The following is a 57,671-nucleotide window of genomic DNA, read 5'->3' as shown; positions in this document are numbered from 1 at the left end:
GTCCTGGTCGGCGGCCGTGGGCGGGGTGCCGTGCGGGCCGCCGGGCAGCAGTACGGCGTCGTACAGCACGGAGGCGACCGTCGGCAGTGCCCGGTCGACCTCGCACCGGTCACCGTGGGCGCCGCTGACCGAGCCGTCCGTCGGCGCCGGCGCCTCGACGATCGCCCCCTCGGCCGTGAGCGCCTCACGTACCGAGCTCACCTGCGCGGTGTCGACGCCGTCGGTGACGAGGACCGCGATCTGCCGGGTGCGGATCGAGCCGTCGCCGTGCTGCGACTCCATACTCAGCGCGGGGGAGGAGAGCTTGTCCGCCGCCTGTGTCCCGGACGGCTCCGGCACTCCGATGCCGTGCGCGACCTGGGACGCCAGGTCGCCGTTCACCTTCGCGAGCTGCTCGATGGTCCGGGCCCGCACCTCCTTCGCGCCGACCTTGCCGAGCTCGAACCGGAACGCGGCGACGATGTGCTGCTTCTCCCAGTCCGCCATGCTGTTCCAGAACATCGCAGGCTGGCTGTAGGCCCCCGCGCGAGTCTGTTCGAGCGTGGGGGAGCGTGTACGCGCTGCCGTCGACACCGGCGTGCGCGGGGCAGCCGCCGCCCAGGGAGTTCGGGAAGTAGTTCGTGCCGCTGTGCAGCGCGCTCTGGTGGTAGCCGTCGCGTTGGTTGGTGCGTACGGGTGCCACCGGGCGGTTCACCGGCAGCTGGGCGAAGTTGGGACCGCCCAGCCGGATCAGCTGCGTGTCGAGGTAGGAGAAGTTGCGGGCCTGGAGCAGCGGGTCGTTGGTGAAGTCGATCCCGGGGACGACGTTCGCCGTGTGGAACGCGACCTGTTCGGTCTCGGCGAAGAAGTTCTCCGGGTTGCGGTTCAGCACCATCCGGCCGATCGGCCGTACCGGGACCTGCTCCTCCGGGATGACCTTCGTGGCGTCGAGCAGGTCGAAGTCGAAGGCGAACTCGTCCTCCTCCGCGACGAGTTGGACGCCCAGCTCCCACTCCGGGTACTCGCCCGACTCGATCGCGTCCCACAGGTCCCGCCGGTTGAAGTCCGGGTCGCGGCCCTGGCACTCCTGCGCCTCGTCCCACACCAGTGACCGCACGCCCAGCCGCGGCTTCCGGTGGAACTTCACGAACGTGCCCTTCCCGTCCGCGTTCACGAACCGGAAGGTGTGCACGCCGAAGCCCTGCATCATGCGGGAGCTGCGCGGGATCGCCCGGTCCGACATCAGCCACATGATCGCCGGTCGGGATGTCGTTGTGCGGCTCCGGCTTCACCGCGTGCACGAAGTCGGGGAACTTCATGCCGTCCTGGATGAAGAAGACCGGGAAGTTGTTCCCGACCAGGTCGTAATTCCCCTCCGACGTGCAGAACTTGGTCGCGAAGCCGCGCACGTCCCGCACGGTGTCGGCCGAGCCCTTGGGCCCCTGCACCGTGGAGAACCGCACGAACACCGGGGTCTGCACGGCCGGGTCCTGGAGAAAGGCGCACCACCCTCCCCCACTGCCTCAAAGGCGTGGGGGGACCCCCACCGGGATCCGCTCGTGGTCGAAGTGCGTGAGCTTCTCCCGGAAGTGGAAGTCCTCCATCAGCGTCGGCCCGCGTTCGCCGGCGGCCAGCGAGTCGTCGGTGTGGTCGACCTCCACGCCCTGGTCGGTGGTGAGCGGCCCGGCCGTGGGGTCGTCCGCCCGGAAGGCGTCCCGCTGCTCCTGCTTGCGGTTCCCCATTTACGACGCCTCCTTCTCGAAGACTTCGAGGAACGCCTCGCAGAACGCCTTCAGGTCGTCCGGCTTGCGGCTGGTGACCAGCTTGCCGGGGCCGTGGTCGCAGATCCGCACCTGCTCGTCGACCCAGGTGCCGCCCGCGTTGCGGATGTCCGTCCGCAGACTCGGCCAGGAGGTCAGCACCCTCCCGCGTACGACGTCCGCCTCCACCAGCGTCCAGGAGGCATGGCAGATCGCGGCGACCGGGCGGCCCTGATCGAAGAAGTCCCGCACGAAGGCGACGGCCTCCCCGTTCATCCGCAGATAGTCAGGGTTGGCGACACCGCCCGGCAGGACCAGCGCGTCGAACGAGGCGGCGGACGTCTCGCCCACGACCTCCTGCACGGGGAACTTGTCGGCCTTGTCGAGGTGGTGGAACGCCTGGATCGTGCCCGGCTTCGTCGACACGAGCACCGGCTCGTGGCCCGCGTTCACCACCGCCTGCCATGGATCGGTGAGCTCGATCTGCTCGACGCCCTCGGGCGCGGTCAGAAAGGCGATACGCATGATGTCTCAACGTCCTTCCGTGGTCCTGAAAAGGGGCCTCGCCGCTCGTGGAGCCCCTGCTCGTCCCGCCGTGCGGGCACGCACGCGGCAGGCCGGACGGCGACGGTGGCGGTGTCGGCGATCCGTCACTCGTCCGGAGCCGCACGGCTGATCTCGGCCAGCGCCGAGTCGGGATCCTGGGTCTCGGCCAGATCCCCGAGGCTGATGACGCCGACCGGCAGCCCGTCCTCGACGACGGGCAGCCGCCGTACGGCGTGCTCGCGCATCAGCGCGACCGCGACGGACACCCGCTCGCCCGGGTCGATCACCACCGGGTTGCGGCTGCACACCGACCGGGCGCTCACCGTCAGCGGGTCGGCGCCGTCGGCGACCGCGCGCACCGTGATGTCACGGTCGGTGAGGACGCCCACGACGTCCTGGCCGTCGGCCACCACGACATCGCCGATGTCCTGCGCCCGCATCAGCTGCGCCGCCTCGACGAGCGAGGCGTCCGGGCGGACGGCGACCACGCCCGGTGTCATGACGTCCTTCACGAAATCAGCCATCGCGGGCCCTCCTGGGCGCCCCGGTCCCGGTCAGCGCCTCTGCCAGCTCCTGGACATTGGCGTAGCGCTTCGAGCGCGGCAGGTGCTCCAAAGACTCGACCAGGGCATCGGGCGCGTACCCGCGGCGCAACGCGACGATCAGTTCCCGGGGGCTCGCCGGGAAGGCGCTGCGGCCCAGGATCCGCGCCAGTTCGAGTCGGACCGTCGCCAGGGACGCCGTACTCCCCGGCGTCACCGGACCACCCGCGACCTGCGGATCGTCATCGGCGGACGGCTCCGGATCGTGCCACTCCTCGGTCCGGGTGGGGTGGCCGGACCTCAGCAGCCCTTGCAGTTCGTGCTTCATCTCGTCGTCACGGTGAACGCTCAGCCGGTCGCTGCCTCGCTGCATGACTCCCTCCAGATCTTCGGCGTGCGCACCGCGTACCCGTACATCCGGGGGCGACACAGGGTTTGCGCACCGGAAGCGGGGAGACCCGGTCCCTCAACCCCCACGCACGTTCTGCTCGGGGAAGGACCAGGTCATGGCACTGCTCGCGGTGCTCCTCCCACTGCTCATGCTCGGCGTGGTGCTGGCGCTGGGCCGTTACGAGGATGTGCTGCTACCGAAGGACCCGGACGAGACGGACCGGCCGGAAGGGGCGGCGCTCGGTCACTGAGGCCGCCCCCTCCGCTCCCCGGCGAGCCGTCCGGCGGCTCCGGCCGCGGGACGCTGCCGTCCGGTCCCGTCTTCTCGACTCAGTGGCGCTTCTTCTCCCGCCCCGTCTTCTCCCGCCCCGGCAGGAACTCCTGCACCTTCGCCTTGAACCCCTGCCTGATCATGGACCCCCGGTCCGCGTCCCCCTTCAGGATCGACGAGGCCGTGGCCTCCATCTGCTCCCACGTGGCGTGCGGCGGGATCGGCGGTACGGCGGGGTCGGTCAGGAACTCGACGACCGCGGGGCCGTCCGCCTCCAGACCGGCGCGCCAGCCCGCCTCGACGTCCTCGGGCTTCTCGACGCGGATGCCGGTCAGGCCGAGCGAGCGGGCGAAGGCGGCGTACTGGACGTCAGGGAGCTCCTGGGAGGGCAGGAAGGACGGGGCGCCCTCCATGGCGCGCATCTCCCAGGTGACCTGGTTGAGGTCATGGTTGTTCCACACGGCGACGACCAGCCGCGGGTCCTCCCACAGGTCCTTGTACTTCGCCGCCGTGATCAGCTCCGCCAGGCCGTTCATCTGCATCGCGCCGTCGCCGACCAGCGCGATCGCCGGACGGTCCGGGTGGGCGAACTTGGCGCCGATCGCGTACGGCACCCCGCAGCCCATCGTCGCGAGGGTCCCGGAGAGCGACCCGCGCATGCCGGGCCGCATCGTCAGGTGGCGGGCGTACCAGTTCGCCGCCGAGCCCGAGTCGGAGGAGACGATCGCGTTGTCGGGGAGTAGCGGATCCAGGGCGCGGGCGACGTACTCCGGGTTGATGGGGTCGGCGGACTGCTTCGCCCGCCGGTCCATGACCTCGCTCCAGCGCGCCACGTTGTCGCACACCGTGTCGTACCACTCGCGGCCGCGCTCCTCGGACCTGATCAGCGGGATCAGCCGTTCCAGCGTCGCCTTCGCGTCGCCGACCAGATTCGCCTCGTACGGATACCGCATCCCGACCATGTGCGGATCGATGTCGATCTGCACCCCGCGCGCCTTGCCGAACTCCGGCAGGAACTGCGTGTACGGGAAGGAGGATCCGATGGTGAGCAGGGTGTCGCAGTCCCGCATGAGCTCGTACGACGGGCGGGTGCCCAGCAGGCCGATCGAGCCGGTGACATACGGCAGTTCGTCGCTCAGTGCGTCCTTGCCGAGCAGCGCCTTGGCCACGCCGGCGCCGAGCAGTTCGGCGATCCGCTCCACCTCGGCCCGCGCGCCGGACGCGCCCTGGCCGACCAGGATCGCCACCTTGTCACCGGTGTTGAGGATCTCGGCCGCCCGCCGGACCGAGTCGTCCGAGGGGATCGCCGTCCAACCGCTGCGGTCCAGGCTGGAGGGCACCATCTTGAACTCGTGCGTGGGCGCCGAGTAATCGAGCTCCTGGACGTCGCCCGGGATGATGACCGCCGTGGGCGCGCGGCGCGCGTACGCGGTGCGGATCGCCCGGTCCAGGACGTTCGGCAGCTGCTCGGGGACCGTCACCGTCTCCACGAAGTCCGAGGCGACGTCCTTGAACAGGGTGTGCAGGTCCACCTCCTGCTGGTACGAGCCGCCCATCGCGGTGCGGTGCGTCTGGCCCACGATCGCCAGGACGGGGACATGGTCGAGCTTGGCGTCGTAGAGGCCGTTCAGGAGGTGGATCGCGCCCGGTCCGGACGTCGCCGCGCACACGCCGAGACGGCCGCTGAACTTGGCGTAACCGACCGCCTGGAACGCGGACATCTCCTCGTGCCGGGACTGCACGAAACGGGGCTGGTTCTCGGCGCGGCCCCAGGCGGCGAGCAGGCCGTTGATGCCGTCGCCGGGATAGCCGAAGACGTGCTCCACGCCCCACTCGCGCAGACGGTGCAGGACATGGTCGGCGACCTTGGTGCTCATGCGGGACCTCCAGGGTCCGGTGAGAGGGGGGACTGCGCGGCCCCGCTCCGAGTGACCCCGCGGGCCGGTGGAAAACCTGCCCCGGTGTTTGCGGCCCGGGGGCGGGGGCAGGCGAAGAAGCAGTGCTTCGGACAGGAGGCACGTCCGTGGGAGCGGGGATTCCCCGCCACGGGTGTGTCCCGCTCCGGTGCGCGCCCGCACTCCCATGGTGACCGTCCAAGCCAGAGCACGATCAAGGGAGTTGCGACGCACGATGCCCACTTCAGTGAGCGCGAAGCACCACCCGCACGACGACGCCCCCGACACCGCGGAGGACTTCCGCAAGCTCGCCACCCTGCCCGAGGGACAGCAGCGCGACACCGTCCGCGAGCGGATCGTCGAGGCATGGCTCCCCATGGCCGACCGGCTCGCCGGACGTTTCCGCAGCCGCGGCGAGAGCCTCGACGACCTGCGTCAGGTCGCCGCCCTCGGACTCGTCAAGGCCGTCGACCGATACGACCCCGAACGCGGCAACGCCTTCGAGAGCTACGCCGTACCCACCATCACCGGCGAGATCAAGCGGCACTTCCGCGACCACATGTGGACGCTGCACGTGCCGCGCCGGGTGCAGGACCTGCGCAACCGTGTGCGGTTCGCCGTCCAGGACCTCCAGACCGTCTCCGGTCGCCGTCCGACGGTCGCCGAGATCGCCGCGCACGCGGACATGAGCGAGGCCGACGTCAAGGTCGGGCTGGAGGCACTGGAGAGTTTCACCGCCCTGTCGCTGGACGCGGAGCTGCCCGGCAGCGACGACGGGTATTCGCTGAGCGACGCGCTGGGCTCCGCCGATCCCGCGCTGGACACGGTGGTGGACCGTGAGGCGGTCGCACCCCGGCTGGCGGCCCTGCCCGAGCGTGAGCGGGCCATTTTGTACATGCGGTTCTTCGGGGACATGACGCAGAGCCGGATCGCCGAGCAGTTGGGCATCTCGCAGATGCACGTGTCCCGGCTGATCAGCCGGTGCTGCAGCCGCGTGCGGGAGCAGGTGCTCAGTGACGTGGGCTGAAGGTGTCCGCTTGTCGCGCCCCCACGGCGGGTCCGCGGCCTGACACGGTCCCGCGCCCCTTCAGGGCGTTGCCGCCACCGCCAGTGACAGGTGACGGGACATCGTGTCCAGAGCCCTGGCCTCCGCCATCGAGAACGCGGGGCGGGCTGCGCAGCGGAACAGCGTGAGTACGCCCTGTACGGCGCCCCCGACCACGACAGGCACGCACAGCAGTGAGGTGACGTTCGCCTGTACGAGGACGGGGGCGCCCTCGGCGTCACGGCCGAAGGCGTCCGGGTTCGGGGGGCCGACCTGAAGGGCGGGGGAGGCCGTGCGCGCCGTCTCCATGACGAGGGGACACGTCGTCGGATCCTGGCCCGCCAGGGCGCTCGCCTCCTCTTCCGACGGGGCCAGCACGGTCGTACGGGAGAACCCCGCCGTGCCCGTGTCAGCGATCACCCAGTCGGCGAAGCGGCCGTGCAGGACCCGGGCCGCCTGCCGCACGACCGCCTCGCGGTCGCCGCGTGGCGCGGTCAGCAACGTCGTGGTCATCTCGTCCAGGACGTCCATCAGGGCCGCGTGCCGGGTGGTCTCGGCCAGGTCCGGGACCTGCGTCGCCGGGCTCTCGGCCACGCCCGGGGACGCGCGGAGGTCCCCGGGCTGCAGCACCACCAGCACGGTGGTGTGCGGCTCCCCGCTCGGGCGGACGGCGGTCAGGGTCGCGTGGACCGGCGCGGACGGGTGCTGCTGGAGGTGCACGGTGAGACTGCGGTCGCCCTCGCCGCGGGCCACCGCCGCCGCCTGGGAACGGAACGCGGCCCGGTCGGCGTGGGCCAGCAACCCGGTCAGCGGCCGGCCCGTCGCATAGCCCGCCCGGACACCGGTGAAGGCCGTCGCCGTGAAGTTGAGCCGGCGCACCACCGCCTCCCGGTCCACCAGTGCCACTGGGAGCGGGAACCGCTGGAACACGGCCCGCAGCAGATGCTGCTCCTGCCGGTCGGCGGACGGCGTACGGGGCGGGCCCGCCGAGGACAGCCGCTCGTACCACGGCCACAACTGGTCGGCGACATGGTCGAGTTCGAAGATGGCCGCGTCCAGTACGGTCGGCAGGTCCCCTTCCGACACGGACCGCGCCGCCTTGAGTTCCGCGACGCGGCGCACGAAATCCGCGAGCTCTTCACCGAATTCGTCGGTCTTCGCCATGGGAATGAACCTAGCTCGTGGCAACACGGCGCGGGGCGCCGGGACCCAGCCGGGTTCTGCCGGTTGTCCCACCGCCCGTCCTGCCTCCGTTTCGCCCGCACGGGCGCGGGAACGCGCAGGGCAAGAGGAGGAGTTGAGGATGTCCGCTCGCCACCCTGTGGGTCACTGGGGACACGAGTCCGCCGAAGCCGCCCTTCCTGGGCGCCGGTTGTCCGAACTGGTCGAACAGGCCGTGCGCTGCACCGCCGACTGCTGCGGAGCGAGCAGCATGGTCGCCGAGGCGGGTGCCGAGCGGCCCGCCGCCGTCACCCATCCCGACCTCGCCGGTCTCGTCGCCGTGCAGCTCCGCTCCGGGGACGGCCCCATTCCGGACGCCCTGGAACGCGGTGAACCCGTCGACTCGGCCGACCTGCTGCGCGACGAGCGCTGGCCGCAGTACCGCGCCATGGCGCTCGACTCGGGCGTGCGCTCCAGTGTCACGCTCCCGTTCCGCCGCTCCGGGCTGACGGTGACGCTCAGTCTCTACAGCTTCCGGCCGTGCGCCCTGGAGGACGTCGCCCACGGGCCCGTGCACGCCCTCGGCGACTTCGCCGCCAGCTGCCTGGTCCGCGACCGCTCCTACCGCGCCGCGCTCAGCGAGCTCGACCATCTCGGCACCGCCCTGCGTACCCGGCCCGTCGTCGACCAGGCGTGCGGCATCGTCATGCACGTCCTCGGCTGTGACGCCGACGCCGCCTTCGGCGTACTGCGCCGGATCTCCCAGGGCACCAACCGCAAGCTCTCGGACGTCGCGGCCGGGGTCGTCAGCCGACGGGGACGCGGGCTGGAACGCGACTTGGCGGCGCTGCTGAACTGACGGGACGGGTCGGGACGGGTCGGGACACGGGGGAGGGGTATGTCACCCGCTCGGCCGTGCCCGTCCCGCGAATGGTGCCCGGCCGCGCGCGCCCGGACGCCGGGCGGGCTGTCATGGCTGCGGGGGCACGACCGCCGTACCCCGCAGCCGTCGGCCGAAGGAGCCCACCCCATGCGCCGCACCGCCCGCGCCCTGTCCGTCGCCGCTCTGGCCGGTGTGATCCTGGGCTTCGCCGCCTCGGCCGTCTTCGCGGAACCGACCGCGGAGGTCAGCCCCGGCAGTGCCTCCCCGGGCGGCAGCGTCACCGTCTCGGTCTCCTGCGACCCGCTCGGCGGGACCGCGCCCGCCACCCTCGACGCCACCTCGCAGGCGTTCGAAGAGGGCACCGTCGAGCTGAAACGGGTCTCCGGCGACGACGAGAAGGACGCCGGGCCCGCCTACCGCGGCACCGCCCGCATCCCTCCGGCCGAGAACTTCGAGGGTGACCCCGACGCGGCCGGACCGGACTCCGCATGGACGGTGGACGGCACCTGCCCGGCGGCGCCCGGAGGCAAGGGCAAGGAGTGGAGCGCGACGTTGACGGTGGCCCTCGACAGCGGCGGCGGTGAGACGGGGGGTACGGGCGGCACGGGCGGCGGCAAGGACGGCGGCAAGGACGGCGGCTTGGGCGGCGGCTTGGGCGGTACGGACGGCGGCAAGGAGGACGTCGAGAGCGGCAAGGAGGGCATGCAGGGCGGCAAGGACGGCATGCAGGGCGGCAGCGGCGGCACGGACGGTGGTGGTCAACCCTGTGCCGACCCCCGTTCGGGCAGGACCGGACCCGACAAGACCTGGAGCGACACCGACACCGACACCGCATGGGAGGAGACCGGGGGCCACTCGCAGGACTGCGCCGACGACCCGAACCACCACGGCGTACAGGCAGGCACGGGTGGCACCTTCACCGACTCCGTCCCCGCTCTGGTCACGGGCGGTGTGCTGATCGCGGGCGCGGCCGGCGGTGCGGTGTACCGACTGCGCCGCAAGGCTCCCGCCACGGAGGACTGACACACGCCGCCGCCGTGACGGGCGCAACACCTGCGGGCGCCCATGGGGCGGCGGCACGATGGGTACTCACTGAGGCACCAGGCACAGCGCGGAGGCACGATGCGCCCGACGGACCCCGAAGGCCACGGCCCCGTCCGCTACGGACCGCCGCACCCGGGCGACGGGCTGCCCGTGCTGCCCGAACTGGCCGCCGTCCTCGCCGCGGCCGCCGGACGGGCCGAGAGCGAGCCCGTCGGGGGCGGCGCCGCCCTCCTGGAGGCCGCGTGCGGCTACTGGGACCGGCGCGGGCTGTCCACCGGGCCCGAGGAGGCGGTGGCCGCCCCCGGGGCGCCCGCCCTGCTGCTCGCGCTGACCGCCGCGCTCGGCGGCGACGTCCTGGTGCCCAGGCCCTGTGCCGCCTGGTGGGCGCCGTACGCACGGCTGCTGGGCAGGCCCGTCTTCCATGTCGCGACATCGGCCGAGAGCGGCGGCGTGCCGGATCCCTACGCCCTCCTGGAGACCGTCCGCCGGGTCCGTGCCGAGGGCGGTGACCCGCGGCTGCTCGTGCTGTCCGTCGCCGACGACCCCACCGCCACCGTGGCCCCGCCCGAGGCACTGCACGAGACCCTGGAAGCCGCCACCGACGAGGGGTTGCACCTGGTCAGCGACGAGACCTGGCGCGACACGGTGCACGCCCCGCACGACACCGTGCTGCTCAGCCCCGCCGAGATGCTGCCCGAGCAGGTCACCGTCGTCACCGACCTGGCCGGCGCCCACCTCCCGCCGGGCTGGCCGGCCGCGGTCGCCCGGTTCCCCGCGGGCGGCGCCGGGAACGGCCTGCACGCGCGCGTGCTCGACGTGCTCACCGCGCTCGGCGCCCGGATCGCCGGCCCGGTCGCCCACGCCGCCGGGTACGCGCTGGCGGAGCCAGAGCCGGTCACCGCACGGATCATCGCCGCCGTACGCCTGCACGCGCGCGTGGCCACCGCCGCGCACGCCGCCGCCGTGGGCGCGGGCGCCGTGGCGCGGCCCCCGCAGGCCGGACGGCACCTGTACGTCGACCTCGGCCCGCTGCGCGCCGGGCTGTCCGCGCACGGCGTGGGGGACGCGCAGGACCTGGAGGACTTCCTCGCCGCCCGGCTCGGCATGCCCGCGCCGGGCGGGCACCGCTTCGGCGACGACCTCGGCGAGCTGCGCGTACGGCTGTCCACCGGACCGCTGCTGGCCGGCACGGACGAGGAACGAGCGGCATGCGTGACTTCACCCTCGCCGCTGGAACTGCCGCATGTGCACCGCGCGTTGATCCACTTGAAGTCGGTCTTCGACGACCTCCGTGACGAAGCTCAGCGATGGGAGACGCCTCGATGACGCAGCAGTCCGAGTCAGCCACGTCGACCACACCGCGTACGCCGCCCCGGGAAACCGGAGCTTTGGCCGACCCGTCACCCCTCGCGCCCCCGCTCCCGCCGCTCGCCGCACCCCGCCCGCTGGGCGAACGCCGGGTGTGGCCGCGGACCTTCCACGACCGTCTCACCGCCCCGCTGCCCGGCATCAAGACCCTCGCCCGCTTCGCCCGCGAGGGCTCCGTACGCCCCGGCCGGGAGGGCCTCGCCGACATCGCCCGGCTGCCCTACGCGCCGGGCCCGGTGCCGCGCGTGGACGCGCGCACGACCGCCGTCTCCTGGGCGGGGCACGCCAGTTGGGTCGTGCGGATCGGCGGACTGACCGTCCTCACCGACCCCGTCTGGTCACGCCGCATCCTCGGCACCCCGGCCCGGATCACCCCCGTCGGCATCGCCTGGAGCGCCCTGCCGCGCGTCGACGCGGTCGTCATCAGCCACAACCACTACGACCACCTGGACGCCCCCACCCTGCGCCGGCTCCCGCGCGACACGCCCGTGTTCGTGCCGGCCGGTCTCGCCGCCTGGTTCCGTCGCCGCCGGTTCACGCGCGTCACCGAGCTGGACTGGTGGGAGGCCGCCGAACTGTCCGGCGTCCGCTTCGACTTCGTCCCCGCCCACCACTGGTCCAAGCGCACCCTCATCGACACCTGCCGCAGCCTGTGGGGCGGCTGGGTGCTCACCGCCCCCGACGGCCGGCGCGTGTACTTCGCGGGCGACACCGGCTACGGCCACTGGTTCACCCGCATCGGCGAGCGCTACCCCGGCATCGACCTCGCCCTGCTCCCCATCGGCGCCTACGACCCCCGCTGGTGGCTCAGCGACGTCCACTGCGACCCGGAGGAGGCGGTCCGGGCAGCTCAGGACCTCGGCGCGCGGCGGATGGCGCCCATGCACTGGGCCACGTTCGTGCTGTCGGCGGAACCGGTCCTGGAACCCCTCACGCGCGTGCGGGCGGCATGGGAGAAGGCGGGCCTGGACCGGGAGAACCTGTGGGACCTGCCGGTCGGTGCGTCAAGGACGCTTTAGGCCGGCCCACCCCAAGGGGTGCGGGGCCCCGCGACGAAACGTCACCGGGCGGATCGAACCCGCTTCCACACACTGGGCGCCACACTCATCACCAACGTCAGCGCAACAGCCGCAACCACGCCCTCCCAAGGCTCCGAGAACAGCGAGCCCCCAAGGATCCCGATCAGCTGATACGTCACCGCCCAGGCGAGGCACGCCGGCAGGTTCCCCCGCGCGAACCTCCGCATCGGCCACTTCGCCAGCAGGCACGCCAGCATCACCGGCAGCCGTCCCGCCGGCACCAGCCGGGACAGCACCAGCACCGCCACCCCGTGCGCGGCGAGCTTCTCCTGCGCCTGCGCGAGCCGGTCCTCCGGCGCACGCGAGCGGATCGCCTCCAGCCAGCGCGAGCCGTTCTTCGAGCCCATGCCACGCCGCCCCAGCCAGTACAACGTCGCGTCCCCCAGGAACGCGGCCGTCGACGCCGTCACGAACACCAGCGCCAGCGAGAACGGTGCCGTCTGATGAAACGCCACCACCGCCGCCGAACTCACCAGTGCGCCCGTCGGGATCACCGGCACCAGCGCCCCTATCAGCACCAGCAAGAACAGCGTCGGATAGCCGATCGCCTGCTGCGTCGACTGCGTCGGCACCACCGTCGTGGCGGCCGCCAGCAGCGTCACCGCGTCACCTCCGGGCGCACGCGCTCCCCGTGCGCGAGCCTATGCACCGACACGCCGGGCGCGCGCTCCGCCGCGAGCCGTGCGAACTCGTCGCCCGGCGCGTGGAATTCATGGGGCCGCACGGCGTCCATGCCGATCGGCCAGTACGTGCCGTAGTGCACCGGCACCGCGCTGCGCGGCGCGAGCCGGGCCAGCGCCTCGGCCGCCCGCCCCGCGTCGAGATGGCCTTCGCCGAGGTACGGTCCCCAGCCGCCGACCGGCAGGAGTGCCACGTCGACCGGCCCGACCTCGTTCGCCATCGTGTCGAACAGCCCGGTGTCCCCGGCGAAGTACGTCCGTGCCTCGCCCTCGATGACATAGCCGAGGGCGGGCGAGCGACGCGGGCCGACCGGCAGCCGCCGCCCGTCGTGCCGCGCGGGCACGGCCCGTACGGCCAGCGGGCCCACCGTCGTCACGTCCCCCGGCTCCACCTCGCTCACCACCAGGTGCGTGAGCCGGCGCAGGGGCGGCACCGCCCGGAGCGCGCCCCGGGGCACGAGCAGCCGGGTGCCCCGCTCCAGCCGTGCCAGGGACGGGACATGCAGATGGTCGGCGTGCAGGTGGGAGACCACGGCGACGTCCGCGCGCCAGGCGCCGGGCGGTGGCGGCGCACCCCGGCGGCGACGCAGGTGTGCGAGCCGGCGCGCGAACAGAGGATCGGTGAGAACGCGCACGTTCGAATCCTCGACCGTGCAGGTGGCGTGACCCCACCACGTGATCTCCACCGGCACCTTCTTTGCCTCCTTCGCGCGACTCCCCGAAGCGTACGGGCTGGAGTAGGGTCGGCGGCGAAACCCGGAGGTGAGGGGGACGCCATGGGGTCATCCGTAGTGCGCGTGACGGCGATCGCCAGTCTGACGCCGCTCGAAGAGCTGGACGCCGACCCCTTCCTGGTGGACTCCCGCAGCCAGCACGCGATGTGCGCGCGCTGGGCCGCCGAGCACGGGTACGTCGTCGCACGCGAGCTTCTCGTACGCCGGTTGCGGGCGGACCACAGCGTGCTGTGGGAGGGCGTCCGCCCGGGCCTCGACCTTTTCGTGGCGCCCAGCCGGAGAGTGCTGGAGAGCGCTTTGTCGTCCGTCGAGGAGTTCACCGCGGAGTGCGCCCGGCGCGGGGCGCGGGTGGAGGTCGTGGGGCGCGCGGAGCCGCGGTACGACGCGCAGATGAAGGCACGGGTGCACCGGAGGCTGTCGATGCCGACGGCGGGTTACGACGGCCGTTGAGCGCTCCCCGTGGGCTGCCGCGAAGGGCCGTACGGCGTCCGCGGCGCCATCGTGGCTGGTCGCCCGGTTCCCCGCGCTGCTTGCGGGCGTTCAGCTCGTCCGGCGTTCGAGGACGAGGCCCGAAGGGCCGATGCGAGGATCTGGGGGCGGCAGCCCACAGGGACGGGCCGGGGCGGCGGGGGCGGGACAATGAGGCCGGGAGGTGAGCTGGGCGTGCGTGATGGGCGGTGGCGGCGGGTCGCCAGCCAGGTCGGTCGGAGCGCCACGGTGTGGGCGGTCTGCACCGTGACCTTGCTCGTGCTCGCCGGCATCCTCCCGGACTTCCAGCTCCAGTCGCCGGACGGCGACAGCGCCACCGACATCGCCGTCACCGCGGCTCTCGGCGCCGGCGCGTTCGGCGTGCTCTCGGCGGTCTTCTGGCCCCTCCTCGTACGGCTCCTGCTGCTGGTGCCCGCGCTGGTGCTCGGCCTGCTGGTGTTCGTCCTGAACGGCGTCCTGCTGATCGTCGCCCTGCGCCTGGTGCCCTCCGGCGACAGCGAGGCCGCCCCCGAGACCGCCGTCATCGTCGCCGCCGTGATGTCCGCCGTGGCCTCCGCCACCGGTGCCGCCCTGGCGGTGCGGGACGACGACGCCTACCGGCGCCGGCTGTACCGCCTGGCCGACCGCCGCCGCAGGACCCTGCCACCCGGCCCGTCCGGCCCCGGCACCGTCTTCATCCAGCTCGACGGCGTCGGCCACGACGTCCTCCTCGACGCCGTCGACAAGGACCTGATGCCGACGGTCGCCCGCTGGCTGGGCCGCGCCGGGGGCAAAGGCCCCGGCGGCAGCCCCGGCGCCCCCGCCCGGCCCACCCACCGGCTCACCCCCTGGCGCACCGACTGGTCCAGCCAGACCGGCGCCAGCCAGCTCGGCATCCTGCACGGCAGCAACCACGACGTCCCCGCGTTCCGCTGGTACGAGAAGGCCGGGCGTGAGGTGATGGTCTGCAACCGTCCCGCCAACGCCGCCGAACTCCAGCGCCGTGCCATCGACCGCACCGGCGACGGCGGACTGCTCACCGCCGACGGCGCCAGCCGCGGCAACCTCTTCAGCGGCGGCGCCGACGAGCAGGCCCTCGTGCTGTCCATCGCCACCAGGCGGCGCGGCCGGGAGAACCGCTCCCGCGCGGGCTACTTCGCCTACTTCTCCGACCCGGCCAACGCCGTGCGCACCGCCCTGTCCTTCATCGCCGAGGTGGGCCGTGAGATCGGCCAGTCCTCCCGGGCCCGCGCCCGCAAGGACCGCCCGCGCGTCTCCCGCGGCGGCCTCTACCCCCTCGTCCGCGCGTTCGCGACCGTCGTCGAACGGGACGTCGTCGTGGCCGCGGTGATGGGCGACATGCTGGCCGGCCGCACCGCCGTCTACGCCGACCTGGTGGCCTACGACGAGGTGGCGCACCACTCCGGGCCGTGCGGCCGGGACGCCGACAAGGTCCTCGAACGCCTCGACCGGGCGCTCGCGTTGATCGCGAACGTCGCCGAGCACGCGCCGCGGCCGTACCGGATCGTCGTGCTGTCGGACCACGGCCAGAGCCCCGGCGAGACCTTCCGGTCCCGGTACGGCCTCGGCCTCGGCGATCTGGTGCGGGCCGGCTGCGGGCTGCCCGTGCCGCGCAAGGCCGAGCGCACCCACAGCGGCGCCGAGGCCCGCGCGGCCGTACGCGCGGCACTGCGCCGGCCCGTCGAGGAGGGCGACGAGCAGCGTCGCCCCTCCCGCCGCTCGGAGCCGATCGTGCTCGCGTCCGGCAACCTCGGCCTGGTCTCCTTCCCGGACGTGCCGCACCGGATGACCAAGGAGGAGATCGACGCCCGCCACCCGGCCCTGCTCACCACCCTCGCCAACCACCCCGGCGTCGGATTCCTGCTCGTCCGCAGCGAGGAACACGGCGGACTGGTGCTGGGCGCGTACGGCGCGGAGGTTCCGCTGGACCGACTGGACGACGATCCGGGGCCGTTGAAGATCTTCGGGCCGGGCGCCGCCGACGCCGTGCGCCGCACGCACTCCTTTCCGAACACCGCCGACATCATGGTCAACTCCGCGTACGACCCGGCCGAGGGCGGCGAGGTCCTCGCCTTCGAGGAGCAGATCGGCTCGCACGGCGGACTCGGCGGGGCACAGGGCAAGCCGTTCCTGCTGTCGCCGCTCGCCTTCTCCGCCGCGGTCGGCGACGGGGAGGACCTCGTGGGCGCCGAGCAGGTGCACCGCGTGCTGCGCCGCTGGCTGCGGGAATCGAACGGCCCTCAGGTGCCGGTCGCGGCAGAGCCGGAGGAACGGGCCGCCTGAGCGCGGGTGTTGTCAGCGGCGGACCGTGCGCAGGACCGGACGACTCCCACCACCCGCGTGGGCCGGTCTTCCGGGTGCCGTGAGCCGGAGTGTGATCGGATGGGGGCACGGACCCAGGAACCGGGCCCCCACGCGAAAGGAAGAATCGTGGCTACCACGCGCTCCGCACACACCGTCTGGGAAGGCAACCTGCTCGACGGCAACGGTGTCGTCGAATTCGACTCCTCCGGTGCCATCGCCGCCCAGCCGGTCACGTGGGCCTCGCGCTCCCAGGACGCGAGCGGCAAGACCAGCCCCGAGGAGCTGATCGCCGCCGCGCACTCCAGCTGCTTCTCGATGGCGCTGTCGCACGCCCTGGCGGGGGCCGGCACGCCGCCCACCAAGCTGGTCACCTCGGCCGACGTGAACTTCCAGCCGGGGGAGGGGATCACCGGGATCCACCTCACGGTGGAGGGGACGGTGCCCGGCCTCGACGCCGACGGCTTCGCTGCGGCGGCGGAGGACGCCAAGAAGAACTGCCCGGTGAGCCAGGCGCTGACGGGCACGACGATCACGCTCTCGGCCAAGCTTGCCTGAGCACAGGTCCTGAGCGCTCGCTCAGGACCCGTTTGGGCACCCTCCGCCAGGTCACCCGTCCCATTGACAAGAATCCACTCAAGTTTTGTGCTGGAGTTCAAGGGGTGCCCTGGCGGAAGGGGACAGCGATGGCACGCGCGGTCGGGATCGATCTCGGGACCACGAACTCGGTGGTCGCCGTCCTGGAGGGCGGCGAACCCACAGTCGTCGCCAACGCGGAGGGGGCCAGGACCACACCGTCGGTCGTGGCCTTCGCCAAGAACGGCGAGGTACTCGTGGGGGAGGTGGCCAAACGCCAGGCGGTGACGAACATCGAGCGCACGGCCCGCTCCGTGAAGCGGCACATGGGCGACGGGAGCTGGCGCTTCCCGGACCAGAGTGACATCGACGGCACCCGCTACCGGGCGCAGGAGCTGTCCGCCCGGGTGCTGCAGAAGCTGAAGCGGGACGCCGAGTCCTATCTGGGCGAGGACGTCACCGACGCGGTGATCACGGTCCCGGCGTACTTCGACGACTCCCAGCGGCAGGCGACGAAGGAGGCCGGGGAGATCGCGGGCCTGAAGGTCCTGCGGATCATCAACGAGCCCACGGCCGCCGCCCTCGCCTACGGCCTCGACCGGGGCGAGGAGCAGACGGTACTGGTCTTCGACCTCGGCGGCGGCACCTTCGACGTCTCGCTGCTGGAGATCGGTGACGGCGTCATCGAGGTCAAGGCCACCAACGGTGACACGCATCTGGGCGGCGACGACTGGGACCAGCGGGTCGTCGAGCACCTGGTGAAGAAGTTCAAGGGGCAGAACGGCATCGACCTCGGCAACGACAAGATGGCGCTGCAACGGCTGCGCGAGGGCGCCGAGAAGGCCAAGATCGAGCTGTCCAGCTCCTCCGAGACGACGATCAACCTGCCCTACATCACCGCCTCCGCCGAGGGTCCCCTCCACCTCGACGAGAAGCTGACCCGCGCCCAGTTCCAGGAGCTCACCGCGGACCTCCTCGACCGCTGCAGGAACCCCTTCCACCAGGCGGTCAAGGACGCCGGCATCAAGCTCTCCGCGGTCGACCACGTCATCCTCGTCGGCGGCTCCACCCGGATGCCCGCCGTCACCGACCTGGTGAAGGAACTGACCGGCAAGGACCCGCACAAGGGCGTCAACCCCGACGAGGTCGTGGCCCTCGGCGCGGCTCTCCAGGCGGGTGTCATCCGCGGCGACGTGAAGGACGTCCTCCTCCTCGACGTCACCCCGCTGTCCCTCGGCATCGAGACCAAGGGCGGCATCATGACCAAGCTCATCGAACGCAACACGACCATCCCCACCCGGCGTTCGGAGATCTTCACCACGGCCACCGACAACCAGCCCTCGGTCGGCATCCAGGTCTACCAGGGCGAACGCGAGATCGCGGCCTACAACAAGAAGCTCGGCGTCTTCGACCTCACCGGTCTGCCCCCGGCCCCGCGCGGTGTCCCGCAGATCGAGGTCGCCTTCGACATCGACGCCAACGGGATCATGCACGTCTCCGCGAAGGACATGGCGACCGGACGCGAGCAGAAGATGACGGTGACGGGCGGCTCGGCCCTGCCGAAGGACGACATCGACCGCATGATGCGGGAGGCCGAGGAGTACGCCGAGGAGGACCGGGGCCGCCGCGAGGCGGCGGAGACGAGGAACCAGGCCGAGCAACTCGTCTACCAGACCGAGAAGTTCGTACGCGACAACGAGGACAAGGTCCCCGCGGACACCAGGTCGCAGGTCGAGTCGGCGGCGGCCGAGCTGAAGCAGCTCCTGGCGGAGAACGCCGAGACGAACGCCCTGCGCACCGGCATCGAGAAACTCGCCACGGTGAGTCAGCAGATGGGCCAGGCGATGTACGCCCAGACCCAGCAGACACCGACCGACGCCGACGCCGGGGCGGGCACCGGCCCCGGCACGGAACAGACCTCACCGCAGGACGACGACGTGGTGGACGCCGAGATCGTCGACGACGACCGGGACGCGAAGGGCGGTGCCGCCTAGGGGGCCGCTAGGCGTCCGTCTTCTCCCAGCCCCGTCGCTCCGGCCGGGGCCCCAGCTGCCTGGGGTCCCGGCTGCGGTACACCACATACGGCCGGAACAGATACTGCAAGGGCGCGCTGAACATGTGCACCAGCCGTGTGTACGGCACCAGCGCGATCAGCACCATGCCGATCACCGCGTGGATCTCGTAGAGCACCGGCACGCCCGCCATCAGGTCGGTGTCGGGGCTGAGGGTGAACAGGCTGCGGGCCCAGGGGGCGATGGACTGGCGGTAGTCGTAGCCGTCGCCGGAGACGTGGGTCAGTTTGGCGGCCATGCCCATCACGATCGCCGCGACCAGCACGAGGTACATCGCCTTGTCGTTGGCGGTCGTCGCGCGGAACACCGGCGCCCGGGTGCGGCGGCGGTAGACCAGCAGCGCGATCCCGCCGACCGTGACGAGGCCGGCCGCCGTACCGCCGTAGAGCGAGAACAGGTGGTAGGTGTGCTCGCTCACCCCGGCGGCCTCCGTCCACGACTCGGGGATGAACAAGCCCACGACATGGCCGGCCAGCACGAAGAGGATGCCGTAGTGGAAGGCGGGCGAGGCGATGTTCAGGAGCCTCGACTCGTACACCTGGGACGAGCGGGTGGTCCAGCCGAAGCGGTCGTAGCGGTGCCGCCAGAACAGGCCGGCCACCAGCAGGGCGAAGGTGACGTAGGGCAGGACACCCCAGAGCAGTGTGGTCACGGGCGCGTCCCCGTCTGTGCGGTCGGCAGGGTGGCGCACACGGCGTCCAGGACGGACGCGTACGGTGTGCCGAAGTCGGTGAGCCGGGCGCGGAGTTGGTCCAGGCAGTCCCGGTGTTCCAGCAGGAGGTCGGTGTTGCCGGTGCGGGCCGCGAACTCCAGGACCGCGGGCAGGAAGTCGGGCAGCTCCTCGTCGGTGAACTCCAGGCCGTGGTCGCGGTAGAGCTCCTTGAAGCGCACCAGCGACATGCCGCGCCGCCGGGTGTCACCGTCACGCCACCAGCTCAGATACAGGCTGTGGCGGTTCTTGAGGTCGAAGACCTGGACGTAGTGCGCGGCCAGTTCGCCTGGCGGTGTCACGGCCGCCTGGTCGGTGAACTCCCGCAACTGCGGGGCCGCCTCGCGCAGCAGCGGCAGGCGGGCGCGGAAGTCGTCGTCGGGGTAGGTCAGGCAGAGGGCGGCCGCCTGGTAGAGCACCTCGAAGGACGGCATCAGGCCTCCTCGGGGTCGGCTGTGGGGTCGGCCGTGTCGGCCGCGGTGGGCGTGGTGTCCGCCGGGTCGTCCGCGGTCTGCCGTCGGCGCAGGAGGTGGAAGTTCTCCACCGGCACGAGCGGCAGCAGCTTGCGGCCCGAGTCCTGGCCGAAGGGGCCGTTCCCGCCCATCCCGGGCCCGCCGTCGTAGTCGAGGCTGCACCCCTCGGGGAGCGCCGACTCCTCCAGCCGCCGGGCGTCCGCGACGGCCGCGGTCGGAATCACGTACCGGTCCTCGTACTTGGCGATCGCCAGCAGCCGGTACATCTCCTCGATCTCCCGCGCCTCCATGCCCACGGCGTCCGGCACGGAGGGATCCGGCTCCTCGCCGAGGTTGATCGCCCGCATGTGGGCGCGCATCGCGGCGAGCTTCTCCAGCGAGGCCCGGACCGGGCCGATGTCGCCGGCCGTGAACATCTCCGCCAGGTACTCCAGCGGAATGCGCAGGCTGTCGATCGCCCCGAACAGGTTCCCCGCGTCCTCACCGTCGTGCCCGGTCTCGCTCAGCGCGTCCACCACCGGGGAGAGCGGCGGAATGTACCAGACCATCGGCATCGTCCGGTACTCCGGGTGCAGCGGCAGCGCGACCCGGTACTTGCTGATCAGCGCGTGCACGGGAGAGCGGCGGGCCGCCTCCACCCAGTCGTACGGGATCCCCGCCTCGTCGGCGGCCCGCTGCACGGCGCGGTCCTCGGGGTCGAGGAACACGCCCAACTGGGCCTCGTACAGATCCCGTTCACTGCGCACGGACGCGGCGGCGGTCACCTTGTCGGCGTCGTACAGGACCACGCCGAGATACCGCAGCCGGCCCACGCACGTCTCGGAGCAGACCGTCGGCAGACCGACCTCGACCCGCGGATAGCACATGGTGCACTTCTCCGCCTTGCCGGTGCGGTGGTTGAAGTACACCTTCTTGTACGGGCATCCCGTCACGCACATCCGCCAGCCCCGGCACTGGTCCTGGTCGACCAGGACGATGCCGTCCTCCGCCCGCTTGTACATCGCCCCGGACGGACAGGACGCCACACACGACGGGTTGAGGCAGTGCTCGCAGATGCGCGGCAGGTAGAACATGAAGGTCTGCTCGAACTCGAACCGCACCTTGTCCGCGGCCTGTTGGCGCGCCCGCTCGGCCATCGGGTCGAAGTCGCCGTAGGCCGGAGCGCCCGCGAGGTTGTCGTCCCAGTTCGCCGACCACTCGATCTTCATCGGCTTGCCGTCGAGCTGCGAGACCGGCTGCGCCACCGGGAAGTCGTCGCCGAGCGGGGCGTCGGTGAGGTTCTTGTAGTCGTACGTCCAGGGCTCGTAGTAGTCCTTGATCTCCGGGAGTTCGGGGTTGGAGAAGATCCCGGCGAGCTTGCGGATCCGGCCGCCCGCCTTCAGCTTCAGCGCGCCGCGCCGGTTCAGCTCCCAGCCGCCGCGCCACCGCTCCTGGTCCTCGTAGCGGCGTGGATAGCCCTGCCCGGGGCGGGTCTCGACGTTGTTGAACCAGACGTACTCCATGCCCCGCCGGTTGGTCCACGCCTGCTTGCAGGTGACCGAGCAGGTGTGGCAGCCGATGCACTTGTCGAGGTTCATCACCATGGCGATCTGGGCCATCGGACGCATCAGTACTCGACCTCCTGGCTGCGACGGCGGACGACCGTCACCTCGTCGCGCTGGTTGCCCGTCGGGCCCAGGTAGTTGAACGCCCAGGAGAGCTGGGCGTAGCCGCCGACGAGGTGGGACGGCTTGAGGATCAGCCGCGTCAGCGAGTTGTGGATGCCGCCGCGCATGCCGGTGCTCTCCGTCTTCGGGACGGCGACCGTGCGTTCCTGCGCGTGGTGCATGTAGACGGTGCCGGCCGGCATCCGGTGCGAGACGACGGCACGGGCGACGACCACGCCGTTGCGGTTGACCGCCTCCACCCAGTCGTTGTCCACGACGCCGATCGCGTCCGCGTCCTGCGGGGACATCCAGATGTTCTGGCCGCCGCGTGAGAGGGCCAGCATGAAGAGGTTGTCCTGGTACTCGGAGTGGATGGACCACTTGTTGTGCGGGGTGAGGTAGCGGACCGTCACCTCGTGCTGCCCGTCCGGGCCGAGGCGCGGCTCGCCGAACAGTCTGTTCATGTCCAGCGGCGGCCGGTAGACGGGCAGGGCCTCGCCGAGTTCGTGGATCCAGTCGTGGTCGAGGAAGAAGTGCTGGCGGCCGGTGAGGGTGTGCCAGGGCTTGAGGTGCTCGGTGTTGAGGGTGAAGGCCGTGTAGCGGCGCCCGCCCGACTCGCTGCCGGACCACTCCGGCGACGTGATCACCGGCACGGGCGCCGCCTGTGTGTCCGCGTACGTGACCCGCCTGCCCTCGTGCTCGGCCGCGAGGTGCGCCATCTCCTGCCCGGTGCGGGCCTGAAGCGTGCGGAAGCCCTGGGTGGCGAGGCGGCCGTTGGTGGTGCCGGAGAGGGCGAGGATGGTGTTCGCGGCCTTCACCGCCGTATCGAGCCAGGGGCGGCCGTCGGGGGTCACGCCGTTCAGGTGCCGGAGGTCCTCGACCTCCTCGTCCGGCCTCAGCGTGATGCCCTTCGCGGGCAGGCCGAGCCGCTCGACCAGCGGCCCGAGGGCGCTGAACCTGGCGCCGACCGCCGTGTAGTCCCGCTCCACGACGGTCAGTTGCGGCATGGACTTCCCGGGGACGGGATCGCACTCCCCGCGTTTCCAGTCCAGGACGACCCCGCCCGGCTGGGCGATCTCGCCCGGGGTGTCGTGCTGGAGCGGGGTCGCCACCAGGTCCTTGCGTACGCCCAGATGGTCCACGGCCAGTTCGCTGAACCGCTCGGCCAGCGCCTTGAACGTGTCGAAGTCGGTGCGCGCCTGCCACGGCGGATCCACGGCCGGGGTGAAGGAGTGGACGTAGGGGTGCATGTCCGTGCTGGACAGGTCGTGCTTCTCGTACCAGGTCGCGGCCGGCAGCACGACGTCCGACAGCAGTGTGGACGACGTCTGCCGGAAGTCCAGCGACAGCAGCAGGTCGAGCTTGCCCTCCGGCGCCTCGTCGTGCCAGGTCACGTCCCGCGGCCGTACGTCCTCGGGGGCCTCCTCGGCCTGGAGGGACGAGTGGGTGCCGAGCAGATGCCGGGTGAAGTACTCCGCGCCCTTCGCCGACGAGCCGAGCAGGTTGGCCCGCCACAGCGTCAGTACCCGCGGCCAGTTCTCCGGCGCGTCCGGGTCCTCACAGGCGAACTTCAGGGTGCCCGCGCGCAGTTCGGCCACCACCCGCGACACCGGGTCGCCGAACGTCTCGCCCAGCTCCAGCGGATTGCGGTCGAAGGTCGGGTACGACGGCATCCACCCCACCCGCGCCGACAGCGCGAGACAGTCGGCGCCCGTCATCCCCCGCAACCGGCCCGTACCGAGCGGCGAGGCCAGCACGTCGGCCGTGAACCGGTCGTAGCGCCACTGGTCGGTGTTGAGGAACCAGTACCCGGTGCCGATCATCTGCCGTGGTGGCCGTGACCAGTCCGACGCCGCCGCCAGCGTCGCCCAGCCGGTCACCGGGCGGCACTTCTCCTGGCCCACGTAGTGCGCCCAGCCGCCGCCGTTGCGGCCCTGACAGCCGGTGAGCTGGAGCAGGGACAGGAAGGCACGGTAGATCGTCTCGGAGTGGAACCAGTGGTTGGTGCCGGCGCCCATCAGGATCATGCAGCGGCCCTTCGACCGCTCGGCCGTCCGCGCGAACTCCCGCGCGATCCGCACGCACTTGGCCGCCGGAACGGAGGTGTGCGCCTCCTGCCAGGCGGGCGTGCCGGGCGAGTCGGCGTCGTCGTACGACACCGGCCAACGGCCCGGCAGTCCCTGGCGTCCCACCCCGTACTGCGCGAGCAGCAGGTCGAAGACCGTGGTGACCAGCGGGCCGTCGGCCCCGCCGAGCTTCGTCGCCGGGACACCACGCCGTACGACGTCCCCGCGCCCCTGTCCGTGCGGCCCGCCCTCGGTGTCGAAGCGCGGCAGCAGGACCTCGACGCCGGCGGAGAACTCACTGCCGTACAGGCTCAACTGCGGTTGAACAGCGCCCAGTTCGAGGTTCCATCTCCCCTGGCCGGACTCGGACCAGCGGAAGCCGAGAGAACCGTTCGGGGCGACCGCGCGGCCCGTGGCGGCGTCCAGTACGAGTGTCTTCCACTCGGCGCTCCCGCCCTCCTGGCCCAGGTCCGAGGCGCGCAGGAACTTCGCCGGGACATGGGCGCCGTCCCGCTCCTCCAGGGTGACCAGGAAGGGCAGATCGGTGAACTGCCGCACGTAGTCCGCGAAGAACGGTGTCTCGCGGTCGACGAAGAACTCCTTGAGGACGACGTGGCCCATGGCGAGGGCCAGCGCGCCGTCCGTGCCGGGGTGCGGGTGCAGCCACTCGTCGGCGAACTTGGCGTTGTCGGCGTAGTCGGGGGCGACCACCACCACCTTCTGGCCCCGGTAGCGGGCCTCCGCCATCCAGTGGGCGTCGGGCGTGCGGGTCACCGGGACGTTCGAGCCCCACATCATCAGATACGCCGCGTCCCACCAGTCGCCCGACTCCGGGACGTCGGTCTGGTCGCCGAAGACCTGCGGGGAGGCGACCGGCAGATCGGCGTACCAGTCGTAGAAGGACAGCATCGGGGCGCCGATCAGGGAGTGGAAGCGGGCGCCCGCCGCGTGCGACACCATCGACATCGCGGGAATGGGGGAGAAGCCGGCGATGCGGTCCGGGCCGTACGCCTTGATGGTGTGGACGTGCGCCGCCGCGACCAGCTCGACCGCCTCGTCCCAACTCGCCCGCACCAGGCCGCCCTTGCCGCGTGCCTGCTGGTAGCGGCGGCGGCGCTCGGGGTCGCTCTGCACGTCGGCCCAGGCCAGGACGGGGTCCCGCAGCCGCTTCTTCGCCTCCCGGTACATCTCCAGGAGGACCCCGCGGACGTACGGGTGGCGGACCCGGGTGGGGGAGTAGGTGTACCAGGAGAAGGCGGCGCCGCGAGGGCAGCCGCGGGGCTCGTACTCGGGGCGGTCGGGGCCCACGCTCGGGTAGTCGGTCTGCTGGGTCTCCCAGGTGATGATGCCGTCCTTGACGTACACCTTCCAGCGGCAGGAGCCGGTGCAGTTCACGCCGTGGGTGGAGTTCACGACCTTGTCGTGGCTCCACCGGTCCCGGTAGAAGGCGTCCGCCTCCCGCCCGCCGGTCAGCCGGACGCTGTGCAGATCGGCCGCGGGCGTCCCCGGCCGGAAGAACCTGCCCGCCTTGAGCAGCGCCGCGCCGGGCTCGGGGGGTGGCTCGGCGGGCGGGGTGGGCGGTATCCGCGTGTCGGTCACGGGCGCTCCCTTGCTTGCCCTGGTCCCTGATCACGAACCTAGGACGGAGCGCGGGAGCGCACCCCTCCACCGCACCCGTACGGGTCAGACCTTGCGGGCGACCCCCGCGTACACGGGCACGATGCCCTCCGCCTGGGCCGCCACGTCCGGTGGGCCCGGGCGCCAGCCGGACACCGGGATCACGCCGGGGCCGAGCAGCTCCAGGCCGTCGAAGAAGCGCGAGAACTCGGGGAGCGAGCGAGGGTGGAAGGGGGTGCCGCTGCGCCGGAAGTGCTCCGCGGCCCTGTCGATCGCGGTGGGGTTCAGATCGGGGGTCACCTGGGACAGGATCAGGTAGCTGCCGGGCGCGAGCGCGGCCACGTACTGCGCGAGCAGACCGTAGACGTCGTCGCCGTCGGGCTCGGCGCCCAGGTAGTGGGTCAGGGCCACCAGGGACAACGCGACGGGCGCACCGAAGTCCAGGGCCTCGCCGGCCCGGGCCAGCAGGGTGTCGGCGTCGCGGACGTCCGCGTGCACATAGGCGGTGGTGCCCTCGGCCGAGCCGTGCAGCAGGGCCTGCGCGTGGCGCAGGACGATCGGATCGTTGTCGGCGTACACCACCCTCGCCTCCGGGGCCACGCCCTGCGCCACCTGGTGCAGATTGGGTTCGGTGGGGATGCCCGTGCCGATGTCCAGGAACTGGCGGATGCCGGCCTCGGCGACGGTGGCGACGGCCCGGTGCATGAACCGGCGGTTGGCGCGCGCCCCGCGGACCGCGCTGCTGTCCACGGCGAGGATCCTGCGGGCCAGCTCCTCGTCCACCGGGTAGTTGTCCTTGCCGCCCAGCCACCAGTCGTACACCCGGGCCGGATGCGGCCGGCTGGTGTCGATGCGGGTGGGCGAGGCGTCGGATCCGGTCATGCGGGGTGTTCTCCTCGGGCTCGTCTGCGGTCGTGGACAGATAGGTCGTCCGCGGTGGCCGGAAAGGTTGCCGTACGCCGCGCGGAAGCCCTCGCGGCTCAGAAGTCCTCGCGGCACTCCCGCAGGATCGACTTCGTGTGCTCGGCCGACGCGGCAGCCGTCGACATGTGGTCGAGGACCTCCAGATGCGCGGCGACCTCCCTGCGGGAGTCCAGATAGAGGGCGCCCGTCAGATACTCCGTGTAGACCATGTCGGGCAGCTCGGGCTCGCCGAAGCGGAACAGGGTGAACGGCGCGTACGTCCCCGGGTGCGGGCCGGAAGCGAACTCGGCGACCTGGAGTGTGACGCGGTCACGCTCGGCGAACTCCAGGAGCTTGTCCAGCTGCTCCCGCATCACCTCCCCACGGGGGCTCACGGGCCGGCGCAGTACCGTCTCGTCCATGATCACCCACAGGTGGGGCGGGTCCGGACGCTCCAGCAGACGCTGCCGTTCCATGCGCAGCGACACATGCCGCTCTATCGTCTCCGGCCCGGTCTGCCCGATCGTCCCCGCCTCCAGTACGGCACGGGCGTAGCCCTCCGTCTGGAGCAGACCGGGCACGAAGTGCGGCTCGTAGGAGCGGACGATGCGGGCGGCGCCCTCCAGGCTCACGTACAGGCTGAACCAGTCCGGCAGCACGTCGTGGAAGCGCTGCCACCAGCCGGGCTGGTTGGCCTCCTCGGCCAGGGTGACGAAGTCGGCCGCCTCGTCCTCCGGGATGCCGTACGTCTCCAGCAGGACCTGCACGTACGGGATCTTCAGCGCGACCTCGGCCGTCTCCATCCGGCGTACCGTCGCCGGGGCCACGCGCAGCACCCGTGCGGCTTCGTCGCGTCCCAGTCCGGCCGCCTCGCGCAGCTCTTGCAGGCGCTTGCCGAGTACCACTTGGCCCACGGTGGGGGCGGGCCGCCGCTCACTCACGCCACGCCTCCCCTACGCGCCGAAAGTACGCGGTGCAGTGTGTCATGTTCCGGTGTCGGTCTCACGAGGGCGGCGGTGAGACGTCTGTTACGGAACCTCGTCGGGGTGGTCGTGCCGTACCGGTCACCGCGCTACTCCGCCGGCCGATGCACCTGACGGATGTCAGTACAGTTCGGTGCGCCGATCGGTAATCTACTGATTCGAAGATAGGAGACTAACCATCACGCTGAGGAATACATTCACAGCGTGAGAGATAGGGGTTGGCAGGGTTTATGTCTCTCACATTGGTCGAGCGATTCCTGCGCGGAATGGAACTGGCCCCGGACCGTCCCGCTGTACGGATCGGTTCGGATGTCGTCACCTATCGGCAGGTGCACAAGACCGCTTTGCACTGGGCGGGGTCGCTCATGGCGAATGGTTCTCCCGGTTCCGTAGGAGTGCTGGCGGGCAAGAGCCGGACGTCCTATGTGGGCCTCTTGGCGGTGCTGTACGCGGGCGCCACCGTTGTTCCGCTCCAGCCGAACTTCCCCGCCGCACTCACCCGCCGGATGATCAAGGTCGCCGGGGTGGACACGCTGATCGCCGACGAACGTGGGCTGGAGGTTCTGCCGGAGATCACCGACGAGGAAACGGCCGTCCGAGTCCTGGACACCGGCGATTTCTCCGCCAGGTTTCCGACCATCCCCCTGACGGCGCATCCGGAAATATCGGAGCCGCTCCGAGTGGCACCCTCGGATCCGGCGTACATTCTCTTCACGTCCGGTTCGACGGGGACTCCGAAGGGGGTTCCCATCTCACACGGCGGTTTCGCGCACTATTTCGAGCAGCTGGACAAGCGGTGCGACTTCCGTCCGGATGACGTGTTCGCCCAGACCTACGATCTCAACTTCGACCCCGGCATCCACGACGTGTTCGCAGCATGGGGCGCGGGCTCGATGATGCAGGCGGTGCCGCTGTCGGCGTACCGGGATCTTCCCGCGTACCTCGCCGAGCACGGGGTCACCGTGTGGCACTCCACGCCGAGCGGTATCTGGATGGCCCGCGAGATGGGAGGGCTGGACAAGGGCGCACTGCCCGGCCTGAGGTGGTCGTTCTTCGGCGGGGAGGCGCTGCGCTGCCAGGACGTCGCGGACTGGCTGGCGGCCGCACCCGGATCGAAGCTGGAGAACCTCTACGGGCCGACCGAGTTCTCGATCGGCATCTGCTGGCACCGTTGGTCCGGCGAGGAGTCGGAGAGGCGTGGCGTCAACGGCACCGTGCCGATCGGGAAGGTGCACGACGGCAACGACTTCCGCCTGGTGACCGAGCAGGGGGAAGAGTCGTCGGTCGAGGGTGAGCTGTGGATCACCGGTCCGCAGATGGCATCCGGGTACCTCGATCCGGCCGACGACGAAGGCCGGTTCGTCGAGTTCGCCGGTCGGCGCTGGTACCGCACGGGCGACCGGGTGCGCGCGCACCCCGACGGCGAACTCGTCTACATCGGCCGCCTGGACTCGCAGGTGAAGGTGCACGGCTGGCGCGTCGAGCTGGCGGAAGTCGACCACGTGGTACGCGAATGCGACGGCGTGCGCGACGCGGTCACCGTCACCAGGCCCGCGGCCCACGGGACGGAGCTGGTCGTGTTCTACACCGGCGACGAAGCGCCGGAGCAGGTGCTGGCCGACGGTGTGCGCGCGGTGCTGCCGCACAGCACACTGCCACGCCGATACGTTCACCTGGACAGTTTCCCGTTGAATTCCAACCGGAAAGTCGACCGGATCGCGCTGCGGAAGCGGGCGGAGGAGTTGCCCGGCTGAATGACGCGGCGACGTCGACCGGGCGGGCCTTGCGACTCCGGCCCGACCGGTCCCGGGTCTGGAGCCGAATTCCATTAATGCGTGGCGAGACCCCAATAAAATGCATGCTCCAAGTAAATTTGATGTGAGTTTCCAAAAATCTCCCGTGCCGTGACCCGAAGGCCATTCTCCGGGCTGCAACTCCCTCTCCGTGGAGTACGACGGCCTCGTTCTGGAGCCGGGCATCAGCGCGGTGCGTCCTCGGCGTTCTTTCCGCTTGAATTGGAGTGATCCCGCATGCAAGGGCAGTACGCCCAGATGACCGATGCCGCCTATGAAATACGCCGCAACGAGATAGCGGCACTCTCGGCCGACCTGGCGCCGGAGGATCCCATTCCGGTGGTCGAGTACACCGAGTGGGAGCACGAGGTGTGGCGGACGGTCTGCGTCGACCTCACGACCCGACACCGCACCGACGCGGCTGCTGAATACCTCGAATCCGCGGAGCAGTTGGCCGTCCCGCTGGACCACGTACCCCAACTCCGTGACGTCAGCCGCCGCTTGGGCTCGATATCCGGGTTTCATTTCCAGTCGGCCCCCGCGCTCGTCCCGTTGAGGGAGTTCTGCGGCGGCCTGGCGAATTCCGTCTTCCACTCCACCCAGTACCTCCGGCACCCTCGCTCCCCCTTCTACACCGAGGACCCCGATCTGCTGCACGACCTCGTCGGTCACGGCAACGTCCTGGCCAGCGACCGCTTCGCCCGTCTCTACCGGCTCGCGGGCAACGCCGCGGCCCGGGTGCAGAGCACCGAGGCCCTCCAGTTCATCGGCAAGGTCTTCTGGTTCACCCTCGAATGCGGTGTCGTCCGCGAGCGCGGTGAACGCAAGGCATACGGGGCGACGCTGGTCTCCTCCTACGGGGAACTCGACCACTTCCGCGGCGCCGACTTCCGGCCGCTGGACATCAAGAGCCTCGTCGACGTCCAGTACGACATCTCCACCTACCAGCCCGTCCTGTTCGAAGCGGACTCGATGGACGAGGTCGAGGACACGGTCGGCTCCTTCTGGGACACGTGCGACGACGAGAGCATCGCGGCCCTGCTCGGGGGGACCGCATTACCTCGCGGGTAATCGACGGTCCCGCCCGCGCGAGGGAGAGTCGGGTCACCGGGTTCCGGGCCGGCGCACTCCGGCCCGGGATCCGGGTCCCGCCGCACCGCAACTCGACCTCGACGGAGGGTGATTCGTCATGTCCGCCACCACGCTCGCCGCGCTCACCCGGACCTTGGACCCGCAGACCGTGCTGCGCCGCCTCCTCGCGCTGGACGCCGTGGTGACCGGCGCGAACGCGCTCGCCTACCTCGCCGCGTCCGGGCCGCTCGGGCGGCTGCTGGGGGTCGACCGCGCACTGCTGCTCGCACTCGGTGCGTTCCTCGCCGGGTACGCCGGCGCCGTCGGGCTCCTCGCCTCCCGTGCGCGTCCTGCCGCGTTCCCGGTGCGCGCCGTGATCGAGGCCAACATCGCCTGGAGCGTGCTGAGTTGTGTGGCCCTCGCGATGTGGCTGGCGCCGACCCGGGCGGGCGTGGTGTGGACCGTGCTCCAGGCGCTCACCGTCGCCGCGTTCGCCGCGCTCCAGCACCTGGCCCTGAGGGTCCGTCAGGGAAGCAGCGACTGAAGGTACTTGATCGTCGCCGGGTCGGCCGGGAGGAACGTCTCGATGGCCAGCTCGGCGACGGTCACGTCCATGGGCGTGTTGAAGGTGGAGATGGAGGAGATGAAGGACAGGACGCGGCCCTCGTGCTCGACCTGCAACGGCAGCGCGAAGAACGGGACGGGCTCGGCCGGCTCGGCGCTCCCGGGTGCCCCCTCCGGCACCGTCTCCCGCCGCACCGGGTACGCCGCCACCTCCTCGTACAGCTTCCGGAGCGGCTCGGAGCGGTGCAGGGCGATCTGCCGCTCCATCTGGGCGAGCAGATGACCGCGCCACTCACGCAGGTTGCGGATGCGCGGCGCGAGGCCCTCCGGGTGCAGCGTCAGGCGCATGGCGTTCAGCGGGGGAGCGAGGAGGTGGTCGGGGATGCCGTCGAGCAGCATCAGGATGCCCCGGTTGGCCGCCTGGACGTTGTACATCGCGTCCACGACGACGGCCGGGTAGGGCTCGTAGCCCTGGATCAGCCGCTCCATGCCCGCGCGCAGCGCGTCCAGCGCCGGGTCGTCCAGCGGGGTCTCCGGATAGTGCGGGGCGTAGCCGGCGGCCAGCAGCAGCGCGTTGCGCTCCCGTACCGGCACGTCCAGGTGCTCGGCCAGCCGCAGCACCATCTCCTCGCTCGGCCGGGAACGGCCCGTCTCGACGAAGCTGATGTGCCGCGCCGAGGAGTCGGCCCGCAACGCCAACTCCAGCTGGCTGACCCGCCGTCGCACCCGCCAGGCCCGCAGCAGCGGTCCCACGCCCTGGTCGGTGGGGCCGGTGGCGGGCCTGGCGTCTCCGGACGGGACAATGGTCATGAGTACGACCGTAGTCGAGGAGTGCGTGCGATGACCGAGCCGTGGACGTCGTCCCTGGTGAACGAGGCCGTGTACCGGGCCCGAGTGCGTGGCTGCCTGCTCGGCGGGGCCCTCGGAGACGCCCTCGGCTACCCGGTCGAGTTCAGCTCGCTGGAGCGGATCCGCGCGGCCCACGGCCCGCGCGGCGTGACCGGGCCCGTCCTCGCCGGTGACAGCGACGTGGCCCGGATCAGTGACGACACGCAGATGACCCTCTTCACCGCCGAGGCGCTCATCCAGGCCCGTCGGCGCGAGCGACTGAAGGGCATCGGCGGTGGATGGGCCCTGCTGGTGCGCTGGGCGTACGAGCGCTGGCTGGAGACCCAGCGGCACCCCGGCCCCGAGCACGCCGCACCGCCGCAGAGCGGCGCCCCCGAGGGCGGGCTCATCACCCAGACATGGCTGTACGCCCGGCGGGCTCCCGGCAACGCGTGCGTGTCGGGGGTGGCCCAGATGTACGCACCCGACCCCGGGCTCGCGCTCGACGGGAGGCCCGGCGAGGTCAACCCCGACTCCAAGGGCTGCGGCGCGGTGATGCGCTCGGCGCCCTTCGGCCTGCTGAACACCGCCGACCCGGCCTTCGCCATGGCCGCCCGCGCCGCCCAGATCACCCACGGTCACCCCACCGGCTACTACGCGGCCGGCGCCCTGGCCGCGATCGTGGCGCACGTCCTCGCCGGCGAGTCCCTGGCCGGCGCGGTGCTGCGCACGCTGCGCCTGCTGCGAGGCCACCCCGGCCACGAGGAGACCTCGGCCGCACTCACCGAGGCACTGGACCTGGCGGAGCGTGGCGCGCCCACCGCCGAGAAGGTCGAGTCCCTGGGGGAAGGGTGGGTCGCCGAGCAGGCGCTCGCCATCGGCGTCTACTGCGCGCTCGTCACGCCCTCCGTGCGGGACGCCCTGCTGCTCTCCGTCAACCACTCCGGGGACAGTGACTCCACCGGCTCCATCTGCGGAAACCTGCTGGGTGCCCGGCACGGCGACCTCGGCCTGCCGCACGAGTGGGTGGAGCAGGTCGAGGGCCGGGCGCAGATCGCCGCGCTCGCCGATGATCTCGCTGCCGAAGGTGTCCGCCGTTGATCCGCCGGGCACCCGCCTGACCAGGGCCGCCGCGCCCCCGCTGTGGCAGTCTGAAGACGAACCAGCCCGTTGAGGAAGGAGCGAGGCCATGCCCCTGGAACCGCTGTCGCAGAAGGAGATCGAGGACCGGCTCGCGCAGCTGCCGGGCTGGGCGCACGACGGCGACCGCCTCGCCCGCTCCTACCGGCTCCCCTCACACTTCGCGGCCACGGCGATGGTCGTGCACATCGCCCAGGTCCAGGAGGAGCTCGACCACCACTCCGACCTCACCCTGGGCTACAACACGGTCTCCCTCACGATGAACACCCACACCGTGAGCGCCGTGACCGAGCGGGACTTCGCACTCGCCCGCAGGATCGAGGAACTCGCGCCCGGCCACGGGGCAGACTGAAGGGTGTGCTGGACTACGACAAGGAAGCGGAACGATACGACGCCTCACGCGGCGGCGAGCCCAGGGCGGCGGCCGCGGCGGAGGCGGTACTCGGACTCCTGCCGGCCGGGACGCGGCGCCTGCTCGACGTCGCCTGCGGCACCGGCATCGTCACGCGGCGGTTCGCCGCCGCGCGGGACGGCCTGAACGTCGCCGGGGTCGATCGCGCTCCCGCCATGGCCCTACAGGCCGCCGCTCGCCTGCCCGGCTCCGTCGTGCTCGCCGACAGCCGCCGGCTGCCGTTCGGGGACGGCCGCTTCGACGCCGTCAGCAGCGTGTGGCTGCTGCACCTGGCGGGGAGCGCCGAGGACGTGCGCACCACCGTCGGCGAGTGCGCCAGGGTCCTGCGGCCCGGCGGGGTGTACGTCACCACGGTCGACAAGGCCGCCGCCCACAACGTGGGCAGTGACATCGACGCCGTCATGGCGTCCCGTCCGCGCCGCCCGGCCCGGGACGAGGCGGCGCTCGTGGAGTCGTACGCCCTCGCCCACGGCCTGGTCCCGGTCGGGCAGGCCCGTTTCGCGGGGCACGGCCAGGGCCGCAGCCCCCGCCGCACGGTCGCCGACCTGCGCCGGGGCTGGTTCGTCGCCCTGCCGCCCGGAGGCGCGCTCGCCGACGGCTTCGCGGCCCGTCTCGCGGAGCTGCCGGACCAGGACCGGCCCCGTCCGGACCCGGTGTTCAGCCTGCGGGCGTTTCTGAAGCCCGGCTGAACTCCATGATCCAGTTCGTCAGCCAGGTCTGTCCGTCGTCGAGGGAGAACGCCTGCTCCCAGCGGGCCGACGTCACGGAGACACCCGACCAGACGAACCGCACCCGTACGTCCTTCCCGGCGTAGCTGTCGTCACCGTGGAACTCCCCGCGTCCGTCGTCGAATTGGCCGACGACCGGGGGAAACAGTGTCCCGCTGACGCTGGAGGCCCAGTGCAGCGACCACCGCTCGGTCTCCCGGTCGAAGAGCCGCAACGTCGCGCCCTTCGCCGACAGACGTGGCATGTCGATCTCGTCCAGGTTCGCCGCCCCGTCGAACAGCGGCCAGCAGCGGCTGGTCGCCGGGAACTCCTCCCAGTCGCCGCCCGGGTCGAGGAAGTCGGTGCGGCGGCGGTTGAGGACCTCCCACTCGCCGTGGAAGAAGTCGAAGTCGTGCGGGCTGCTCATGTGCGGTCTCCAGTGGTTCCTGCGGGCATGGAATCGGCCAGGTAGGCCGACAGGTCCGGGACTTCGGGAGCGATGACGTGCCGCACCCAGGCGTCCCGTTCGTGCAGGATCGGCACAAGCTCCCAGACACAGCCGATCCACGGCAGTCCGGGGACGATGAAGTTCGTCGGGTCGCGGTCCGGGCAGCCCAGCACCGGCTGTCCCGCCGAGGCGCCCTTGAAGTGCAGGACGTTGTCCCACACCCAGCTGTAGACGTTCAGATAGGCACCGTCGTCCCCGCCCCGGTGCAGGACGACGAACGTCGCCGGGGGCGTGCCGTCCGGCTCGGGCAGCAGTTCCGGCAGGATCTCGTACGCCGCCTTCTGCACCTCGGGCGCTATGCCAGCGGGGTCGTTGGTGACGTGGTAGCGCTTGACATGCCGCCCGGCGACCTCGATCGGTGGCGGTACGGTCAGCAGTTTCTCGGCGAAGGCCGGTGTCTCCTTGAGAGCCATGCCGGGACGTTATGACCGCTTCACTGACATCCTGTGTCAGTGAAGTCCAGCCGACTCGTCTCCGTCCTGCTGCTGCTCCAGACCCGTGGCCGGATGACCGCCGCCCAGCTTGCCGACGAGCTGGAGGTGTCGGTGCGCACCGTGTACCGCGACGTCGAGGCGCTGAGCGCGGCCGGCGTCCCGCTCTACGGCGACGCGGGCCACGCCGGCGGCTACCGCCTCCTCGACGGCTACCGCACCCGCCTCACCGGACTCACCGCCGACGAGGCCGAGGCCCTCTTCCTCGCCGGGGCCCCCGGCCCGGCCGCCCAGCTCGGCCTCGGCTCCGTCCTGGCCGCGGCCCAGCTCAAGGTCCGCGCCGCCCTGCCGGCGGAGCTGCGCGGCCACGCCGACCGGATCAGCGGCCGCTTCCACCTCGACGCACCCGGCTGGTACGCCGACGCCGACGAGACGCCGTACCTCCCGGCGGTGGCCGACGCGGTCTGGAACAGCCGCGTCCTGCACGTCCTGTACCGCCGCTGGCGGGAACCCACCGACGTGGAGCGCCGCCTGGAGCCGTACGGCCTCGTCCTCAAGGCGGGCCGCTGGTACGTCGTGTCGGGACCCGGGCCCCGCACCTACCGCGTCGACCAGATCCTCCGGCTCTCGCCTGCCGACGAGGAGTTCACCCGCCCGCCCGACTTCGATCTGGCCGCGTACTGGAGGGCGTACCAACGCGACTTCCACGACCGGCTGTACCGCCGGGAGGCGGTGGTGCGGCTGGCGCCCGGTGCGACCCTCGACCGCGCGACCGACCGCCGCAGGGAGGCGGACGGCTGGACGAGGGCCACCGTCCCCATCGAGTCCGTCGACCACGCCCACGCCGAGTTCCTGCGCCTCGGCACCGACGTCGAGGTGCTCGAACCGCCCGAACTCCGGGAGAGGATCGCCCGGACGGTGGCCGAACTGGCCGACAGATACGGCAACTTCCCGGCGCACGGCGGCGACTGAGGGAACGGAATCCGTCCGTCCTGCCGAGGAGGTACGTCACGTGCAGCACCCGCGCAAGCACCGCAGACGCCACGCCGCTCTCTCCGCGACGCTCGCCACCACCGCCCTGGTCGCCGCCGGGCTCACCACCCTGAACGGCGCCGGCGTCGCGGAGGCCGCCACCGCACGTCAGGTCGAGGCGCTGGACCGGGGAGTGGTCAGCGTCCACACGGCCGACGGCAACCTGGTCAGCTGGCGCTGGCTGGGCACCGACCCGAACGACGTCTCCTTCAACGTCTACCGGGCCGGTACGAAGGTCAACTCGACCCCGGTCACCGGCTCCACGAACTACTTCCACGCCGGCGCCCCCGAACAGGCCGACTACACGATCCGCGCGATCGTGAACGGCGTGGAGCAGGGCGACTCGGTGCACGCCGTCCAGTTCCGCACGGGCTACAAGGACGTCCCGATCAGCCCGCCCGCCGGCGGCACGACGCCCGACGGAGTGGCGTACACCTACGAGGCCAACGACGCCTCCGTCGGCGACCTCGACGGCGACGGCGCCCTCGACATCGTCCTCAAGTGGCAGCCCACCAACGCCAAGGACAACTCCCAGTCCGGCTACACCGGCAACACGTTCGTCGACGGCATCAAGCTCGACGGCACCCGCCTGTGGCGCGTCGACCTGGGGCGCAACATCCGCTCCGGCGCGCACTACACACAGTTCCAGGTGTACGACTACGACGGCGACCGCAAGGCCGAGGTCGCCATGAAGACGGCCGACGGCACGAAGGACGGGACGGGAGCGGTGATCGGCAGCTCATCGGCCGACTACCGCAACTCGTCCGGCTACATCCTCTCCGGGCCCGAGTACCTGACCATGTTCAACGGCCAGACCGGCAAGGCGATGGGGACGGTCGACTACGTCCCGGCACGCGGCACCGTGTCGTCCTGGGGTGACTCGTACGGCAACCGGGTCGACCGGTTCCTCGCCGGTACCGCCTACCTCGACGGCGCCCGCCCCTCCCTCATCATGGCCCGCGGCTACTACACCCGTACGGTGATCGCCGCCTGGGACTGGCGGAACGGCCAGTTCACCCGCCGCTGGACCTTCGACACCAACTCCTCCACCAACACCGGCAAGGGATTCGACGGCCAGGGCTCGCACAGCCTGTCCGTCGGGGACGTCGACGGCGACGGCAAGGACGAGATCGTGTACGGCGCGATGGCCGTCGACGACAACGGCAACGGCCTGTGGACCACGAAGACCGGCCACGGCGACGCCCAGCACCTCGGCGACCTCGACCCGTCCCGCGCGGGCCTTGAGTACTTCAAGGTCTCGGAGTCCACCGGCCAGCCGGCCGAGCTGTACATCAACCCGGCCAACGGCACGGTCAACTGGAAGCTCGCCGCCTGCTGCGACAACGGCCGCGGCGTCGCCGGGGACATCTGGGCCGGCAACGACGGCGCCGAGATGTGGTCCGCCTCCGACACCTCCATCCGCGACGAGGCCGGCGCCACCAAGGGCCGTGAGCCCTCGTCCGTCAACTTCCTGTCCTGGTGGGACGGCGACACCGTCCGCGAACTCCTCGACGGCACCCGCATCGACAAGTACGGCACGTCCTCCGACACCCGCCTGCTCACCGGCTCCGGGGTCTCCTCCAACAACGGCACGAAGGCCACCCCCGTACTGTCCGGCGACATCCTCGGCGACTGGCGCGAGGAGGTCATCTGGCGCACCAGCGGCAACACGGCGCTCAGGATCTACTCGACGCCGTACGAGACGAACACCAGGATCACCACGCTCCTGCACGACCCGATGTACCGAACCGGCCTGGCCTGGCAGAACACCGCCTACAACCAGCCCCCGCACCCGAGCTTCTTCATCGGCGACGGGATGCCCACGGCGCCCCGGCCCACCGTCTACACGCCCTGAGCCCCGGCGACCGTCCCGTCCAGCCCGGCAGCCCGGATGTCATATCGGGCTGCCAGGTTGCCTCGTGACCCCGGGTCATTTCGGTGATCCGTACAACCATGCGAGTTCTTTACGGGTCCTTCACATGCGTACCACCGAAACCTGGGGAGAACATGGTCCACCACACCCGCATACGCCTCGCCGCCGCCGCGGCCGTCGCCGTCGCCGCGCTCGGTCTGTCCGCCTGTGGCTCCGGCTCCGGCGACGAGGTCGTCGACAAGCCGAAGGCGAAGGCATCCGCCACCGCCGGCGGCAGCGAGAAGGAGCCCGCCGCCGAGAAGAGCAGTGCCGCGCCCGACGTCGCCAAGGTCGGTGACACGCTCGCGCTGAAGGGCATGGAGGGCGGCAGCGGACTCGACGTGACGGTCGTCAAGGTCGTCGACAACGCCAAGTCCAGTGACGAGTTCTTCGCCCCCGAGTCCGGCAAGCGGTGGATCGGCGTGCAGTTCCAGCTGGTCAACACCGGCACCAAGGTCTACTCCGACGCGCCCATCAACGGGGCGAAGCTGGCCGACGACCAGGGCCAGCAGTTCGGGACCGTCATCGCCGACATCACGGCCGGCCCGTCGATGTCGTCGGACGTCCGGCTGAAGAACGGTGCCAAGGCTCTGGGCTGGATCGTCTTCGAGGTGCCGAAGGCGTCGAAGGCGGCCACCGTCACGTTCGGGATGGACTCCGGGTTCGCCGAGCAGATCGGGGAGTGGCAGCTCTAGGCGAGCGCACCGAGGGTGCGTGCCGGCGAACGGCACGCACCCTCGGGCTCGCTCAACTCACCGTGCAGCTCTGGTCACCCAGCCTGAAGGCGGTCGGTTTCCCGTTCGCCCCCTGCCAGCTTCCCGTGAACCCGAAGCTCACCGACGAGCCGGACGCCACGCCGCCGTTCCAGCCGACGTTCCTCGCGGTCACCGCCGAGCCCGACTGCGTATGGTCGGCGTTCCACACCTGCGTGATCTGCTGCCCGTCGGCGAAGGTCCAGCCGAGGGACCAGCCGCTCCAGGCGCTGGAACCGGTGTTGGACAGCTGTACGTCCGCCTGGAAACCGCCCGACCACTGGTTGGTGACCTTGTACGCCACCGTGCAGGCACCGGTCGGCGTCGGGTCCGGATCCGGATCCGGGTCGGGGTCCGGATCCGTCGTGCCGCCGTCGGCGGTGTCGCCGTAGAGGACGCCCCGGCCGTTCGTCGCCACGTAGACCCGCCCGTACACCCGGGGGTCACCCGTGATCGCCGCACCCGTCCAACCCCACTGGTGGGCGTCGTCGTTGACGCGGGTCCAGGTCGCGCCCTTGTCGACGGAGCGGAAGATGCCGCGTACGCCGCCGATCTTCGCGCTGGTGTAGAGGGCCTGGTACGAAGCCCCCGGCGCCGCCTTGCCGAAGCCGATGGCGTCGGCCTGCTCTACGCCCGACAGCTTGGTGAAGGCGGCGCCCCCGTCGGTCGAGTGCCACAGGCCGTACGCTCCGTCCGTCGCACCGCCCGCCAGCCACACGTCGCCCTTCACGCCGGGCAGCGCCTTGAAGCGGACGCTGTCACCGCTCGGCAGGCCGGTCGCCGAGGACGCGGTGAAGGTCGCGCCGCCGTCCGAACTGACGTAGAACTTGCCCGACTTGAAGCCGTAGAAGGTCTTCGGATCGACCCGGTCGGACTCGACGATCGCCCCGGAGGGGATCCCGCTCGACGCCTGCCACGCGTTGCCGAATCCTGTCGCGTACTGCACGCCTGTACCGGCGGGGCTCCATACGAACCGGCTGCCGTCCGCCGCCGCCGCGACCGTGCCTCCGCCGCTGACGCCCGAAGGGTCGGTCCCGGCGAACCAGTTGGCGCCGTTGTCCGTCGAGAACGCGATGTGCGGACCCGAGTCCAGGTTGCCGACCCGGACGACGGTGTTGGGGTTCGTCTCGGCGAAGTCCAGGCTGGTGGTCGTGGTGAAGTTGGGCTGGGTGAACATCATCGAGGGGACCTTGGTCAGGTCCGTGTGACGGAAGCCGCCGATGTCACCGAGGGCGCTCAGGAGCGGGGCGCCCGACGGGGGAGAGGCGAGGTCGTTGACGGCCGTCTCCTCCAAGCCCTGCACCATCGGCTTGATGGTGAACTGGCCCCCGCTGTCCCACTTCGTGAGTTCCTCGGTGCCGTAGATCGTCGCGCCTGTCCCGTACATCATCCGGTTCGAGTCGAACGGGTCGATCTCCAGCGCCTCCGTCATCCACCCCAGCTTCGGCGTCTGCTCGGGCGGCGACGGATTCGCGCCCCAGGTCAGCCACGGCGACGACGAGACGTCCATCGTGTAGCGGTTGGCGCGGTTGGGGTACGACGTGTAGTCCCACGCCTTCGTCCAGGTGCCGCCGCTGTCCGTCGAGCGGAAGATCTGGGTGTCCGGCCACCAGGAGCTGTACGCCGTCGCCATCACCGTGCCGGGCTTCTGCCGGTCGACGGTCAGGCCGGCGAAGCCGTAGTAGGTGTCGGCCTCGGCGACCGGGCTGATGTCGGTCCAGGTGCCGGTCGCGGTCGCGTACCGCCACAGCCGGCCCTTGCCGCCGTCGTACGGCCCGCCCTTGTCGCTGTAGGCGAGATAGAGATAGCCGTTCGTCGCGTCCAGGACGCCCTTGTGGGCCAGGTATCCCGTCGGCTGCCCGGCGACCCGCGACCAGGTCGCGCCCGCGTCGGTCGACCGGTAGACGGCGTTGTCCTTGTCGGCGACCCCCACGTAGATGGTCCTGGTCGCGTTCCCGGACGTCCCCGTGGACTCGTCGAAGGTGACCCAGACGATGCCCTGGTTGTCGCTGGCGTATCCGCTCGTGTCGCTCGGATCCTGCACGTAGTTGCCGACGTTGGGGAAGTTCGCCACCTGCGACCAGGTCACACCGGAGTCCGTCGACCGCCACAGCCCCTTGCCGCTGGGCGCGCCCAGGTACAGCACGCTGTTCCGGTTCGGGTCGACCGCCAGCCGCTCACCCATGCCACGACCCGGCATGTTGCCGCCGACCTTGAACGGCAACTTGGTCTTCTGCCAGCTCGCGCCCCGGTCGGAGGAGCGCATGACCGCCCCGTTCCCGGGGTCCCAGCTGTTGGTGTACGTCCCGACCGCCGCGTACACCTTGTTCGGGTCGGCCGAGTCGGACGCCAGGCTCACCACACCCGTGTGCCCCCAGTCGTCCCAGCCGACCGAGTCCAGCAGCGGTGTCCAGGTCTTCGACGACTCCTGCCAGCGGTAGGCGCCGCCGATGTCGGTACGGGCGTAGGCGAGGTTCTTCTCCTTGCGGTTGAAGACGATGCCGGGGACGAAGCCGCCCCCGTCGATGCGGGCGTTCTTCCAGGTGTAGGTGTCGGCACTGATCGACACGTCCTGCGAGGCCGGGGCGGCGAGTGCGGGCGGTGTGCCCGCGAGCAGCCCGGCGGCGAGTGCGAGTACGGCCGTGAGGATGCGGGTTCTTCGCACGGGTGGTCCTTTCCTGGATGTGGGGGGAGCGAAAGGGGAAAGCGCTTACCGTGCGCGGCGAGAATAGCCGGGCGACCCCCAGTGCGGGAGGGGGCCGCCCGGCGGTTCGGCCTCGCCGTCAGGTGACGAGACCACGTACGAGGAGCCTTCAAGCGGTACCGAGAAGACACCGTGAGTGTCACGCCCTGTCTTCTTGGGGGCGCGGGGCTGTGTCCATATGCGGCTCCGCCGCGTGGGCGCGACCAGCCACAGCGCACCCGCAGACAAGTCACGGCCTTTTCGCGGAGCGCCCGGCGGGGACTATTCGAGAAGCTCCGCGTACGAACCCATGGCCAAGGCGATGTCCGCCTGGGCCCAGAACCGGTGATACGTGAACGACGGCGCCGCGCCGCCCGCGAGATACGCCTCGATCTTCGACCAGGCCGGATCGTCCTCGTAGAACGAGCGGATCGAGTCGAAGGTCGACGACGAGTTGATCGCGTCGCCGTTCGGCATGGTGCCGGTCCAGCCGCTCGGGACGTAGATCCCGTCGTCGAAGCGGTTGTAGTCGGCGCGGGTCTCCGGGACGGCGATGCCGAGGTCGTCCTGGTGGTTCTCCCACATGCCGTCGAGGAGCGCCTTGGCCGTGGACGCGGCCGCCGTGTCACCGGAGCGGTCGGCGTAGTACGTCAGGGTCTTGGCGTACGCGGCCGCCACGCCGACGTCGTTGGTGTAGTCGGCGACGGTGACGTGAAGTCCGTTGTTGGCGCCCGGACTTGAGGCGTTCCAGGTGTCGGGCTGGCCCGACCACTGAAGCGTCGAGGGAATCCGGTACGTACCGTCCGGGTTGACGGTCGTCTCGGACAGCGCCCAGTCGACCCACTTGTCGAGGACGGCCTTCGCGGACGCGTTCCCCGTCTGCTGGTAGTACTCGGCCACCCGCTCCATCGACCACGCCTGGAAGCCGAACCACTGGTTGGACGGCGGGTCGTGGTAGACGGGCTGCTGGTCGTAGTACATGCCGTAGAAGGTCGACTTGCCCGCCGGTGGCGTCGCGTACCGGCCCGCCCAGCTGTTGGTCGCACCGCCCGCGATCGCGCCCTCGCTGGACTGGAGCCAGCGGTAGAACTCGACCTGCCGCTCGAGCGACTTGGCCCAGTCCGCCTGCCCCGTCGCCGACTTGGGCTTCAGGTCCGCGTAGTTGGCCAGGGCGTACGCGGCCATCGGGTTCTGGTAGCCGCCGTGCGCGTGGCTGGAGCCGATGCGCCAGGCCCAGCCCGCCGAGGTGTCGGTGGCACCGCCCCAGGCGTAGTACCAGGACAGCAGGTACATCGAGGCGTCCTTGCCGGTGCCGGCCGGGCAGGACGAGGCGCCCACACAGTTACCGATCTTCTTGAAGTACTTGTCGTACATCGCGTAGCGCAGGTAGTCGCCCATCTTCGCGGCCTTGGCCACGGTCGCGGAGATCTGACCGCCCTTGCCCTGCTCGTCGGCCCACTTGTCGGCCCAGTACGCGGCCTGCACCGCACGCGCGTCGGCGTCCGGGGCGTTGGTGAACTTCCACTGCTTGGCGTAGGAGGCGTCACCGGTGAACAGGTCCAGATACCCGTTCTTGCCGCCGTACTTGAACTGGTCACAGGTCGGCTGCGGCACCGTCTCCCACACCGACTCCTGCGCGCCGCGCTGGAAGGTGTTGATGTACGACGGCCCGGTGTCCGACGGTCCGGCCTCGCACTTGCCCGGCGAGTTGCCGTAGCCGTAGGTGTTGTCGACGTCCTGGAGCCAGTGCATGCCGTAGACGTCGTCCGTGCCGTACGCGCTCTTCAGCTCACCGGCGATGGGGTCGGAGCCGACCGAGACCGACGCGTCGAGCTTCGCCGGGTACTCGTTCGGGGTGTCCAGCTCGGGTGCGTAGGTCGCCGGCTTCGAGGCGTTGTAGAAGGAGTTCGTCGGCTGGTCGGCGTGGGTCGGGATCATGTACTTCTCCATGATTTCCCAGGCCCCGTTGAACTTGGCCCAGTCGCCCGTGACCTTGCCGTACATGGCTTGCAGCCAGAGAAGGTAGCTGTAGGCCTCCGACGTGGTCTCGTGACCGTGGTCCGGCGCCTCGACGATCAGTGTCTCCACCGAGTGGTACGGGATGCCCTCGGGGGAGAAGTAGCCGTTCGCCGGGTTGGTGATCTTGCCGTACAGCTCCAGGAAGCGCGCGTCGTACGCCTTCGTCGCCGCGATCTGGGTAGCGGTGACGGTGGCCTTCGCGTGTCCGCCGGCCGTCGACTCGAAGGTCGCCGAGCCGGTGCCGGAGGCGGCGGCGGTGAGGGTCACCTTCTGGGCGGTGTTCCAGTTCGAGGGCGTGAAGGTGAGCGAGGCGCCGCCCGTCACCGACAGACCCGAATTGCCGCTGGCGCGGGCGGTGGCGACGGTCACGTTCGACGACGGCTGGGTCGACAGCTTGACGTCGTACGAGGCCGACTTGCCCTGCTGGACGGGGAGTTGGGTCTGCGAGGCCACCACGGCGGGACCCGAGGCGACCGTGACGCCGACCGGCGTGGACTCCGCGGACGCGCCCAGGCTGTCGTACGCCTTGGCCAGCAGCGAATGACTGCCCACGGTCAAGCTGGAGACCGAGAGCGAGTACGGCGCCGTCGTGTCCGTGCCCAGCAGCGTGGTGTTGTCGTAGAACTCGACCTTGCTGATGGTGGCGTTGTCCGCGGCCGCGGCGGTGGCCGCGAGCGGAACGGCGTCGCCCTGGGTGTACACGGCGCCCGCCGCCGGGCTGGTCAGCACGGTGATGGGGGGTTGGTGGGCGCCGGTGCAACTGGTGCCGTTGATCGCGAAGTTCGTGGGGGCGGCGTTGCTGCCGCTGTAGCTGAACTGCGCGCCCGTGGTGACCGCGGCCCCGGCGCCGATCCGCGCGTTGTGGCCGGCGTCCTTCACGGTGATCGACTGGCCGGACTGGGACCAGGTCCCGTTCCAGCCGTTGCCGAGCTTCTGGTTGCCCGCGTAGCCGTACGTCAGGGTCCAGCCGTCGATGACGTCGGTACCGCGGTTGGTGATCGTCAGATCCGCGGTGAAGCCGGAGCCCCAGTCATTGGTCTTGTAGTCGACACTGCACTGAACTGCGGCCGCCTGGGCGGGTGTCGAGCCCGTGCTCAGCATGGTCAGGGGGAGTGCCAGGGCCGCTGCGACGGCGGTCCACAACCGTCGTGCGGTTCTGCGTCTGCGTGGGGGATGCACGTGCTGGTTCCTCCTTGCGGCTCGGAGAAGTCAAGGCTTGAACCAGTGGGAGCGCTCCCATAGTGGGGATGGGGGTGCAAGGGGTCAAGGTGCTTGAAGAGTCGAAAAGATTCGACGGATTTAGTTGAGGGAAAGTCAGTAACCCCTCTGTCCTTTACCGTCACTTGGCGCTAGCTTCATTGACACCAGTGGGAGCGGTTCCATCAGTCGACGCGTCCGTCACGGCGCGCTGATCTGCAAGGAGTCGCTCATGCGACACCCCCCGCGTTCAGTACTTTTAGCCGACGGCGGCTTCCAGGGTGCCGTGGAGCGAGTCACCCAGGACTTGGACGTAGATGCCGGACCGGCGCGGTTCAGGCGTGCGTCCAGAGCCGTGTCCCCGCCATCGACGCGATCGTCGACACCTCCGGTCCGGCGCTGATCACCGCCTGCGGCGGAACCCCCACGTCGTACGGCAGCGGGCTGCGCGAGCACCCTGCGCCCTGGACGGACCACTCTGCTCACGGACCACTCTGCGCACGGACAACTTCCCGCACGGACAACTTCCCGCACGGACAACTTCCCGCAAGGACAACTCCCCTCACGGAGAAGGAAACCCGCACTCATGAGTCGTACCAGAACTGCGATGCTCGCCGCCCTGGCGCTGGTCGCCGGTGCCTCGGGGACCGCGCTCGCCGCGACCGTCCCCGCGGACATCGGCACGGCCGCCGTCCCCTGCACCGTCGACTACAAGGTGCAGAACCAGTGGGACACCGGCTTCACCGCCGCCGTGACGGTCACCAACCAGGGCTCCGCCAAGTCCAACTGGTCGGTGAAGTGGTCGTACGCCGGCAACCAGAAGGTCACCAGCGGCTGGAACGCGAAGATCAGCCAGAGCGGCGCCGCCGTCACCGCCGCCAACGAGACCTACAACGGGACCCTGTCGACCGGCGGTTCGGTCAGCTTCGGCTTCCAGGGCTCCTACAGCGGCACCAACGCCGTCCCGGCCACCTTCACCCTCGACGGCGTGACCTGCAACGTCGACGACGGCTCGGGCCCCACGGACCCGCCGGACCCCGACCCGACCGGTCCCAAGGTCGACAACCCGTACTCCGGCGCCAAGGTGTACGTGAACCCGGAGTGGTCCGCGAAGGCCGCCGCAGAACCGGGCGGCAGCCGGATCGCCAACCAGCCGACCGGCGTCTGGCTCGACCGGATCGCCGCCATCAACGGCGTGGGCGGCGGCATGGGCCTGCGCGACCACCTCGACGAGGCCCTGACCCAGAAGGGCTCCGGCGAACTCGTCGTCCAGCTGGTCATCTACAACCTGCCCGGTCGCGACTGTGCCGCCCTCGCGTCCAACGGCGAGCTCGGCCCGACGGAGCTCGGCCGCTACAAGACCGAGTACATCGACCCGATCGCCGCGATCCTCGCCGACCCGAAGTACGCCGCGCTGCGGATCGTGACCACCATCGAGATCGACTCGCTGCCCAACCTCGTCACCAACACCGGCAGCCGCCCGACGGCCACGCCGCAGTGCGACGTGATGAAGGCCAACGGCAACTACCAGAAGGGCGTCGGCTACGCCCTCAACAAGCTCGGTGACGCCCCCAACGTCTACAACTACATCGACGCCGGCCACCACGGCTGGATCGGCTGGGACGACAACTTCGCCGCCAGCGCCACCGTGATGAAGGAGGCCGCCACCTCCGAGGGCGCCACCGTCAACGACGTGCACGGCTTCATCGCCAACACGGCCAACTACAGCGCTCTGAAGGAGAACAACTTCACCATCAACGACTCCGTCGGCGGCAAGTCCGTCCGTGAGTCCAAGTGGGTCGACTGGAACCGGTACGTCGACGAGCTGTCCTTCGCACAGGGCTTCCGCAACCAGCTGGTCACCACCGGGTTCAACTCCGGTATCGGCATGCTGATCGACACGTCGAGGAACGGCTGGGGCGGCAGCGCACGGCCCGCCGGCCCGGGTGCGACGACCGACGTCGACACGTACATCAACGGCGGCCGCTACGACCGCCGTATCCACGTCGGCAACTGGTGCAACCAGTCCGGCGCCGGCCTCGGCGAGCGCCCGCAGGCCAACCCGGCGGCCGGGATCGACGCGTACGTCTGGATCAAGCCTCCGGGCGAGTCCGACGGCGCGAGCAAGGAGATCCCGAACGACGAGGGCAAGGGATTCGACCGGATGTGCGACCCGACGTACACCGGCAACCCGCGCAACGGCAACAGCATGTCCGGTTCGCTGCCGGACGCTCCGCTGTCGGGGCACTGGTTCTCGGCGCAGTTCCAGCAGCTGATGCAGAACGCCTACCCGCCGTTGCCGTAGCTGGACGCAGTCCCGCGCCGCTGACGGGGCGCGGTGGTCGCCGGGGCTTGGCCAGTACTCTCGGGCCAGGCCCCGGCGGATCGCGTCGCCCTCGGTGACCCCGCCGAGCGGGCCACACCCCGTTTTTCTCCGCCCTGTTCTTTGCCGCTACGGCAAGGACAGTGGCCCGGGGGCCATGCGTCGGAGCACGCTGGCGGCATCCGGACGAGAGGCGGACCACCATGGCCCACGAGAACCACCCGCACCAGCAGCGCCAGGCGCGTCATCACCACGACCACACCGAATTCGACTGGGCGCAGATGGGCCCGGTGCTGGAGGCCGAGGCCGAGCTGTTCACGCCGCTGTACGAGCACGCCATGGCGTGGCTCGCCAAGCGGCAGACCGAGCCGGGGCTGGTCGTCGACGTGGGCAGCGGACCCGGCGTCGTGTCCTGCCTGCTCGCCGACACGTTCCCCGGCGCCCGTATCGTCGCCGTCGACGGATCCGCACCGCTCCTGGAACGGGCCCGGGCACGCGCCGGGCGGCTGGGTGTCGCCGACCGTTTCGGCACCCTCGCCGGTGAACTCCCGGACGTCCTGGACGACTTGGACTACCCGGCCGATCTGCTCTGGGCCGGGCGCAGCCTGCACCACCTCGGCGACCAGCGCGCCGCCCTCGCCGCGTTCGCCGCCCGCCTCACGCACGGCGGCACGCTGGCCCTCCAGGAGGGCGGCCTGCCGGCCCGGTTCCTGCCGCGCGACCTCGGCTTCGGGCGCCCCGGGCTCCAGGCGAGACTCGATGCGCTGGAGGCGGAGTGGTTCGCCGCGATGCGCGCGGACCTGCCCGGCTCCGTCACCGAGACCGAGGACTGGCCGGCCCTGCTCGCCGCCGCCGGCCTCCGGCCCACCGGCACCCGCACCTTCCTCCTCGACCTGCCCGCCCCCACCACGGACCGCGCCCGCGCCCACGTCGTCGCCTCCCTGACCCGCACCCGAGAGGGCGTCGGCGAACGCCTCGACGCCGACGACCGCACCACCCTCGACCGGCTCCTCGACCCGGACGACAAGGCGAGCGTGCACCACCGTCCGGATGTGTTCATGCTCGCGGCACAGACGGTGTACACGGCGGTACGGACGAAGTGACGCCGATCAGGACCCGGCTCGGGCCTTGACTTCGAGAGTTCTCCAAGTGATGGACTCCCCCTCGTCCGAACCGAAGCACAGGGGGATCACATGACCGACGTCACCGGCCGTGGCGAGGCCCGGTTGCGGAACTTCGCAACGGAACTCGGCGAGCCCGAGGGCCTGTTGACGGTCGTCGGGAACGCGGCCGAGTACGGCGACGTACAGGCGGCCGTGGAAACCACGCTCAAGACCTTCGGCCGGCTGGACACGGTCGTCGCCAACGCCGGCTTCGCCACTCACGACTCGGTCGCCGAGGGTGACCCGTCCGGCTGGACCGAGATGGTGCTGACCAACGTCCTCGGCCCGGCGCTGCTGATCCGCGCCTCCGTGGACGCCCTCAAGGAGACCCGTGGCCGGATCGTCCTCGTCGGCAGCGTCGCCGGGTTCGTGCCCGGGCCGGGGAACATCTACGGGGCGACCATGGGGGTCCCCCCGCTCGAGCGGAATTCGAGAGTGGGGGAGGGCGGTGACCGGGCTCGCGGAGAACACCCGGCGGCAGGTGACCGACTGGGGCATCGGCGTGACCCACATCGCCCCGGGCCGGGTGGAGACGCCGTTCTGGGACGGCAACGGCAGCCTGCCGCCCGGGCGGCTGCTGACCGCCGACCAGATCGCCGACTCGGTGGTGTGGGCCATCCGGCAGCCCGACGGCGTGGACGTCAACACCGTCGTCGTACGGCCGATCGGACAGCCCAACTGACACGCCGCCGGGCAGGACGTGGGGAGTCGCGGAGGAGCTGGTAGGAACCTTTCCTTACTGACGCTGTTTGCGGCGCCATGACCTCGGTAGAAGACTGGACATACCGAAGTTTTCGGATATGCGCCCGAGCTTCTGGGAGGTGTCATGTTCGTACGCGCCATTTACACGACCGGTGATCCCACGAAGATCGACACGGCCATCAGGGCATTGAACACAGAGGGGCGGGAGCTGCTGGAAGACCGTCCGGGCTACCGCGGAGCGAGTGTCTTCGTGGACCGCACGCTGGGGAAACTGCTCGCGGCGAGCTGGTGGGAGTCGGCCGAGGCCCGGCAGAACAGCAACGAGGTGCTGCGTGAGCGGCGTACGGCCATGCTGGAGCCGTTCCTCGGCACGGTGGCGGTCGACAACTACGAGGCGTTGGTCTTCCACCAGGTCCGGCCGCCGGAGCCGGGAGGCGGACTGCGCGTCACCAGGCTGGAGCTGGACCCGGCCGACACGGACCTGCTCGCCGACACGTTCCGGGCGACGGTGGTGCCCAAGCTCGACACCCTCGCGGGGCTGGCCAGGGCGTCCCTGCTGGTCGACCGGGAGCGGGGGCGCGGGATGGTCGGAGTGCTCTTCGTCGACCAGGCGTCCCTGGCGGCGTCCCGCGCGGGACAGGCGGCGGCCAGGCACGAAGGCGCGGCCAAGGCCCATGTGACCGTGACCGGCCTGGAGGAGTTCGAGGTCGTCCTGTCCGACGTGCGCGGCGACTGAAGCGACCAGCGGAACCCGAGCCCGGACCCCCACCGCACGCGTCCGCCCGCCGCTCACACAGCTGAGCGGCGGGCGGACGTCGGTGTCGAGGCGGGCGTCAGCCCAGGTCGAACGCCGCCGGGTCCGGACCGATGCGCCGGTCCTCGTTGAGCGCGCTGATCGCCGCGAGGTCCTCGTCGTCCAGGCTGAAGTCGAAGACCTCGATGTTCTCCTTGATCCGCGAGGGCGTCACGGACTTCGGGATCACGATGTTGCCCAGCTGGAGGTGCCAGCGGAGCACCACCTGGGCCGGAGTGCGGGCGTGCTTCTGGGCGATGGCGACGATCGCCGGGACCTCCAGCAGACCCTTGCCCTGGCCGAGCGGCGACCAGGCCTCGGTGGCGATGCCCTGCTCCGCGTGGACCTCGCGGGAGGTGCGCTGCTGGAGGTGCGGGTGGAGCTCGATCTGGTTGACCGCCGGGACGACCGACGTCTCGCCGAGCAGCCGCTCCAGGTGCTCCGGAAGGAAGTTGGAGACACCGATCGCACGGACGCGGCCGTCGGCGAGAAGCTTCTCGAAGGCCTTGTACGTGTCGACGTACGTGCCCCGGGCGGGCAGCGGCCAGTGGATGAGATACAGGTCGACGTACTCCAGACCCAGCTTCTCCAGCGACACGTCGAAGGCGCGCAGCGTGGAGTCGTATCCCTGGTCGCCGTTCCAGAGCTTGGTGGTGACGAAGACGTCCTCGCGGGGGAGACCGGAGGCGGCGATGGCCTTGCCGGTGCCCTCCTCGTTGCCGTAGATCGCCGCTGTGTCGATGCTGCGGTACCCGGCCTCCAGCGCGGTGCTGACCGCCTGCTCCGCCTCGTCGTCCGGCACCTGCCAGACGCCGAAGCCCAGCTGGGGCATCTCGATGCCGTTGTTGAGGATGATCGGGGGGACCTTGCTGCTCACGAGCTCTTGATCCTTACGGTTGCCGTCAGGTGGTACTGACATCGTCAACGATCACGGGCCGCGATGCATTCCTGACCGGAGAATCCGTGGGAATCGGTCGGCCTCAGGCCCGGTACAGCGCCTCGACCTCGCCCGAGTAGGCGTTCTCGATCGCCTTGCGCTTCAACTTCAGCGACGGCGTGAGCAGTCCGTGCTCCTCGGTGAACGGCTGGGCGAGGATACGGAAGGTACGGATCGACTCGGCCTGCGAGACAAGCGTGTTGGCGGCGACGACCGCGCGCCGCACCTCGGTCTCCAGGTCCGCGTCGCGGACCAGCTCGGCCGCGGTCATCTGGGGTTTGTCGCGCATCATCAGCCAGTGCTCGACGGATTCCTGGTCGAGCGTGACCAGGGCCGCGATGTACGGCCGGTCGTTGCCGACGACGATGCACTGGGCGACCAGCGGATGGTCGCGGACGCGCTCCTCCAGCACCCCCGGCGAGACACTCTTGCCGCCGGAGGTGACAAGGATCTCCTTCTTGCGGCCGGTGATGGTGAGGTAGCCGTCCTCGTCGAGCGAGCCCAGGTCGCCGGTGGCGAGCCAGCCGTCGTGCAGAGCCTCGTCCGTGGCCTTCTGGTTGTTGAGGTACCCCTGGAAGATGTTGGCGCCGTGCAGCCAGATCTCACCGTCGTCCGCGATGTGCACCGTCATGCCGGGGATGGCCTGGCCGACCGTGCCGTAGCGGGTGCGGTAGGGCGGGTTGGCGGTCGCGGCCGCCGTGGACTCGGTGAGGCCGTACCCCTCGTAGACATGGACGCCGGCGCCCGCGAAGAACAGACCGAGCCGCCGGTCCATCCCCGAACCGCCGGTCATCGCCTGCTTGATGCGGCCGCCCATCGCGGCCCGCATCTTGGAATAGACGAGCTTGTCGAAGAGCTGGTGCTGCATGCGCAGACCCGCCGAGGGGCCGGGTCCGATGCCCCACGCCTTGGCCTCCACGGCGTCCGCGTACTTCACGGCGACCTCGACGGCCTTCTCGAACGCGCCCGACCTGCCCTCCTTCTCGGCCTTGCGGCGGGCGGCGTTGAAGACCTTCTCGAAGATGTACGGCACGGCGAGGAAGAACGTCGGCTTGAACGCGGCGAGGTCCGGCAGCAGAGCGGCCGCGTTCATCTGCGGCTGATGGCCGAAGCGGACCTTGCCGCGGATCGCGGCGACCTGCACCATCCGGCCGAAGACGTGCGCGAGCGGCAGGAACAGCAGGGTCGCCGCCTCGTCGCCCTTCTTCGAGTGGAACACCGGCTCCCAGCGCTCGATGACGGTGTCCGCCTCGAACATGAAGTTGCCGTGCGAGATGAGACAGCCCTTGGGGCGCCCCGTCGTCCCGGAGGTGTAGATGATCGTCGCGACGGAGTCGGGGGTGACCGCCTGCCGGTGGCGGTGGACCACCTCGTCGTCGAGGTGCGCGCCGTCGTCGTACAGCTCCTGCACGGCGCCCGCGTCCAGCTGCCAGAGCTGGTGCAGCTGCGGAAGCCGGTCGATGACGGTGGCGATCGTCATCGCGTGGTCCTCGTGCTCCACGATCGCCGCCGAGCACTCGGCGTCGTACAGCATCCAGAAGCACTGCTCGGCCGAGGAGGTGGGGTAGATCGGCACCACCTGGGCGCCGATGGTCCACAGCGCGTAGTCGAAGAGTGTCCACTCGTACCGGGTACGGGACATGATCGCGACCCGGTCGCCGAACCGGATACCCCGGGCGAGCAGGCCCTTGGCGAGGGCGAGTACCTCGTCCCGGAACTCGGCGGAGGTGACGTCCCGCCACTGCCCGCCCTCGTCCTTGCGGCCCAGAGCGACGTACAGCGGGTCTTCCTGGGCATGCTGGAAGACGATGTCGGCCAGGCCGCCCACCGGCGGTGCCAACGCCAACGGAGGGTTGGTGAACTCGCGCAAACCCCGCTCCCCGCTCCCCGTCCGAATGCCTCGCTGACACTCCGCTCAGCGCCGTGAAAGCTACCCCAACCACGTTTCGGACGGGAGGGGGCCGGAAATCGATGGGTGCTCAGGTATGCACTGGTCAGCGTGGGAAAATACGCTCAGATGGGGAAGGGTCGGACAGAAAACTGACGGTTGAGTAAGTTTCGGGCCCGTAATCTCCACCGAATCTGTACGAGCCGAGGCCCCGGTCCGGGTCCTGTGGATCATGTCGTCCCCTCGCCCTGTCCCCCGTCTCTCTCCGTCTCTCTCGCTGTCTCTTTCGCCGTCTCTTCTGTCAGCGTGCGTGAGGCTGAACCTGTCACTCCGGTTTCTCCCGGCGGAGCCCCTGGCGCCGGTGCAACCGGTCCCCGCCCGCCAGGATCGTCGCAGCGAGCGCGTCCGCCGCTCCCTGGGCGGCCGTCCGGCGCGGTCCGTGGACCAGCACGAAGTCGACCCGGCCCAGTTCCGGCAGCCCGGCTCGCTCGGGGACGCGCGCCAGTCCCGGTGGGATCAGGCCCCGGGAGTGAGCCATCACGCCGAGCCCGGCCCGGGCCGCCGCGACGAGTCCGTTGAGGCTGCCGCTGGTGCACACGATCCGCCACTCACGCCCCTGCCGTTCCAGTGCCTCCAGCGCGAGCGCCCGAGTGATGCCGGGCGGCGGATAGACGATCAGCGGCACCGGACGGTCCGGCTCCAGGCGCAGCCGCTCCGCGCCGATCCACACCAGCCGGTCGTGCCAGACCAGCTCGCCCCGCGGGTCCTCGGGGCGCCGCTTGGCGAGGACCAGGTCGAGCTTCCCGGCGGCCAGTCGCTCGTGCAGGGTGCCGGAGAGTTCGACGGTCAGCTCCAGGTCGACCTCGGGGTGGTCGTGGCGGAAGCCCTCCAGGATCTCCGGCAGCCGGGTCAGGACGAAGTCCTCGGACGCGCCGAAGCGGAGCCGGCCGCGCAGCCGCGTGCCGGTGAAGAACGCCGACGCCTGCTCGTGCACCTCCAGGATCCGGCGGGCGAAGCCGAGCATCGCCTCGCCGTCCTCGGTCAGCTCCACGGAGTGTGTGTCCCGGGAGAACAGCGGCCGTCCGGTCGCGTCCTCCAGGCGCCGTACGTGCTGGCTGACGGTCGACTGACGCAGGCCGAGGCGCCGGGCGGCCTGGGTGAAGCTCAGCGTCTGGGCCACCGCGAGGAACGTGCGCAGATGGGAGGGGTCGTACACACCCTCCAGGCTAGCCGTTGTCATCGCGGAACGTGATGACAGTCAGAGTGGTATGCCGGATTCCCGATCGCTGATCGCCGGAGGACGATGGGGAGGGCACGTCCGTGCCGGGAACCCGAAGTGCAGTGAAGCGACAGCCGAGTACGACAGCGAAGTAGTGGAGCACAGTGAAACGCCTGCAATGGCCGCGTCGGATGCCGATCGACCCGTACGTCCTGCTGCTGCTCGGGACCGTGGGCCTCGCGGCCCTCCTCCCGGCGCGCGGGACGGCCTCCGACGTGGCGTCCGGTGCCTCCACGGCCGCGATCGCCTTCCTCTTCTTCCTCTACGGCGCCCGGCTTTCCACCCGTGAGGCGATGGACGGGCTCAAGCACTGGCGGCTCCATGTCACCGTCCTGGCCTGCACCTTCGTCGCCTTCCCGCTGCTGGGTCTGGCCGCCCGCGGTCTGGTCCCGGTGCTTCTGACGCACCCGCTCTACCAGGGACTGCTCTTCCTCACCCTCGTCCCGTCGACCATCCAGTCGTCGATCGCCTTCACCTCGATGGCCCGGGGCAACGTGCCCGCCGCGATCTGCGCGGGCTCCTTCTCCTCCCTCGTCGGGATCGTGATCACCCCGCTCCTCGCGGCGGCCGTGCTCGGCGGCGGAGCGGGCGGCTTCTCCGCCGACTCGGTCGTCAAGATCGTGCTCCAACTACTGGTGCCGTTCGTCGCCGGGCAGCTGCTGCGCCGCTGGATCGGCGGCTTCGTCGCCCGGCACAAGAAGGTCCTCGGGCTCGTCGACCGCGGCTCGATCCTGCTCGTCGTCTACACCGCGTTCAGCGCGGGCATGGTCCAGGGCATCTGGCACCAGGTGAGCCCGGCCCGGCTGGCCGGACTGCTCGCCGTCGAGGTGGTGCTGCTGGCCGTGATGCTCGCCCTGACCTGGTACGGCGCCAAGGCGCTACGCTTCAACCGCGAGGACCGCATCGCGATCCAGTTCGCCGGCTCGAAGAAGTCCCTCGCCGCGGGGCTGCCCATGGCCAGCGTCCTGTTCGGCGCGCACGCCTCCCTGGCCGTGCTGCCGCTGATGCTCTTCCACCAGATGCAGCTGATGGTGTGCGCGGTCATCGCCAAGCGCCGGGCCCACGACGCCGACGCGGACACCGGCGCCCTGTCCGGCGCGGACACCGACACCGCCGACACAGGTCCCGACGTCCCGGAACCGGAACCGGTCACCGCGTCGGAGCCAGCCGCAGCGTCACGAACCGCGGTCGGTACAGGGACACGTTCCGGCTGAGCTGCGCCGCGGCGCCCCCCGTCTCCAGCCAGTTGACGTCGTAGCTCAGCACGAGACGCCCGTCGCGGCTCAGCTCGGGATGCGTCTGCGGGTTGTAGGCGGCCACCTGAGCGCCCCGCGGCAGCGCCGGGCTGAAGTCCTTCGTCGGCCCGTGCCACGGACCGGCGGGGGAGCAGGCCCAGTACGAGGTGACCGTGGTCAGCCCCTCGGTGCCCGCGGCCATCGTGAACAGGACGTACGTCCCGCGCACCCGCGCCACCGAGAAGGCGCTGCCCACCCCCGTGCGCTGCCCGTCCCCGAGCACCGCGCGCGGCCGCGCCCCCGCCCCGGCCCACCGGGAACCGTTCCAGTACCGCCAGGCCCCCGGCTCGGCGAGCCTGCCCTCGGGCACGCGCGCGACATACGCGTGCGAGGCGGGCCGGGACGCGGCCTGACCGTCGTCGCCCCCGAAGACGTACGTCCAGCCGCCCTCCTCCACCAGCGTCGTCCCGAACAGCACGCGCCGGGACGGATCGGGCACCAGCTGCTGATCGAGCACCTTGACGACCGACTCGACCCGCAGATCGGGCAGCGAGAGCGTGGCGACCTCGGTGCCGGTGGGCACACCGTAGATCCACGGGGCCTGCCCGGCCGTACGCGTCCACAGGAGCACCCGTACGACCTGCTCGGCCGAACCGGGGGAGCGGGGTTCCACGCGGGCCGCGACCGGCCAGCGCCACTGGTTCGGGGCGGGGTCGGGGAACAGCGGAGTGGCGAGCGTGCGCTCCAGGCGGCCGTCGCGCATGACGACGGCCGAGTTGCGCACCAGGGGAGCGGTCGTGTCCCGCCAGGTCGAGGACTCGCCGTAGGGGTTGGGCGGGGCGTAGACCTGGCCGAGGTAGGTGTCCGAGAACAGCCACAGCAGCCGGCCGTCCGGCAGCCGCACCGAGTGGGTGCCGTCGCCGCCGGTCCAGTCGTCGGTGCGGGAGGGGTCGTCGCCGTACCGGGTGAACTCGCCGGTCAGGTCCTTGTCGGCCGACCAGGACGCGACCGAGTGCGGCCGGCACGCGCCACCGCCCTCCCGTTCGCCGTCGTCCGGGAGGGCGGTGAGCAGCACGGCCGCGAGAACCAGGGCCAGCAGGAGGCCGAGCCCGGTTCCCGGGCGCTGCCGTGCTCGTGCGTCGTCGGGCACTCCTGGGACGTTAGTGGTCTCAGCGCACCTGGTCCATGGGCAGCCACAGGACGGTGTCGGGCGTGGCCGAACTCTTACGGGCACCGACCCGTGCCGCGGCGTCGAGCTCCGAGTCCCCGAGCGCCCGGTTCCACACCCGCACGTCGTCGATCGCGCCGGTGAGGAAGGCCCGGCTGTCCATGCGCTGTCCGACGTGTACGCCGAACGGCGAGTTCCGGCTGACCGAACCGGGCACGTCCGTGGTGCTGATCGCCCTGCCGTCGACGAAGAGGGTCAGCTTCCCGTCGCCGCGCCGCAGCGCCAGGTGATGCCACCCGCCGTCGTTGTGCGCGCCCGCGGCCCACACGGACGCGGTGTGCAGTGTCCCGAACCCCTCCCGGGTGGTGATCAGGGCACGCACCCGGTCGTTGTCGGGCTCCCCGCGCAGCCACACCTGGGGCTGGGTGGAGCCGATCCCGCCCATCCACAGGAACGGCTGCTCACCGGCCGTGGCGGAGTACCGGAAGAACAGCGAGACGGTGAACTCGCCGGTCCCGAGCGGCAGTCGCGACCGGTACGGCAGACGTACGGCGTCGTCGTCGCCGTCGAACTCCATGGCCTTGCCCACCACACCGTCCGTCACCCGGGCGCCCCCGAGGACGGTCGCGCGGGGTGCGCCCGGGGCGAGGTCGGGGGTGGTCGGGTCGGGGCCGCGGCGCGGTCCCAGCCAGTCCTCGGTGAAGCGGGCGAAGCGGATCTCGTCCCGCGCGTCGACGGCGCCGCCCTCGTACATCAGACCCACCGTGGACCCGCCGATGCCGACCATGTCGGAGTAGCCCGACCAGTCCGTGGTGACGACCTTGCCGCGGTCCACGCTGTCCCAGGTGGTGCCGCCGTTCCAGGAGGACCGGATCATCATGGTCCGCCTCCGGTCGGGATCGCCGGGCGCGGACAGCAGGAGCCGGTTGCCCAGGCGCAGCGTGGCGCCCTGCACCTGGGGCGTGTAGAGGTCCGGAAGGTCGCGGAACGGGCCGGTGAAACTGTCGCCGCCGTCCCGGCTGTACGTCTGGGAGCGATGCCCGAGGTCGGTGCCGTCCTGCTCCCGTCCGCTGATGATGATCGTGCCGTCCGTACGCTCGGTGAGCGTCACCTCGGACGGCTTCTGCCGGAAGGTGCGGTCGGCGGCGGAGATGGCCCACGAGTCGGTGGCGCCGACCCGCCAGCTGTCGCCGCCGTCGTCGCTGACGATGAGGGCGGCGTGGTTGGCGGAGACCCGACTGCCGTCCCAGGTCTCGGTGTTGACGCCGAAGACGAGTCGCCCGGCGTGCTTGCCCCGGGTGAGCTGGATGCCGTGCACGGGACCGGTGGCGTACCAGGAATTCCAGTCCGCGGGCAGTATCTGGGCGCTCAGGTCGCGCGGCTCGGACCAGGTCAGACCGTCGTCGTCGCTGTACTGGAGATGAGGGGTGCGATCACACGGCACGGAGCAACTGCCGCTGTCCGTGCGGCCCGTGTTGTACGTCTCCGCCAGCAGGATGCGCCCGGTCTCGCGGTCCACGATCGGCGCGGGGTTGCCGTGCGTGTCGCCGTTGCCCTCGTTGACGACCTGGAGCGGTCCCCAGGTGCGGCCGCCGTCCGTCGACCGCTTGAGGACGAGGTCGATGTCGGCGGAGTCGCCGCAGTTGAGCACCCGCCGCTCGGCGAACGCGAGCAGCGTGCCGTCCTTGGACTTCACGATCGCCGGGATGCGGAAGCAGGCGTACCCGGGATCCTGGTCGGCCCTGAAGAGGACCTGCTGCTCGAACGGCGATGTCCTGGTGCCCGGTTGGGACTCCGCCGGACCTGACGTCGGGGGGGGGGGACGGGGGGGGGGGGGGGGGGAGGAGGGGGGGGCGGGGAGAGGGGGGAAACTTTTTAGGAACGGGGGGGTCCACCCTCCCCCCCTTGGTTCGGTTTTCCGG

At 70.9% G+C, this 57,671-nt stretch carries 47 protein-coding genes and 2 pseudogenes (1 of these 49 cut by a window edge); 24 read left to right on the top strand and 25 right to left on the bottom strand.

The window, feature by feature from the left end; genetic code table 11:
- From ACFU95_RS07840 to ACFU95_RS07820, 5 genes and pseudogenes are all read right to left on the bottom strand, one after another.
- Positions 1-501: the 5' portion of a catalase-related domain-containing protein gene (locus ACFU95_RS07840; RefSeq protein WP_383823299.1), read on the bottom strand. It extends 249 nt beyond the left edge of the window; the window shows 501 of its 750 coding nt (coding positions 1-501); the start codon lies at positions 499-501; the stop codon falls past the left edge of the window.
- Positions 502-655: 154 nt separating this feature from the next.
- Positions 656-1,721, bottom strand: a pseudogene (locus ACFU95_RS07835) (catalase); the annotation flags it as partial.
- Positions 1,722-2,264 carry a type 1 glutamine amidotransferase domain-containing protein gene (locus tag ACFU95_RS07830; RefSeq protein WP_383823296.1) on the bottom strand — a complete coding sequence of 181 codons (543 nt, stop codon included), beginning with the start codon at positions 2,262-2,264 and terminating at the stop codon, positions 1,722-1,724.
- Between the two features lie 125 nt (positions 2,265-2,389).
- Positions 2,390-2,809, bottom strand: a complete 420-nt coding sequence (locus ACFU95_RS07825) for a CBS domain-containing protein (protein WP_383823293.1) — start codon at positions 2,807-2,809, stop codon at positions 2,390-2,392.
- The gene (locus ACFU95_RS07820; protein ID WP_383823290.1) at positions 2,802-3,200 is read right to left on the bottom strand and encodes a DUF2795 domain-containing protein; all 399 of its coding nucleotides are present in this window, start codon (positions 3,198-3,200) and stop codon (positions 2,802-2,804) included. The genes ACFU95_RS07825 and ACFU95_RS07820 overlap by 8 nt, the downstream gene beginning before the upstream one ends.
- A 133-nt stretch (positions 3,201-3,333) precedes the next feature.
- Here ACFU95_RS07820 and ACFU95_RS07815 point away from each other — a divergent pair, with 133 nt between their 5' ends.
- Positions 3,334-3,468 carry a hypothetical protein gene (locus ACFU95_RS07815; RefSeq protein WP_383823287.1) on the top strand — a complete coding sequence of 45 codons (135 nt, stop codon included), beginning with the start codon at positions 3,334-3,336 and terminating at the stop codon, positions 3,466-3,468.
- Positions 3,469-3,547: 79 nt separating this feature from the next.
- On the opposite strand, the gene ACFU95_RS07810 is transcribed toward ACFU95_RS07815, so the two are convergent.
- Entirely contained in the window at positions 3,548-5,365 is a 1,818-nt protein-coding gene (locus ACFU95_RS07810) for a thiamine pyrophosphate-requiring protein (protein ID WP_383823284.1), read from the bottom strand.
- Between the two features lie 253 nt (positions 5,366-5,618).
- Here ACFU95_RS07810 and ACFU95_RS07805 point away from each other — a divergent pair, with 253 nt between their 5' ends.
- A complete protein-coding gene (locus ACFU95_RS07805) occupies positions 5,619-6,410 on the top strand; it encodes an RNA polymerase sigma factor SigF (RefSeq protein ID WP_383823281.1) in 792 nt (263 codons plus the stop codon).
- Between the two features lie 60 nt (positions 6,411-6,470).
- Here the strand turns inward: ACFU95_RS07805 and ACFU95_RS07800 are convergent, their stop codons facing one another.
- A complete protein-coding gene (locus ACFU95_RS07800) occupies positions 6,471-7,592 on the bottom strand; it encodes a GAF domain-containing protein (RefSeq protein WP_383823278.1) in 1,122 nt (373 codons plus the stop codon).
- 139 nt (positions 7,593-7,731) lie between these two features.
- Between ACFU95_RS07800 and ACFU95_RS07795 the strand changes: the two genes are divergently transcribed.
- The 4 genes from ACFU95_RS07795 (at position 7,732) to ACFU95_RS07780 (ending at position 11,903) form a co-directional block, all read left to right on the top strand.
- Positions 7,732-8,448, top strand: coding sequence for an ANTAR domain-containing response regulator (locus ACFU95_RS07795; protein ID WP_383823276.1), 717 nt, complete (start codon positions 7,732-7,734; stop codon positions 8,446-8,448).
- 171 nt (positions 8,449-8,619) lie between these two features.
- On the top strand, positions 8,620-9,495 hold the full coding sequence (locus ACFU95_RS07790; protein WP_383823273.1) for a hypothetical protein: 876 nt from the start codon (positions 8,620-8,622) through the stop codon (positions 9,493-9,495).
- A gap of 99 nt (positions 9,496-9,594) precedes the next feature.
- Positions 9,595-10,842 (top strand): aminotransferase class I/II-fold pyridoxal phosphate-dependent enzyme, encoded by a 1,248-nt coding sequence (locus ACFU95_RS07785; protein ID WP_383823270.1) that lies wholly within the window; start codon positions 9,595-9,597, stop codon positions 10,840-10,842.
- Positions 10,839-11,903 (top strand): MBL fold metallo-hydrolase, encoded by a 1,065-nt coding sequence (locus ACFU95_RS07780; RefSeq protein ID WP_383823266.1) that lies wholly within the window; start codon positions 10,839-10,841, stop codon positions 11,901-11,903. Before ACFU95_RS07785 ends, ACFU95_RS07780 begins: the two co-directional genes overlap by 4 nt.
- A gap of 41 nt (positions 11,904-11,944) precedes the next feature.
- Here ACFU95_RS07780 and ACFU95_RS07775 read toward each other — a convergent pair whose 3' ends face one another.
- Both ACFU95_RS07775 and ACFU95_RS07770 read right to left on the bottom strand, forming a co-directional pair.
- Positions 11,945-12,565 carry a DedA family protein gene (locus ACFU95_RS07775; RefSeq protein ID WP_383823263.1) on the bottom strand — a complete coding sequence of 207 codons (621 nt, stop codon included), beginning with the start codon at positions 12,563-12,565 and terminating at the stop codon, positions 11,945-11,947.
- Positions 12,562-13,335: an MBL fold metallo-hydrolase gene (locus ACFU95_RS07770; RefSeq protein WP_383823260.1), complete on the bottom strand. Its 774-nt coding sequence runs from the start codon at positions 13,333-13,335 to the stop codon at positions 12,562-12,564. Before ACFU95_RS07770 ends, ACFU95_RS07775 begins: the two co-directional genes overlap by 4 nt.
- Before the next feature lie 84 nt (positions 13,336-13,419).
- Between ACFU95_RS07770 and ACFU95_RS07765 the strand changes: the two genes are divergently transcribed.
- From ACFU95_RS07765 to dnaK, 4 genes are all read left to right on the top strand, one after another.
- Entirely contained in the window at positions 13,420-13,827 is a 408-nt protein-coding gene (locus ACFU95_RS07765) for a hypothetical protein (protein WP_383823257.1), read from the top strand.
- A 189-nt stretch (positions 13,828-14,016) separates the two neighbouring features.
- Positions 14,017-16,149 (top strand): phage holin family protein, encoded by a 2,133-nt coding sequence (locus tag ACFU95_RS07760; RefSeq protein WP_383823254.1) that lies wholly within the window; start codon positions 14,017-14,019, stop codon positions 16,147-16,149.
- 147 nt (positions 16,150-16,296) lie between these two features.
- Positions 16,297-16,725 carry an OsmC family protein gene (locus tag ACFU95_RS07755; protein WP_383823252.1) on the top strand — a complete coding sequence of 143 codons (429 nt, stop codon included), beginning with the start codon at positions 16,297-16,299 and terminating at the stop codon, positions 16,723-16,725.
- 128 nt (positions 16,726-16,853) lie between these two features.
- Entirely contained in the window at positions 16,854-18,737 is a 1,884-nt protein-coding gene (gene dnaK / locus ACFU95_RS07750; protein WP_383823249.1) for a molecular chaperone DnaK, read from the top strand.
- Positions 18,738-18,744: 7 nt separating this feature from the next.
- On the opposite strand, the gene narI is transcribed toward dnaK, so the two are convergent.
- From narI to ACFU95_RS07720, 6 genes are all read right to left on the bottom strand, one after another.
- Complete coding sequence (gene narI / locus ACFU95_RS07745) at positions 18,745-19,467, bottom strand: respiratory nitrate reductase subunit gamma (protein ID WP_383823246.1); 723 nt, start codon at positions 19,465-19,467, stop codon at positions 18,745-18,747.
- Complete coding sequence (gene narJ, locus ACFU95_RS07740; protein ID WP_383823244.1) at positions 19,464-19,958, bottom strand: nitrate reductase molybdenum cofactor assembly chaperone; 495 nt, start codon at positions 19,956-19,958, stop codon at positions 19,464-19,466. Before narJ ends, narI begins: the two co-directional genes overlap by 4 nt.
- Entirely contained in the window at positions 19,958-21,604 is a 1,647-nt protein-coding gene (gene narH, locus ACFU95_RS07735) for a nitrate reductase subunit beta (protein WP_383823242.1), read from the bottom strand. Before narH ends, narJ begins: the two co-directional genes overlap by 1 nt.
- On the bottom strand, positions 21,604-25,308 hold the full coding sequence (locus ACFU95_RS07730; RefSeq protein ID WP_383823239.1) for a nitrate reductase subunit alpha: 3,705 nt from the start codon (positions 25,306-25,308) through the stop codon (positions 21,604-21,606). The genes narH and ACFU95_RS07730 overlap by 1 nt, the downstream gene beginning before the upstream one ends.
- An 84-nt stretch (positions 25,309-25,392) precedes the next feature.
- A complete protein-coding gene (locus tag ACFU95_RS07725; RefSeq protein WP_383823236.1) occupies positions 25,393-26,208 on the bottom strand; it encodes an SAM-dependent methyltransferase in 816 nt (271 codons plus the stop codon).
- A 98-nt stretch (positions 26,209-26,306) separates the two neighbouring features.
- Positions 26,307-27,170 (bottom strand): helix-turn-helix domain-containing protein, encoded by an 864-nt coding sequence (locus ACFU95_RS07720; RefSeq protein ID WP_383823234.1) that lies wholly within the window; start codon positions 27,168-27,170, stop codon positions 26,307-26,309.
- A 272-nt stretch (positions 27,171-27,442) separates the two neighbouring features.
- On the opposite strand from ACFU95_RS07720, the gene ACFU95_RS07715 reads away from it, so the two are divergent.
- The 3 genes from ACFU95_RS07715 (at position 27,443) to ACFU95_RS07705 (ending at position 30,620) form a co-directional block, all read left to right on the top strand.
- Positions 27,443-28,966, top strand: coding sequence for an AMP-binding protein (locus ACFU95_RS07715; RefSeq protein ID WP_383823232.1), 1,524 nt, complete (start codon positions 27,443-27,445; stop codon positions 28,964-28,966).
- A 276-nt stretch (positions 28,967-29,242) separates the two neighbouring features.
- Positions 29,243-30,076 (top strand): phenylalanine 4-monooxygenase, encoded by an 834-nt coding sequence (locus ACFU95_RS07710; protein ID WP_383823229.1) that lies wholly within the window; start codon positions 29,243-29,245, stop codon positions 30,074-30,076.
- 118 nt (positions 30,077-30,194) lie between these two features.
- Positions 30,195-30,620 (top strand): hypothetical protein, encoded by a 426-nt coding sequence (locus ACFU95_RS07705; protein WP_383823226.1) that lies wholly within the window; start codon positions 30,195-30,197, stop codon positions 30,618-30,620.
- Here the strand turns inward: ACFU95_RS07705 and ACFU95_RS07700 are convergent.
- On the bottom strand, positions 30,602-31,450 hold the full coding sequence (locus ACFU95_RS07700; protein WP_383823223.1) for a helix-turn-helix domain-containing protein: 849 nt from the start codon (positions 31,448-31,450) through the stop codon (positions 30,602-30,604). The two genes, ACFU95_RS07705 and ACFU95_RS07700, sit on opposite strands and share 19 nt — an antisense overlap.
- A 30-nt stretch (positions 31,451-31,480) precedes the next feature.
- On the opposite strand from ACFU95_RS07700, the gene ACFU95_RS07695 reads away from it, so the two are divergent.
- The 3 genes from ACFU95_RS07695 (at position 31,481) to ACFU95_RS07685 (ending at position 33,709) form a co-directional block, all read left to right on the top strand.
- Positions 31,481-32,569, top strand: coding sequence for an ADP-ribosylglycohydrolase family protein (locus ACFU95_RS07695; RefSeq protein ID WP_383823221.1), 1,089 nt, complete (start codon positions 31,481-31,483; stop codon positions 32,567-32,569).
- An 88-nt stretch (positions 32,570-32,657) separates the two neighbouring features.
- Entirely contained in the window at positions 32,658-32,960 is a 303-nt protein-coding gene (locus ACFU95_RS07690; RefSeq protein ID WP_383823218.1) for a 4a-hydroxytetrahydrobiopterin dehydratase, read from the top strand.
- Between the two features lie 5 nt (positions 32,961-32,965).
- Entirely contained in the window at positions 32,966-33,709 is a 744-nt protein-coding gene (locus ACFU95_RS07685; RefSeq protein ID WP_383823216.1) for a class I SAM-dependent methyltransferase, read from the top strand.
- Here the strand turns inward: ACFU95_RS07685 and ACFU95_RS07680 are convergent.
- On the bottom strand, positions 33,678-34,154 hold the full coding sequence (locus tag ACFU95_RS07680) for a hypothetical protein (RefSeq protein ID WP_383823213.1): 477 nt from the start codon (positions 34,152-34,154) through the stop codon (positions 33,678-33,680). The two genes, ACFU95_RS07685 and ACFU95_RS07680, sit on opposite strands and share 32 nt — an antisense overlap.
- Positions 34,151-34,648, bottom strand: a complete 498-nt coding sequence (locus ACFU95_RS07675) for a hypothetical protein (RefSeq protein WP_383823210.1) — start codon at positions 34,646-34,648, stop codon at positions 34,151-34,153. Before ACFU95_RS07675 ends, ACFU95_RS07680 begins: the two co-directional genes overlap by 4 nt.
- A gap of 39 nt (positions 34,649-34,687) precedes the next feature.
- Between ACFU95_RS07675 and ACFU95_RS07670 the strand changes: the two genes are divergently transcribed.
- The 3 genes from ACFU95_RS07670 to ACFU95_RS07660 all read left to right on the top strand — a co-directional run bounded on the left by ACFU95_RS07670 (position 34,688) and on the right by ACFU95_RS07660 (position 38,305).
- On the top strand, positions 34,688-35,638 hold the full coding sequence (locus ACFU95_RS07670) for a helix-turn-helix transcriptional regulator (RefSeq protein ID WP_383823207.1): 951 nt from the start codon (positions 34,688-34,690) through the stop codon (positions 35,636-35,638).
- A 40-nt stretch (positions 35,639-35,678) separates the two neighbouring features.
- The gene (locus tag ACFU95_RS07665) at positions 35,679-37,553 is read left to right on the top strand and encodes a rhamnogalacturonan lyase (protein WP_383823204.1); all 1,875 of its coding nucleotides are present in this window, start codon (positions 35,679-35,681) and stop codon (positions 37,551-37,553) included.
- A 152-nt stretch (positions 37,554-37,705) separates the two neighbouring features.
- The gene (locus ACFU95_RS07660) at positions 37,706-38,305 is read left to right on the top strand and encodes a DUF4352 domain-containing protein (protein WP_383823201.1); all 600 of its coding nucleotides are present in this window, start codon (positions 37,706-37,708) and stop codon (positions 38,303-38,305) included.
- Between the two features lie 52 nt (positions 38,306-38,357).
- Here the strand turns inward: ACFU95_RS07660 and ACFU95_RS07655 are convergent, their stop codons facing one another.
- Both ACFU95_RS07655 and ACFU95_RS07650 read right to left on the bottom strand, forming a co-directional pair.
- A complete protein-coding gene (locus ACFU95_RS07655; protein ID WP_383823198.1) occupies positions 38,358-41,027 on the bottom strand; it encodes a cellulose binding domain-containing protein in 2,670 nt (889 codons plus the stop codon).
- Positions 41,028-41,327: 300 nt separating this feature from the next.
- Entirely contained in the window at positions 41,328-44,243 is a 2,916-nt protein-coding gene (locus ACFU95_RS07650; RefSeq protein WP_383823196.1) for a glycoside hydrolase family 48 protein, read from the bottom strand.
- Between the two features lie 604 nt (positions 44,244-44,847).
- Between ACFU95_RS07650 and ACFU95_RS07645 the strand changes: the two genes are divergently transcribed.
- From ACFU95_RS07645 to ACFU95_RS07630, 4 genes and pseudogenes are all read left to right on the top strand, one after another.
- A complete protein-coding gene (locus ACFU95_RS07645; protein WP_383823193.1) occupies positions 44,848-46,566 on the top strand; it encodes a glycoside hydrolase family 6 protein in 1,719 nt (572 codons plus the stop codon).
- 221 nt (positions 46,567-46,787) lie between these two features.
- Positions 46,788-47,687: a class I SAM-dependent methyltransferase gene (locus ACFU95_RS07640; RefSeq protein ID WP_383823190.1), complete on the top strand. Its 900-nt coding sequence runs from the start codon at positions 46,788-46,790 to the stop codon at positions 47,685-47,687.
- Positions 47,688-47,780: 93 nt separating this feature from the next.
- Positions 47,781-48,429, top strand: a pseudogene (locus ACFU95_RS07635) (SDR family oxidoreductase); the annotation flags it as partial.
- Positions 48,430-48,573: 144 nt separating this feature from the next.
- Positions 48,574-49,185: a hypothetical protein gene (locus ACFU95_RS07630; protein WP_383823188.1), complete on the top strand. Its 612-nt coding sequence runs from the start codon at positions 48,574-48,576 to the stop codon at positions 49,183-49,185.
- A gap of 97 nt (positions 49,186-49,282) precedes the next feature.
- Here ACFU95_RS07630 and ACFU95_RS07625 read toward each other — a convergent pair whose 3' ends face one another.
- The 3 genes from ACFU95_RS07625 to ACFU95_RS07615 form a co-directional block, all read right to left on the bottom strand.
- Complete coding sequence (locus tag ACFU95_RS07625; RefSeq protein ID WP_383823185.1) at positions 49,283-50,119, bottom strand: aldo/keto reductase; 837 nt, start codon at positions 50,117-50,119, stop codon at positions 49,283-49,285.
- A gap of 103 nt (positions 50,120-50,222) precedes the next feature.
- On the bottom strand, positions 50,223-52,049 hold the full coding sequence (locus ACFU95_RS07620; protein ID WP_383823182.1) for an AMP-dependent synthetase/ligase: 1,827 nt from the start codon (positions 52,047-52,049) through the stop codon (positions 50,223-50,225).
- 343 nt (positions 52,050-52,392) lie between these two features.
- Positions 52,393-53,283 (bottom strand): LysR substrate-binding domain-containing protein, encoded by an 891-nt coding sequence (locus tag ACFU95_RS07615; protein WP_383823660.1) that lies wholly within the window; start codon positions 53,281-53,283, stop codon positions 52,393-52,395.
- Between the two features lie 194 nt (positions 53,284-53,477).
- Between ACFU95_RS07615 and ACFU95_RS07610 the strand changes: the two genes are divergently transcribed.
- Positions 53,478-54,560: a bile acid:sodium symporter family protein gene (locus ACFU95_RS07610; protein ID WP_383823179.1), complete on the top strand. Its 1,083-nt coding sequence runs from the start codon at positions 53,478-53,480 to the stop codon at positions 54,558-54,560.
- On the opposite strand, the gene ACFU95_RS07605 is transcribed toward ACFU95_RS07610, so the two are convergent.
- Together ACFU95_RS07605 and ACFU95_RS07600 are read right to left on the bottom strand one after the other, a co-directional pair.
- Entirely contained in the window at positions 54,496-55,731 is a 1,236-nt protein-coding gene (locus ACFU95_RS07605; RefSeq protein WP_383823177.1) for a DUF4185 domain-containing protein, read from the bottom strand. The genes ACFU95_RS07610 and ACFU95_RS07605 overlap by 65 nt on opposite strands.
- 19 nt (positions 55,732-55,750) lie before the next feature.
- The gene (locus ACFU95_RS07600) at positions 55,751-57,445 is read right to left on the bottom strand and encodes an exo-alpha-sialidase (protein WP_383823174.1); all 1,695 of its coding nucleotides are present in this window, start codon (positions 57,443-57,445) and stop codon (positions 55,751-55,753) included.
- Positions 57,446-57,671: the final 226 nt, after the last annotated feature.

Origin of the sequence: Streptomyces sp. NPDC057623, from assembly GCF_042800355.1 — a bacterium.
Lineage (GTDB): Bacteria > Actinomycetota > Actinomycetes > Streptomycetales > Streptomycetaceae > Streptomyces.
Note: the sequence above shows the minus strand (reverse complement) of the source record. Positions and strands in the feature narration are given on the sequence as shown.

Bases quoted from the DNA above. Each gene is read 5' to 3' on its own strand.
- ACFU95_RS07830 (WP_383823296.1), bottom strand. From the start codon at position 2,264: ATGCGTATCGCCTTTCTGACCGCGCCCGAGGGCGTCGAGCAGATCGAG.
- ACFU95_RS07825 (WP_383823293.1), bottom strand. From the start codon at position 2,809: ATGGCTGATTTCGTGAAGGACGTCATGACACCGGGCGTGGTCGCCGTC.
- ACFU95_RS07820 (WP_383823290.1), bottom strand. From the start codon at position 3,200: ATGCAGCGAGGCAGCGACCGGCTGAGCGTTCACCGTGACGACGAGATG.
- ACFU95_RS07815 (WP_383823287.1), top strand. From the start codon at position 3,334: ATGGCACTGCTCGCGGTGCTCCTCCCACTGCTCATGCTCGGCGTGGTG.
- ACFU95_RS07810 (WP_383823284.1), bottom strand. From the start codon at position 5,365: ATGAGCACCAAGGTCGCCGACCATGTCCTGCACCGTCTGCGCGAGTGG.
- ACFU95_RS07805 (WP_383823281.1), top strand. From the start codon at position 5,619: ATGCCCACTTCAGTGAGCGCGAAGCACCACCCGCACGACGACGCCCCC.
- ACFU95_RS07800 (WP_383823278.1), bottom strand. From the start codon at position 7,592: ATGGCGAAGACCGACGAATTCGGTGAAGAGCTCGCGGATTTCGTGCGC.
- ACFU95_RS07795 (WP_383823276.1), top strand. From the start codon at position 7,732: ATGTCCGCTCGCCACCCTGTGGGTCACTGGGGACACGAGTCCGCCGAA.
- ACFU95_RS07790 (WP_383823273.1), top strand. From the start codon at position 8,620: ATGCGCCGCACCGCCCGCGCCCTGTCCGTCGCCGCTCTGGCCGGTGTG.
- ACFU95_RS07785 (WP_383823270.1), top strand. From the start codon at position 9,595: ATGCGCCCGACGGACCCCGAAGGCCACGGCCCCGTCCGCTACGGACCG.
- ACFU95_RS07780 (WP_383823266.1), top strand. From the start codon at position 10,839: ATGACGCAGCAGTCCGAGTCAGCCACGTCGACCACACCGCGTACGCCG.
- ACFU95_RS07765 (WP_383823257.1), top strand. From the start codon at position 13,420: ATGGGGTCATCCGTAGTGCGCGTGACGGCGATCGCCAGTCTGACGCCG.
- ACFU95_RS07760 (WP_383823254.1), top strand. From the start codon at position 14,017: ATGAGGCCGGGAGGTGAGCTGGGCGTGCGTGATGGGCGGTGGCGGCGG.
- dnaK (WP_383823249.1), top strand. From the start codon at position 16,854: ATGGCACGCGCGGTCGGGATCGATCTCGGGACCACGAACTCGGTGGTC.
- narJ (WP_383823244.1), bottom strand. From the start codon at position 19,958: ATGCCGTCCTTCGAGGTGCTCTACCAGGCGGCCGCCCTCTGCCTGACC.
- narH (WP_383823242.1), bottom strand. From the start codon at position 21,604: ATGCGTCCGATGGCCCAGATCGCCATGGTGATGAACCTCGACAAGTGC.
- ACFU95_RS07725 (WP_383823236.1), bottom strand. From the start codon at position 26,208: ATGACCGGATCCGACGCCTCGCCCACCCGCATCGACACCAGCCGGCCG.
- ACFU95_RS07715 (WP_383823232.1), top strand. From the start codon at position 27,443: ATGTCTCTCACATTGGTCGAGCGATTCCTGCGCGGAATGGAACTGGCC.
- ACFU95_RS07710 (WP_383823229.1), top strand. From the start codon at position 29,243: ATGCAAGGGCAGTACGCCCAGATGACCGATGCCGCCTATGAAATACGC.
- ACFU95_RS07705 (WP_383823226.1), top strand. From the start codon at position 30,195: ATGTCCGCCACCACGCTCGCCGCGCTCACCCGGACCTTGGACCCGCAG.
- ACFU95_RS07700 (WP_383823223.1), bottom strand. From the start codon at position 31,450: ATGACCATTGTCCCGTCCGGAGACGCCAGGCCCGCCACCGGCCCCACC.
- ACFU95_RS07695 (WP_383823221.1), top strand. From the start codon at position 31,481: ATGACCGAGCCGTGGACGTCGTCCCTGGTGAACGAGGCCGTGTACCGG.
- ACFU95_RS07690 (WP_383823218.1), top strand. From the start codon at position 32,658: ATGCCCCTGGAACCGCTGTCGCAGAAGGAGATCGAGGACCGGCTCGCG.
- ACFU95_RS07680 (WP_383823213.1), bottom strand. From the start codon at position 34,154: ATGAGCAGCCCGCACGACTTCGACTTCTTCCACGGCGAGTGGGAGGTC.
- ACFU95_RS07675 (WP_383823210.1), bottom strand. From the start codon at position 34,648: ATGGCTCTCAAGGAGACACCGGCCTTCGCCGAGAAACTGCTGACCGTA.
- ACFU95_RS07660 (WP_383823201.1), top strand. From the start codon at position 37,706: ATGGTCCACCACACCCGCATACGCCTCGCCGCCGCCGCGGCCGTCGCC.
- ACFU95_RS07645 (WP_383823193.1), top strand. From the start codon at position 44,848: ATGAGTCGTACCAGAACTGCGATGCTCGCCGCCCTGGCGCTGGTCGCC.
- ACFU95_RS07640 (WP_383823190.1), top strand. From the start codon at position 46,788: ATGGCCCACGAGAACCACCCGCACCAGCAGCGCCAGGCGCGTCATCAC.
- ACFU95_RS07630 (WP_383823188.1), top strand. From the start codon at position 48,574: ATGTTCGTACGCGCCATTTACACGACCGGTGATCCCACGAAGATCGAC.
- ACFU95_RS07610 (WP_383823179.1), top strand. From the start codon at position 53,478: ATGCCGATCGACCCGTACGTCCTGCTGCTGCTCGGGACCGTGGGCCTC.